Source organism: Escherichia sp. E13S3 (genome assembly GCF_004212325.1).
GTDB lineage: Bacteria > Pseudomonadota > Gammaproteobacteria > Enterobacterales > Enterobacteriaceae > Escherichia.
Map to the genome: position 1 here is coordinate 403,700 of NZ_RHJR01000004.1, position 57,671 is coordinate 461,370.

General features: G+C 52.9%; 49 protein-coding genes (2 of these 49 running past the window's edge). 13 read left to right on the top strand and 36 right to left on the bottom strand.

Annotation, left to right across the window (positions count from 1 at the left end; genetic code table 11):
- Window positions 1–619: the 3' end of a penicillin binding protein PBP4B gene (gene pbp4b / locus D9597_RS07230; RefSeq protein ID WP_130221990.1), read on the top strand. Its footprint begins 686 nt before the window's first position; the window shows 619 of its 1,305 coding nt (coding positions 687–1,305); its start codon lies off the left edge, out of view; the stop codon is at window positions 617–619.
- Between the two features lie 239 nt (window positions 620–858).
- Here pbp4b and yfeX read toward each other — a convergent pair whose 3' ends face one another.
- The 4 genes from yfeX to D9597_RS07250 form a co-directional block, all read right to left on the bottom strand.
- Complete coding sequence (yfeX, locus tag D9597_RS07235) at window positions 859–1,758, bottom strand: porphyrinogen peroxidase (RefSeq protein WP_000084590.1); 900 nt, start codon at window positions 1,756–1,758, stop codon at window positions 859–861.
- Between the two features lie 95 nt (window positions 1,759–1,853).
- Window positions 1,854–2,426 (bottom strand): RpoE-regulated lipoprotein, encoded by a 573-nt coding sequence (locus D9597_RS07240; protein ID WP_130221991.1) that lies wholly within the window; start codon window positions 2,424–2,426, stop codon window positions 1,854–1,856.
- A gap of 60 nt (window positions 2,427–2,486) precedes the next feature.
- Window positions 2,487–2,936: a DUF2919 domain-containing protein gene (locus D9597_RS07245; protein WP_130221992.1), complete on the bottom strand. Its 450-nt coding sequence runs from the start codon at window positions 2,934–2,936 to the stop codon at window positions 2,487–2,489.
- Window positions 2,923–3,348 (bottom strand): GNAT family acetyltransferase, encoded by a 426-nt coding sequence (locus D9597_RS07250; RefSeq protein WP_000406000.1) that lies wholly within the window; start codon window positions 3,346–3,348, stop codon window positions 2,923–2,925. The genes D9597_RS07245 and D9597_RS07250 overlap by 14 nt, the downstream gene beginning before the upstream one ends.
- A 213-nt stretch (window positions 3,349–3,561) precedes the next feature.
- On the opposite strand from D9597_RS07250, the gene amiA reads away from it, so the two are divergent.
- Together amiA and hemF are read left to right on the top strand one after the other, a co-directional pair.
- Window positions 3,562–4,431, top strand: a complete 870-nt coding sequence (amiA, locus tag D9597_RS07255; protein WP_130207396.1) for an N-acetylmuramoyl-L-alanine amidase AmiA — start codon at window positions 3,562–3,564, stop codon at window positions 4,429–4,431.
- Window positions 4,432–4,434: 3 nt separating this feature from the next.
- Entirely contained in the window at window positions 4,435–5,334 is a 900-nt protein-coding gene (gene hemF, locus D9597_RS07260; protein WP_130221993.1) for an oxygen-dependent coproporphyrinogen oxidase, read from the top strand.
- 5 nt (window positions 5,335–5,339) lie between these two features.
- Here hemF and eutR read toward each other — a convergent pair whose 3' ends face one another.
- The 18 genes from eutR to maeB all read right to left on the bottom strand — a co-directional run bounded on the left by eutR (window position 5,340) and on the right by maeB (window position 22,677).
- Window positions 5,340–6,392: an HTH-type transcriptional regulator EutR gene (eutR, locus tag D9597_RS07265; RefSeq protein ID WP_130221994.1), complete on the bottom strand. Its 1,053-nt coding sequence runs from the start codon at window positions 6,390–6,392 to the stop codon at window positions 5,340–5,342.
- A 45-nt stretch (window positions 6,393–6,437) separates the two neighbouring features.
- Window positions 6,438–6,926, bottom strand: coding sequence for an ethanolamine utilization microcompartment protein EutK (gene eutK / locus D9597_RS07270; protein ID WP_130221995.1), 489 nt, complete (start codon window positions 6,924–6,926; stop codon window positions 6,438–6,440).
- A 12-nt stretch (window positions 6,927–6,938) separates the two neighbouring features.
- A complete protein-coding gene (gene eutL / locus D9597_RS07275; protein WP_130221996.1) occupies window positions 6,939–7,598 on the bottom strand; it encodes an ethanolamine utilization microcompartment protein EutL in 660 nt (219 codons plus the stop codon).
- 9 nt (window positions 7,599–7,607) lie between these two features.
- The gene (gene eutC, locus D9597_RS07280; protein WP_130221997.1) at window positions 7,608–8,495 is read right to left on the bottom strand and encodes an ethanolamine ammonia-lyase subunit beta; all 888 of its coding nucleotides are present in this window, start codon (window positions 8,493–8,495) and stop codon (window positions 7,608–7,610) included.
- A 20-nt stretch (window positions 8,496–8,515) separates the two neighbouring features.
- Window positions 8,516–9,877, bottom strand: coding sequence for an ethanolamine ammonia-lyase subunit alpha (gene eutB, locus D9597_RS07285; RefSeq protein ID WP_000769975.1), 1,362 nt, complete (start codon window positions 9,875–9,877; stop codon window positions 8,516–8,518).
- Between the two features lie 11 nt (window positions 9,878–9,888).
- Window positions 9,889–11,292: an ethanolamine ammonia-lyase reactivating factor EutA gene (eutA, locus tag D9597_RS07290; protein ID WP_130221998.1), complete on the bottom strand. Its 1,404-nt coding sequence runs from the start codon at window positions 11,290–11,292 to the stop codon at window positions 9,889–9,891.
- Window positions 11,289–12,515 (bottom strand): ethanolamine utilization protein EutH, encoded by a 1,227-nt coding sequence (gene eutH / locus D9597_RS07295; RefSeq protein WP_130221999.1) that lies wholly within the window; start codon window positions 12,513–12,515, stop codon window positions 11,289–11,291. Before eutH ends, eutA begins: the two co-directional genes overlap by 4 nt.
- A gap of 116 nt (window positions 12,516–12,631) precedes the next feature.
- On the bottom strand, window positions 12,632–13,819 hold the full coding sequence (gene eutG, locus D9597_RS07300) for an ethanolamine utilization ethanol dehydrogenase EutG (RefSeq protein ID WP_130216822.1): 1,188 nt from the start codon (window positions 13,817–13,819) through the stop codon (window positions 12,632–12,634).
- Window positions 13,809–14,645 (bottom strand): ethanolamine utilization protein EutJ, encoded by an 837-nt coding sequence (gene eutJ / locus D9597_RS07305; protein WP_000929729.1) that lies wholly within the window; start codon window positions 14,643–14,645, stop codon window positions 13,809–13,811. The genes eutG and eutJ overlap by 11 nt, the downstream gene beginning before the upstream one ends.
- Before the next feature lie 10 nt (window positions 14,646–14,655).
- Window positions 14,656–16,059 carry an aldehyde dehydrogenase family protein gene (locus tag D9597_RS07310; RefSeq protein WP_130222000.1) on the bottom strand — a complete coding sequence of 468 codons (1,404 nt, stop codon included), beginning with the start codon at window positions 16,057–16,059 and terminating at the stop codon, window positions 14,656–14,658.
- Between the two features lie 11 nt (window positions 16,060–16,070).
- Window positions 16,071–16,358, bottom strand: coding sequence for an ethanolamine utilization microcompartment protein EutN (eutN, locus tag D9597_RS07315; RefSeq protein WP_000762196.1), 288 nt, complete (start codon window positions 16,356–16,358; stop codon window positions 16,071–16,073).
- A 106-nt stretch (window positions 16,359–16,464) separates the two neighbouring features.
- The gene (eutM, locus tag D9597_RS07320; RefSeq protein WP_000387713.1) at window positions 16,465–16,758 is read right to left on the bottom strand and encodes an ethanolamine utilization microcompartment protein EutM; all 294 of its coding nucleotides are present in this window, start codon (window positions 16,756–16,758) and stop codon (window positions 16,465–16,467) included.
- Window positions 16,759–16,796: 38 nt separating this feature from the next.
- On the bottom strand, window positions 16,797–17,813 hold the full coding sequence (gene pta / locus D9597_RS07325) for a phosphate acetyltransferase (protein WP_130222001.1): 1,017 nt from the start codon (window positions 17,811–17,813) through the stop codon (window positions 16,797–16,799).
- A complete protein-coding gene (gene eutT / locus D9597_RS07330; protein ID WP_130222002.1) occupies window positions 17,810–18,610 on the bottom strand; it encodes an ethanolamine utilization cob(I)yrinic acid a,c-diamide adenosyltransferase EutT in 801 nt (266 codons plus the stop codon). Before eutT ends, pta begins: the two co-directional genes overlap by 4 nt.
- Window positions 18,607–19,308: an ethanolamine utilization acetate kinase EutQ gene (eutQ, locus tag D9597_RS07335; RefSeq protein WP_130222003.1), complete on the bottom strand. Its 702-nt coding sequence runs from the start codon at window positions 19,306–19,308 to the stop codon at window positions 18,607–18,609. Before eutQ ends, eutT begins: the two co-directional genes overlap by 4 nt.
- Complete coding sequence (eutP, locus tag D9597_RS07340; RefSeq protein ID WP_000820758.1) at window positions 19,283–19,762, bottom strand: ethanolamine utilization acetate kinase EutP; 480 nt, start codon at window positions 19,760–19,762, stop codon at window positions 19,283–19,285. The genes eutQ and eutP overlap by 26 nt, the downstream gene beginning before the upstream one ends.
- A 12-nt stretch (window positions 19,763–19,774) precedes the next feature.
- Complete coding sequence (gene eutS, locus D9597_RS07345) at window positions 19,775–20,110, bottom strand: ethanolamine utilization microcompartment protein EutS (protein ID WP_000356956.1); 336 nt, start codon at window positions 20,108–20,110, stop codon at window positions 19,775–19,777.
- Between the two features lie 287 nt (window positions 20,111–20,397).
- On the bottom strand, window positions 20,398–22,677 hold the full coding sequence (gene maeB / locus D9597_RS07350; protein WP_130216808.1) for an NADP-dependent oxaloacetate-decarboxylating malate dehydrogenase: 2,280 nt from the start codon (window positions 22,675–22,677) through the stop codon (window positions 20,398–20,400).
- A gap of 287 nt (window positions 22,678–22,964) precedes the next feature.
- Between maeB and tal the strand changes: the two genes are divergently transcribed.
- Window positions 22,965–23,915: a transaldolase gene (gene tal, locus D9597_RS07355; protein WP_130222004.1), complete on the top strand. Its 951-nt coding sequence runs from the start codon at window positions 22,965–22,967 to the stop codon at window positions 23,913–23,915.
- A 20-nt stretch (window positions 23,916–23,935) separates the two neighbouring features.
- The gene (tkt, locus tag D9597_RS07360; protein WP_130222005.1) at window positions 23,936–25,939 is read left to right on the top strand and encodes a transketolase; all 2,004 of its coding nucleotides are present in this window, start codon (window positions 23,936–23,938) and stop codon (window positions 25,937–25,939) included.
- Between the two features lie 62 nt (window positions 25,940–26,001).
- Here the strand turns inward: tkt and D9597_RS07365 are convergent, their stop codons facing one another.
- The 3 genes from D9597_RS07365 to aegA all read right to left on the bottom strand — a co-directional run bounded on the left by D9597_RS07365 (window position 26,002) and on the right by aegA (window position 29,793).
- Window positions 26,002–27,045 carry a DUF1176 domain-containing protein gene (locus D9597_RS07365; protein ID WP_130222006.1) on the bottom strand — a complete coding sequence of 348 codons (1,044 nt, stop codon included), beginning with the start codon at window positions 27,043–27,045 and terminating at the stop codon, window positions 26,002–26,004.
- 125 nt (window positions 27,046–27,170) lie between these two features.
- A complete protein-coding gene (gene nudK, locus D9597_RS07370; RefSeq protein WP_130222007.1) occupies window positions 27,171–27,746 on the bottom strand; it encodes a GDP-mannose pyrophosphatase NudK in 576 nt (191 codons plus the stop codon).
- 67 nt (window positions 27,747–27,813) lie between these two features.
- Window positions 27,814–29,793, bottom strand: coding sequence for a formate-dependent uric acid utilization protein AegA (aegA, locus tag D9597_RS07375; protein ID WP_130222008.1), 1,980 nt, complete (start codon window positions 29,791–29,793; stop codon window positions 27,814–27,816).
- Window positions 29,794–29,998: 205 nt separating this feature from the next.
- Between aegA and narQ the strand changes: the two genes are divergently transcribed.
- The gene (gene narQ, locus D9597_RS07380; RefSeq protein WP_130216796.1) at window positions 29,999–31,699 is read left to right on the top strand and encodes a nitrate/nitrite two-component system sensor histidine kinase NarQ; all 1,701 of its coding nucleotides are present in this window, start codon (window positions 29,999–30,001) and stop codon (window positions 31,697–31,699) included.
- Window positions 31,700–31,807: 108 nt separating this feature from the next.
- Here narQ and D9597_RS07385 read toward each other — a convergent pair whose 3' ends face one another.
- From D9597_RS07385 to D9597_RS07395, 3 genes are read right to left on the bottom strand one after another with little or no spacing between them, the layout of a single operon-like run.
- Window positions 31,808–38,944, bottom strand: coding sequence for an autotransporter outer membrane beta-barrel domain-containing protein (locus D9597_RS07385; protein WP_276320002.1), 7,137 nt, complete (start codon window positions 38,942–38,944; stop codon window positions 31,808–31,810).
- A gap of 18 nt (window positions 38,945–38,962) precedes the next feature.
- Complete coding sequence (locus D9597_RS07390; RefSeq protein WP_130222010.1) at window positions 38,963–39,058, bottom strand: ESPR domain-containing protein; 96 nt, start codon at window positions 39,056–39,058, stop codon at window positions 38,963–38,965.
- Between the two features lie 3 nt (window positions 39,059–39,061).
- On the bottom strand, window positions 39,062–40,255 hold the full coding sequence (locus D9597_RS07395; protein WP_276319952.1) for an autotransporter strand-loop-strand O-heptosyltransferase: 1,194 nt from the start codon (window positions 40,253–40,255) through the stop codon (window positions 39,062–39,064).
- 1,433 nt (window positions 40,256–41,688) lie between these two features.
- Here D9597_RS07395 and acrD point away from each other — a divergent pair.
- Window positions 41,689–44,802 (top strand): multidrug efflux RND transporter permease AcrD, encoded by a 3,114-nt coding sequence (gene acrD, locus D9597_RS07400; protein WP_064526280.1) that lies wholly within the window; start codon window positions 41,689–41,691, stop codon window positions 44,800–44,802.
- A gap of 92 nt (window positions 44,803–44,894) precedes the next feature.
- Here the strand turns inward: acrD and ypfM are convergent, their stop codons facing one another.
- Complete coding sequence (ypfM, locus tag D9597_RS07405; protein ID WP_001386977.1) at window positions 44,895–44,954, bottom strand: protein YpfM; 60 nt, start codon at window positions 44,952–44,954, stop codon at window positions 44,895–44,897.
- Window positions 44,955–45,332: 378 nt separating this feature from the next.
- Between ypfM and D9597_RS07410 the strand changes: the two genes are divergently transcribed.
- Genes D9597_RS07410 through D9597_RS07420 form a run of 3 tightly spaced genes read left to right on the top strand, consistent with a single transcriptional unit; the run spans window position 45,333 to window position 47,048 of the window.
- Window positions 45,333–45,689, top strand: a complete 357-nt coding sequence (locus tag D9597_RS07410) for an ArsC family reductase (RefSeq protein WP_130207437.1) — start codon at window positions 45,333–45,335, stop codon at window positions 45,687–45,689.
- Window positions 45,690–45,692: 3 nt separating this feature from the next.
- A complete protein-coding gene (gene dapE / locus D9597_RS07415) occupies window positions 45,693–46,820 on the top strand; it encodes a succinyl-diaminopimelate desuccinylase (protein WP_130214573.1) in 1,128 nt (375 codons plus the stop codon).
- 27 nt (window positions 46,821–46,847) lie between these two features.
- Window positions 46,848–47,048 (top strand): YpfN family protein, encoded by a 201-nt coding sequence (locus tag D9597_RS07420; protein ID WP_000383836.1) that lies wholly within the window; start codon window positions 46,848–46,850, stop codon window positions 47,046–47,048.
- Between the two features lie 97 nt (window positions 47,049–47,145).
- Here D9597_RS07420 and ypfH read toward each other — a convergent pair whose 3' ends face one another.
- From ypfH to dapA, 6 genes are all read right to left on the bottom strand, one after another.
- Window positions 47,146–47,844 (bottom strand): esterase, encoded by a 699-nt coding sequence (gene ypfH, locus D9597_RS07425; protein ID WP_130222011.1) that lies wholly within the window; start codon window positions 47,842–47,844, stop codon window positions 47,146–47,148.
- A gap of 73 nt (window positions 47,845–47,917) precedes the next feature.
- Complete coding sequence (gene tmcA, locus D9597_RS07430; RefSeq protein WP_130222012.1) at window positions 47,918–49,933, bottom strand: tRNA cytosine(34) acetyltransferase TmcA; 2,016 nt, start codon at window positions 49,931–49,933, stop codon at window positions 47,918–47,920.
- A 14-nt stretch (window positions 49,934–49,947) separates the two neighbouring features.
- On the bottom strand, window positions 49,948–50,811 hold the full coding sequence (locus tag D9597_RS07435; RefSeq protein ID WP_130214579.1) for a neutral zinc metallopeptidase: 864 nt from the start codon (window positions 50,809–50,811) through the stop codon (window positions 49,948–49,950).
- 167 nt (window positions 50,812–50,978) lie between these two features.
- On the bottom strand, window positions 50,979–51,692 hold the full coding sequence (gene purC / locus D9597_RS07440; protein WP_001295467.1) for a phosphoribosylaminoimidazolesuccinocarboxamide synthase: 714 nt from the start codon (window positions 51,690–51,692) through the stop codon (window positions 50,979–50,981).
- Window positions 51,693–51,903: 211 nt separating this feature from the next.
- Window positions 51,904–52,938 carry an outer membrane protein assembly factor BamC gene (gene bamC / locus D9597_RS07445; protein ID WP_130207447.1) on the bottom strand — a complete coding sequence of 345 codons (1,035 nt, stop codon included), beginning with the start codon at window positions 52,936–52,938 and terminating at the stop codon, window positions 51,904–51,906.
- A gap of 16 nt (window positions 52,939–52,954) precedes the next feature.
- A complete protein-coding gene (gene dapA / locus D9597_RS07450; RefSeq protein ID WP_130214581.1) occupies window positions 52,955–53,833 on the bottom strand; it encodes a 4-hydroxy-tetrahydrodipicolinate synthase in 879 nt (292 codons plus the stop codon).
- Window positions 53,834–53,979: 146 nt separating this feature from the next.
- On the opposite strand from dapA, the gene D9597_RS07455 reads away from it, so the two are divergent.
- Together D9597_RS07455 and bcp are read left to right on the top strand one after the other, a co-directional pair.
- Entirely contained in the window at window positions 53,980–54,552 is a 573-nt protein-coding gene (locus D9597_RS07455; protein ID WP_130207451.1) for a glycine cleavage system transcriptional repressor, read from the top strand.
- Window positions 54,552–55,022 carry a thioredoxin-dependent thiol peroxidase gene (gene bcp, locus D9597_RS07460; protein WP_130207453.1) on the top strand — a complete coding sequence of 157 codons (471 nt, stop codon included), beginning with the start codon at window positions 54,552–54,554 and terminating at the stop codon, window positions 55,020–55,022. The genes D9597_RS07455 and bcp overlap by 1 nt, the downstream gene beginning before the upstream one ends.
- 108 nt (window positions 55,023–55,130) lie before the next feature.
- Here the strand turns inward: bcp and D9597_RS07465 are convergent, their stop codons facing one another.
- A complete protein-coding gene (locus D9597_RS07465; RefSeq protein ID WP_130214583.1) occupies window positions 55,131–56,192 on the bottom strand; it encodes an AI-2E family transporter in 1,062 nt (353 codons plus the stop codon).
- A 212-nt stretch (window positions 56,193–56,404) separates the two neighbouring features.
- On the opposite strand from D9597_RS07465, the gene bepA reads away from it, so the two are divergent.
- Window positions 56,405–57,671, top strand: partial view of a beta-barrel assembly-enhancing protease gene (gene bepA / locus D9597_RS07470; protein ID WP_130222013.1) — the 5' portion only. The gene runs 197 nt beyond the window's last position; only the first 1,267 of its 1,464 coding nucleotides appear in the window; it begins with the start codon at window positions 56,405–56,407; its stop codon lies beyond the right edge, outside the window.

Here is a 57,671-nt window from a genome sequence, read left to right on the forward strand (position 1 = left end):
GTCGATTTATCGCCCGCTCGGCCTGACACATACGGTATTTAACCCGCTGCTAAAAGGCTTTAAACCGCAGCAAATTGCCGCGACGGAACTGAACGGCAATACCCGCGATGGCGTGATCCACTTTCCGAATATCCGCACCTCCACTATCTGGGGTCAGGTGCACGATGAAAAAGCGTTCTATTCGATGGGCGGCGTTTCCGGACACGCAGGTTTGTTTTCCAATACCGGCGATATTGCGGTGTTAATGCAAACGATGCTGAACGGCGGTGGCTATGGCGATGTGAAGCTGTTCAGTGCGGAAACGGTGAAGATGTTCACCACCAGCTTAAAGGAGGACGCCACTTTTGGCCTTGGCTGGCGCGTGAATGGTAATGCCACCATGACGCCGACGTTTGGCACGCTGGCAAGCCCGCAAACCTACGGTCACACTGGCTGGACAGGGACGGTAACCGTTATCGATCCGGTCAATCATATGGCGATTGTGATGTTAAGCAACAAGCCCCATTCGCCAGTTGCCGATCCACAAAAAAATCCCAATATGTTCAAAAGCGGTCAGTTACCGATTGCAACTTATGGTTGGGTAGTTGATCAGGTGTATGCGGCGTTGAAGCAAAAGTAATAAAAAGACCTGTCAGTTTTGTTACTGGCTGGCCTGCGACTGCTGACAAACGCAAAACTGCCTGATGCGCTACGCTTATCAGGCCTACGCGGCCCCTGCAATGTATTGAATTCGCACGATTTCGTAGGCCGGATAAGGCGTTCACGCCGCATCCGGCGTGTACAACGCGCACTTTATCAACAATCTGAGGCCAGTCAGTAATGCTATTGGCTGGCCTTTAATCATCGAATCAGAAACGCTTACAGCGCCATCAGCTTGTCCAGCGACGGCGCGAAGTAATAGCCGCCGGTTACCGGTTTGGTGAAACGCAACATCGCATCACGCTTACCATCGGTATCGCCAAACATGCTCAGCAATTGCTGCTCAATATTATGCAGACGCGCACAGTAGGCGCAGAAGTACAGACCGTGAGTGCCACTGGCGGTGCCGTACGGCAGGCTCTGGCGAACAATCTTCAGTCCTTTGCCATCTTCTTTCAGATCAACACGGGTCAGGTGAGAGGTTTCCGGACGTTCGTCGCCATCAATCTCTTCGTTGGCTTCTTTGGTACGGCCGATCATCATTTCCTGATCGTGAACGCTCATACGGTTGAGTTGCTTCAGGTTGTGCTCCCAACGCTGCACAAACACATAGCTGCCGCCTGCATCCACGCCGTCTTTGATAACCGCCACTTCGCGACGCGTCTCTTCACCCGCCGGGTTTTCTGTGCCGTCAACAAAGCCGCTCAGGTCACGCTCTTCAACCCAACGGAAGCCGTGGATCTCTTCTTTCACTTCAATGCAGTCACCAAAGGCTTCCATCGCCGCCTGGGCGACAGAAAAGTTTACATCATGACGCAGAGAAAGAATGTGGATTAACACATCGAACTGAGTGGTCGGCGCAAGACCTTTGCCGTAGCCCGGAAAATCTTTCAGCTCTTCGGCACCAACGCCGCCGCTCAGAGCACGCCAGGTGTTGTTACCAAAGGCAACGACTGCACCAAGATGTGCGTCCGGGAATTTCGCTTCAAAAGTCGCCAGTTTGTCGGCAAATGTTTTACTGGCCGCACGCAGGGCATCAACTTCCCCTTTTACGTTGGCTTCGATCCAAATCGCCGCGCGGCAATGTTCTGGCAAAATGCCACTCTGAACCTGAGACATTGTTCCTCCTGAAAATAATAATGCCACGCAATCCGTGGCATTGTTGGGCGCTATTTTACGTGTTTTTTGTGATTAGCGGTTTGTTCAGACGCAAATTAACGTCGCCAGATAATTTTACTGACTTTCCAGTTTTTCAAGGTATCGTCCGAAGGCATTAACCCTTCAGGACCACTCCATTCACCGCTGAACTGGTAGCTAATATGTTGACTGCCTTCAGCTTTACATTCAACAGCACGATCATCACCATCGGCTTTTTGGCAATTGCCAAATGCTTTGCTGTAAAGGTCGCTAAACGGTGTACCGATTTTAACACCGGTGTCCGCAGGAATATCGCTATCTGAAACGTCAATGCGGCTGATTGTACCTTGATCACCATTGATGACCATCGCCACGATGTCGCCTTTCATCACTTCAAAAAAGCGCACTACATTACCGTTAGCGGTTTTCATTCCGCTGCGCAGGCGATAATCACCATCAAGCGCATCGGCAATAGCTTGTTCTTGTAATGGTGTGGACGCCGTTAATTCACCCACGCCCTGCTCGCTCACTTTGGTAGATGAACCAAACCAGTTCCACGGATTCGCGGCAGACCAGTTAACTGACGACATCGTGGAACAGCCGGTCAGCATCAACGGCATAGCGCATAACATTAAACGCAGCGATTTCATCTCACTTCCTTTGGTTATTCAATAACGTTGCTTGGAGTGCGAATTTGCAAAAAAGTGCCGTTATTCTTTCTCAACCACAAAACAAGCGCGTAAACGTCGATTGGTCAGCAGCCAGATTAACGCCACAATATCCGCCACTACCAGCGCCAGACTGATTCCGCTAACCGATTCGCCGTTCAGCCACAGCCACGGTTGCCAGCAAAGTAAAACCACTTGCGCCAACAGCAACAGAAAATAGAGCCCATGCCAGATACGGGGAAACGTAGCGCGCCGACCACTCAGCAAAAACGCCAGCACTGCTGGAATGCCGGGAATTAACCCCAGCCAGAAATTATCGTGATCGGGATAAAACAGATTCAGCAGCGCAGTACCCTGCTCACGCGACGCACCGGCAATCACAAACAGCACCCAGGTTCGCGCCTGAAGCAGTAGCACAAGCCAGAAGAGAAAAGGTAAACGCAGGCGTCCGTGCGCATCATAATGGACAGGATGAAACTCAGTACTCTTCATCTTCAATCAAACGCTTACCCAGACTCAGCACATCAGCGTGTTCATATCCCAGGCGTTCGTACATTCCGAGCACCATGTCGTTATCTTCCGGCACGTTGATCTGAATTTTCGGGCAACCGCGGGCAATGAGCTTTTTCTCCAGTCGATTAAGCAACGCGTTAGCAATTCCGCGCCCGCGAAACTCCGGATGCACGCCAAGATAATAAGCAGACCCACGATGCCCGTCATAACCGCCCATCACCGTTCCCACCACTTCACCATTCACTTCCGCGACCAGGAACAAACTGACGTCATGGTTCATCTTGCGCTCGATGTCCATTTCCGGATCGTTCCATGGACGCAGCAAGTCGCAACGCTCCCAAAGGGTGATGACCTCTTCGAAATCTTCCTGGCGAAATACGCGTATCTCCATGGTATGAGTTACCTTTTTGGGGGTTAAAAGGGTGATTATGGCGTGAACGACCGAATTAGCCAATATCTGACGAAAATCGGTTGAAAAAGTGGCATAATGACGCGTTGTCATTTATTGAAATGAAAAGTAAAACAATTCTCACCAGCAAACCGTCGTAACGGATTACGCGATACGATATAACATCTGGAACTTCATTATTACAACTCAGGCCGTATGAGCACTTTTAAACCACTAAAAACACTCACTTCGCGCCGCCAGGTGCTGAAAGCCGGATTGGCTGCCCTGACGTTGTCAGGAATGTCACAAGCCATCGCCAAAGAAGAACCTTTAAAAACCAGCAACGGACACACTAAGCCGAAAGCCAAAAAAGCCGGGGGCAAGCGGATAGTCGTTCTCGATCCAGGCCACGGCGGGATTGATACCGGTGCGATTGGCCGCAACGGGTCAAAAGAAAAACACGTGGTGCTGGCGATTGCCAAAAACGTCCGTTCAATTTTGCGCAATCATGGCATTGATGCGCGGCTGACGCGTTCTGGCGATACCTTTATTCCACTGTACGATCGCGTTGAAATCGCCCATAAACATGGCGCAGACCTGTTTATGTCAATTCACGCCGACGGCTTTACCAACCCGAAAGCTGCCGGTGCATCGGTCTTTGCCCTCTCTAACCGTGGCGCAAGTAGCGCGATGGCAAAATATTTGTCGGAACGCGAAAACCGTGCTGATGAAGTTGCCGGGAAAAAGGCGACCGACAGGGATCACCTATTGCAACAAGTGCTGTTTGATCTGGTGCAAACAGATACCATTAAAAATAGTCTGACGCTCGGCTCGCATATTCTGAAGAAGATTAAGCCGGTGCATAAACTGCACAGCCGCAACACCGAACAAGCGGCATTTGTGGTGTTGAAATCACCGTCGGTTCCTTCGGTGCTGGTGGAAACTTCGTTTATCACCAACCCGGAAGAAGAACGGCTGTTAGGCACGGCTGCGTTTCGTCAGAAAATCGCCACAGCGATTGCTGAAGGCGTGATCAGTTATTTCCACTGGTTTGATAACCAGAAAGCACACTCGAAAAAGCGGTAAGTTATGAAACCCGACGCGCACCAGGTTAGACAGTTCCTCCTCGACCTTCAGGATACAATTTGCCAGCAACTGGCCGCCGTAGATGGCGCAGAGTTTGTCGAAGATAGCTGGCAACGTGAAGCTGGTGGCGGCGGGCGTAGTCGGGTGTTGCGTAATGGTGGTGTTTTCGAACAGGCGGGCGTCAACTTTTCTCACGTCCACGGCAACGCGATGCCCGCTTCCGCGACCGCTCATCGCCCGGAACTTGCCGGGCGCAGTTTCGAGGCGATGGGCGTATCGCTGGTAGTGCATCCGCATAATCCGTACATTCCCACCAGCCACGCGAATGTGCGGTTTTTTATTGCCGAAAAACCGGGTGCCGATCCCGTCTGGTGGTTTGGCGGCGGCTTCGACTTAACCCCTTTCTATGGCTTTGAAGAGGATGCTATTCACTGGCACCGCACCGCCCGTGACCTGTGCCTGCCATTTGGCGAAGACGTTTATCCCCGTTACAAAAAGTGGTGCGACGAATACTTCTACCTCAAACATCGCAACGAACAGCGCGGTATTGGCGGGCTGTTCTTTGATGACCTGAACACGCCAGATTTCGACCACTGTTTCGCCTTTATGCAGGCGGTAGGCAAAGGCTACACCGACGCTTATTTACCGATTGTTGAACGGCGTAAAGCAATGGAATACGGCGAACGCGAGCGCAATTTCCAGTTGTACCGCCGCGGGCGCTATGTCGAGTTCAACCTGGTATGGGATCGCGGGACGCTGTTTGGTTTACAAACCGGCGGGCGCACCGAATCTATTCTGATGTCAATGCCGCCACTGGTACGCTGGGAGTATGATTATCAGCCAGAAGCAGGCTCTCCGGAAGCGGCGTTGAGTGAGTTTATTAAGGTCAGGGATTGGGTGTAACTCCCTCACTCCAACTCCTGCATCCGCTGATGCAGTGTCAGTGACGGCTTCTCGGCAAACAGTTGCTGATAATCCGTGGCAAATTGCCCCAGATGCCAGAATCCCCACTGCATGGCGGCGTCTTTTACCGTCATACTTTGCGACCACGGACTAATCAGTTCACGGCGCACGGCGTTCAGGCGAATGCGTTTTAGCCACGCATTCGGGCCAATGCCCAAAATAGCGTGAAATGCGTTTTGTAAGGTGCGGCGACTGACGTGCAGTTGATTACACAAGTCCAGTACGGTTACCGGTTCGGACATGTTTTCCAACACATATTCACGGGCGCGGGAAAGCAAACGTCGGTAACTCTGATGACTAATACTTTCCGCTGTCACCATTGGTTGCGCTTCTTCCAGCATCGCCCCCATCGCCATCAGCAAATTATCCCCCAGCACTTTACGCACCGCAGGCTGATGAAGATTCTCCGGGTTCTCGCAAAATGTCGCCAACGCCTGTTGGACAAAGCCCCACAGCGCGGCTTTATGCTGCTCTTTCACTTCCAGCGCCGACTGGTTACGTAACATATGCAGCACCCTTTCCGGGTTATGCAAAAAGTTAGCCTGCCGGGTAATGACATCTTCAGAAAGCACTACGCCAAGGATCGTATAATCATCCGGTGTACTCAGTTCAAACTCGGTGCCGCCAGGGCGCGTGGCAATTTCCGCGCTTCCCAGGCATTGTGAGCCGATAAATCCCTGTTCGCCGCGTGTCGCCGGAATACCAAACCAGAAAGAGTTCGGCCAGACCAGGCACGACTGACGCAGTGCCAGACCGGTGTATTCACGGAAAACCTGAATATCATCAAGCAGAATTTCCGTAAATTCACCATGAAACTTGCCCGGATGCAGCTGATCGTAAATCTGCTGCCAGGCGGTAATCGTCAAAGCATGTTCATAGACATCCGTTGTCTGTCGTTGATGAACATTATCCACTTCGACCTTCGGCGTAAGCTTCAGGTTTTCGGATAAGGGGTCATGATAAAGATGGTGCAAATTAGCTGTACGGGGCTTTTTCATGATGTTAATGCCGGGTGTTATATGACACCCGGCACCTCCGACAGATTAATGGGGCTTGAGACGATAACGACTACTGCGTTTACGTAACGTCCCGGCAGAAAAGAGCTGTTCGAGCGCATTTCTGGCTTTTTCCAGCGGCCAGCCAAAGTGGGCTGCCACTTCTCCTGCCGTCATTCCCTGACGTACTGATGTTAACAGCGCCAACAACTCGTCAGCAGATCCCTCGGCAATAGCTGACGCGTCAGCTTGCTTCGGCTGGCGGTTAAAGCCAGTAACCAGCCACTGGGTGTCATCGTCTGGCCGACCGATCTCCTTGCGGCTGATGACGCGCCCGGTACGCATCGCAGCAGCACAACCTGCATCCAGCGCCGCACGACACGCCGCCAGATCGCCTTCCACCACCAGCGTCAACCTACCAGGGTCAAGTACTTCATGACTGAGCAGGCGCACGTTGGCCGCTTTCAGCATCGCATCCGCCGCATCGATTGCGGCGACCATGCCGTCCACTTCCAGCAATCCCAGTGCATTGATCATCGGCAACCTCCGTTACGCACGCTGGATTGGATTCCGCGCGATTTCCAGCACTGCATCGGTAAAGGCATTACAGGCCGCTTTACACGCCGCCTGGCTTCCCGTTAAGAATGCGGCGGAATAGTTGGTTTCTGACGGCGGTGGGACATAAGTCACCAGCTGTACGTCGGCAGATTTTAACGCTGCATCAATGCCATAAGTCGCTTCCAGCGGCGGCGCCACCAGATACGCCATCGGATCGCCAAGCGTAATACCCGCAGTGGAAGAGAGATAAGAACCGGTACGCGAAACTACATGTGCCAGGAATGCCGTATCTTGCGCGTCATTAGCCCACTGGAAAGCAGCGCCATTTTCAATATGCGCAACCATCGCATCCAGACCTGCACGCACTTCCGCCGGGTTTGGCCCGCCCAGCATAATCAGCACTTCACCGGCAGTCGGTGACGGGCCGTGTGCGGCTCCTGCATACAGCGAGCAGCCATACACCACTTCCACCATCGCTTGTTTGGTCGCTTCATCAGCGGCAATGTAGGTGACGTCATCGGAGTCGGCGGAAATCAGCCCGAGGCTACGAATATGCGGCGGCAATTTCAGCTCACGCGCAAAATCGGCGTTAACGGAGGCAATCACCCGCATGGCGGTGACCGACGGTCGAATCAAATCTAAAGCTGGCATGATGCCTCCTTATCGGGTCATGTTGATGCCGGATGCTTTCTGCTCCAGCATACGTTTCGCCAAATCCACAATGACGGCTGCGGCTTCAACTGGCGGCGTGCCGCCCTGGTGAATGTTAGAGATACAGGTGCGATCGGCCTCAACGGTGGTCGCCATACGCGGTGAGTAGACGGCGTAGCAGGAAAGACTTTCTGACTGCCCTAACCCCGGGCGTTCGCCCACCAGCAGGATCACCACTTTCGCGCCGAGGATCTCACCGATCTGATCTTCAATTTTCACGCGACCGTAACGCACAAAGAACGGCGTGCCGACTTTCAAACCAGCCTGTTTCAGGCCCGCCATCAGCGGTGGCAGGATCTCTTCATAGTTCACGGTGATCGCGTCAGTAGACAGGCCATCAGAAATAACGACCTGTACGTCCGGACTGGCGACACACTGTGATTTCAGCGCTTCAACAGCTTCTGCGCACAGGCGACGGCCCATATCCGGGCGAGTCAGGTAGAGATTTTTGTCGCTAATTTCAGAGCGCACTTCCAGCAAGCCCTGCGCTTTCACCCACTCTTCCGGCACTTCTTTCAGTACGGTATCTTTCGAACGAGAGTGATCGGCCAGGAAACGCAGCAGCGCCTGCGTACGCGGGCGCGGACCAGCACGACCGGTACAAACGCGGGCCACGGTGCTGCGACGCAGTTCTGTTAATACGTCTGCGCGATGCGGGTTTTCAACACCAATCCACGCTTTTGCTTCCGCAGAACCTAAATCCAGCGCGCAGCTTTCCGAGGTCACCGGTGCCGCACAGGTGGTAGTGGCGCACTTTGCTTCTGACGGCGCGGGGGCCGTTTGTCCCATTGACGCCATCACGCTGCGTACAATTTCTTCAATCTGTTTTTGATCCATGATGTGTTATCTCCGCGTCATCAGAAGAACAGTGACGGATCGCCCGCCCGTTTGGTCAAGCGACCGTTTGCCATAATGCCCATGCTTTCCAGCCAGCGTTCAAACTCCGGTGACGGGCGCAGGTTGAGTAACTGACGCACAGTGGCGGTGTCGTGGAAGGCCGTGGTCTGGTAGTTGAGCATGATGTCATCGCCCAGCGGCATCCCCATGATGTAGTTGCAGCCTGCGGTGGCGAGCAGGATCATCAGGTTTTCGTTGAGGTTCTGGTCAGCGTCAGCGTGGTTGGTGTAGCAGCAGTCACAGCCCATAGAGATGCCGCTCAGCTTGCCCATAAAGTGATCTTCTAAGCCCGCACGAATAATCTGGCGGTCGTTGTAGAGATACTCCGGCCCAATAAAGCCGACCACGGTGTTGACGATAAACGGATCGTAATGACGCGCCAGCCCATAGTTACGCGCTTCCATCGTCACCTGGTCCGCGCCGAAGTTAGCGCCAGCGGACAGCGCAGAACCTTGCCCGGTTTCGAAGTAGAGGCAGTTTTCCCCGGCGATACGGTTGAACTCCGCGCCCACTGCGCGCGCTTCGTCGAGCATCGCCAGTTCCACGCCAAACTCTTTCAGCCCTTTTTCGCTGCCGCAGATACTCTGGAAGATCAGCCCGCCAGGCGCGCCGCGACGAATTGCTTCAATCTGGGTGGTGACGTGCGCCAGCACGCAGCCCTGGGTCGGAATGTTGTATTTGTCGATCACGCCATAGATGGTGTCCAACACGCGGCTTAAATTTTCCACGTCGTCCGTTACCGGGTTGACGCCGATCACCGCATCACCCACCCCGAAGGAAAGCCCTTCGTAGATTTGCGCGGCGATACTTTGCACGTCGTCACGGGTATCGTTCGGCTGCAAACGGGCGCTAAAGGTGCCAGGAATACCGATGGTGGTATTGGCCTTTTTGATAACCGGCATTTTCTTCGCGCCATAGATCAGGTCCGCGTTGGAGCAAATCTTCGCTACCGCCGCCACCACTTCCGAGGTCAGCCCTTTGCGGGTAAAGGCAATGTCATCAACGCTGGTTTCGTCGCTCAGCACATACTCACGCAGCTCGCTGATGCTCCAGTTTTTAATCTGGTTGTAGGCCGTTTCGTTGACGTCGTCCTGAATCAGCCGCGTGACGCAGTCATCTTCATAGGCAATCACCGGATTATTGCGGATGTCCGCTACGGTCATTTCCGACAACACCTGCTTTGCCGCCACGCGCTCCTGTGAGCTTGCCGCTGCAACGCCCGCCAGCACATCCCCCGAACGCAGTTCGTTGGCTTTAGCCAGCACCTCTTTTACATCCTTAAACTGATATACATTGCCGAACAATGTGGTCTTTAGTTTCATAAGTCGTTCCCTCAGGAAGGAAATGCGAGTGATTTCACCGTCACCGGCACAACCGATCCGCCAAAAAGAGGCGTACCAATGTCGATATAGTCCCCCGCGCGGACAATCACTTCGTCAATGACTGCCAACGGGAGTTGTTGTAGCTGTGGGCGCAACAACATGCCCAGAGATTTACCAAAGTCCTGCCCGGCCACCACCAGCAGGGGATGCGGATTCGGAAAACGCGCGACGAAATCGACCAGCGCGTTGATGACCGTCAGTACCGCGGCGTAACGCACAGGCAGCGAGGCGGGAAGCGCCAGCACGTACGCATCAGTTTTGGGGCAAAGATCCAGTTGAATCAGCGCCTGTTGCCAGGCACTCACCAGATCCGTTTCATCAATTGGGATCGCCACCGGCAAATTACGCAGCGGCAGTTGTACGCCCTCCAGCCAGATTGTGCTGCCAGAGAGCGAAAGGGTATGTGCGCCCGCGCCAATCACCGTGGCGCGCACGGTTTGCGCCGGAAACTGCACGTTCATCTCACGCAGGCGCGGATGGTCATGCAGCGCCGTTGCCAGAAGCGGGCCAATATCAGCAAAACAGAACGGATCGGCGGGCTGGTGGCGATAACATTCACCCACGCCGCCAGAAAGCGTAATGATTTCGGGCGTAACGCCTGCGGGCAGTAAACCGGTTTGCATCAATGCCTGCGCGAGCGGCGAGAGCGTTCCGTCAATCACTTCGACAATCAGTTCTGCCATCCGCCGGGTAACCTGCACCAGCTGCGCGCCAGTCAGCGAACGGGCGTCAGAGCCTGCGCCGAAACACTCATCCACAATCATCTGCCCCGGTTTATGAGCGTAAACCACGCCCCCCTGGCTATCGGTTTCCAACAGGCGACCGCCAACGTTGAGGCAGGCAGTGCCGCTGATTTTTCCGGCTTCGAACAGGGCGTAGTTCGCCGTGCCGCCGCCGATGTCGATATTCAGTACCCGACACAGCCGTTGTTCAGAAAGGGTTTGTGCCCCGGCTCCGTGACCGGCGATCACGGATTCGAGGTGCGGCCCGGCGCTGGCAACGACAAAATCGCCCAGCGACTGAGAGAGCGCCATCACCGCCGGACCGGCATTGCGGGTTTTCGCGCTTTCTCCGGTGATGATGATGGCCCCGGAATCAACGCTTTCCGGCGCAATGCCCGCAGCCTGATATTGCTCGAGGATTAAGGTTTTCAGCTCCGCTTCTTTTAAACCGCCCTGTTTATCGACAGGGGTAAAGAACACCGGACTTTGCCAGCTAATTTCGCGTTTGATGAATTCGTAACGCGGCACCTGCGACACCGCCGCACGGTTAACCAACTCCAGGTGGGAGAAGATCACCTGGGTGGTGGTGGTGCCGATATCAATACCGACGCTCAGCAGCTGGCGAGTGTTCACGATTGCGCCTCCACTTCGGTTTTAGCCGCGATCGCGTCTTCTTTTGGCACCAGCATCATCGCCACGCCAATTGCCGTTACGCCGCCGATCAACTTGCCGACAATCATCGGGAAGATCATGGCGTTCATGTTGGCAGCGGCGAAGCCTAAGTGATCGCCCAGGGCGAAAGCAGCGGAAACGGCGAAGGCGCAGTTGATGACTTTGCCGCGGGTATCCATCTGCTTCATCATGCCAAACATCGGGATGTTGTTGGCAAGCGTTGCCACCATGCCGGCTGCCGCGATGTTGTTCATATTCAGCACTTTACCGACGCTCATCAGCGGTTTTTCAAACCAGCGGGTCAGCAACAGCACCATCGGATATGCCCCTAACAACACGCAGGAGATAGAACCGATAACTTCAATGGCGCGCATCACTTCACCGGGTTTATCGCCAGGGGCCATGAAGATCGGATCCAAGCCCGGGATCAGTTCCCAGCCAAGCAGGAATTTCACCACCGCGGCAGCAAGACCGAGGGTGATCAATGCGACGAGGAATTTGGCGAAGATCTGGAAGCCGTTGATCATTTTTTCCGGGATGAATTTCAGCCCCAGCGCCACCAGTACCGCGACGATAAGTACCGGGATCATGTTCATCAGGATCAGGGCGAAGGTGAATTCCACTGGCTGACCGTTGATTTGCACGCCGGAATACATAGCCACCAGACCACCAGCGATACAGCCAATCGGAATGGTCACAATGCCCGCCAGCACGCCGAGCGCCAGATAACGACGGTCAGAAGGTTCGATAATGCCGAGCGCCACCGGAATGGAAAACACAATCGTTGGCCCCATCATCGACCCGAGAATTAACCCAGAGTATAGCCACGCTGCCACATCACCGCCCGCCAGCTCTTTGGCGAGGAAGAAGCCGCCCATATCGCACGCCAGCAGCGTTCCGGCGAACATTGACGGGTTTGCGCCGAGCATTTCGTAAACCGGGATAATCACCGGCCCGAGTACGTGGGCCAGTACCGGTGCCAGCGCGGTCATACCGACCATCGCCAGGCCCAGTGCGCCCATTGCCATAAAACCTTCTTCGAACTGCCCGCCGGATCCTTCGATACTTTTACCGAACTTACCGAGGAAACGAGCAGAACCGCCGAACTGCGACAGGATCCTGTCTACGGCAGCTATCAGCATAAAGAACATCATGATGTACATGATGATTTCGTTAATTCCCATCGCCTTTACTCCCTGTTAGTTGTTATTTATTGGCGGATACGGCGTAAACACCTTATCCGCCCTACATGTGCAATCCCCCAGGCCGGATAAGACGCGGCAAGCGTCGCATCCGGCATTTATTGCGCCGCTGCGTACAGGCCGACAATCTGCTCCAGGCTGGCGGTACGCGGGTTGCTACGCAGACAAATATCTTCCTGCGCGGCCTGCGCCCATGCACCGTAATGCCCGGTTGTTGCACCCACATCAGCCAGCCGCTTGTTGATCCCAACTTCCGCTATCAGCTCACTTACCGCATTAATAGCGTCACGATCGTCGGATTTTTTAGTTCGCAGCGCCCGACCAACCTGGCTAAACCGATCACGACAAACCATCCGGTTAAATTCCATCACCGTTGGCAGCAACATGGCGTTCGCCAGACCGTGCGGAATATGCAGCGCCGCCCCTGGCTGATGCGCCATCGCGTGGCATAACCCAAGCCCGGCGCTGGAAAACGCCATTCCCGCCATACATGAAGCCAGCAACATACTCTCGCGCGCAGCCAGGTCGTGACCGTAACCCACCGCTTTCGGCAGCGATTGACCAATCATCGCAATGGCGCCAATCGCCAGGCTGTCGGTAAATGGGGTGGCGTTCAGCGCGCTATACGCTTCAATGGCGTGAGTTAACGCATCGATACCGGTCATCGCCGTGACATGCGACGGCACGCCTTCGGTCAGCGCGGCGTCGAGGATCGCCACATCCGGCATCAGCGAGGCATGTGCTAACACCTGTTTGCGCCCGCTTACCGCATCGATAATCACCGTCACGTTAGTCGTTTCAGAGCCGGTTCCGGCGGTCGTTGGAATGGCAATCAGCGGCAATCGTGGTTGCAGAACGCTGGTTTCTGACATTTTTGCCAGCGTGCTATCGGAATTCGTCACCAGCAACGCCACGGCTTTCGCTGCATCGAGCACCGAGCCGCCGCCAAACGCGATCACCCCATCACAGCCTGATTCACGCAGCTGCGCCACGGCAGCACACACGTCGGTGATGCACGGTTCGCCCACCGGACACGGCCAGAGCGTCATAGCGATACCTTTGACGGTCAGACTGCGAATCAGCCCGGCGGTCATCCCCGACTGATGCAAAAAGCCATCCGCCATCACAAACAAATGTTTCAGCCCGCGCGTTTGTGTTTCCTGCCCGCAACTGCTCACTGCGCCCAGACCGCAGAGTGTGACAGGCGGGACGCTAAATGTTTTTACCCGTTGCAGATTCAGGGTATCGAACGCCTGAAAGAGCGCGCTCTGCAATTCATTTTGCATATAGCCCCTCCGCTTTCTCTCGCCCGCTACTGGCGATCGCCAGCGGGGTCATAAACAAACTGTGCTGCGGTAGATGCACCTGTAACGCCGGGAATTGTTTGCGAAACAGTTCCGCCACGCCCGGTTGCATACAGGAGCCGCCCGCCAGCCATAAATCAGTAATGCCCTGCCCTTCAATATGCCGGGCGACAATGTCCGCCATTTTTTCGTACACCGGTTTCACCGCAGGCCAAATCTCTTCACCGTGACCGCGCTTGTACTGCTCTGCCTCTTCCAGCGAAATACGACGATTTCCGGCGAGAGTCAGAGAGATGTGATGTCCGCCGGTGGCTTCATCCGCCGAGTAAGTCACCTTGCCCTTTTTCACGATGGCAATACCGGTGGTGCCGCCGCCGATATCCACTACACCTGCGTTATCCAGTTGCAGCAGATCCGCGACTGCGGTTGGCTCATCCAGCACATGGCTCACTTCCAGCCCGGCGGATTCCAGCACGTTGATGGAAATACGCGGGTCCGTACCAGGAGGAAATGAAGTCGCCGCATGGCTAAAACGGCGACCGAATTGCTGCTCAAGCGTGTCGAGATGGCGACGAACAATGGTGACAGCGCCGAAGAAATCCCAGACGATGCCGTCGCGGACCACATCGGCCCAGTCGAGGCATACCGCCACCGGCTGACCGTCGCGGTCGACAACCATCGACACCACATCGCAGGTTCCCAGATCCACCCCCAGCCACAGCGGAGATTCCGTCGCGGCAGGCGTCTGGTTACACAGCGTTGCCGCCGTTTGCAAACGCGGGGTGAGCCATTGTTCGTCGTGCGCCATCGGTTACTCCTTAAACAATGCGAAACGCATCGACTAATACACAGCGACGCAGACGGACAAACGTCCGCGCGCTGGTTACCCCTTCACCGGTTGGCGTGGTGATGGTCATGGTGGTCCAGCCTTCCCCGCCCAGCCCCAGCCCGGCAATGCACGGTCCGTTCTTAACGAAAATGCTGGTATCAATGGCGTTCGCCATCTGGTTCATGTTCTCAATATTGCGCGAGTGCATTGCCGCCGTGTGGTGGCAACCGCCTTCCAGTTTCACCGCCAGCGCAATGGCATCCGCCACGTTGGCGACGCGCACGACGGGCAGCACCGGCATCATCAGTTCGGTCACCGCAAACGGATGTTCTGCGGTGGTTTCTACAAACAGCAATCGCGTTTGTTCCGGAACTTTAAGGCCGATTGCCGCCGCGATTTTCGCCGCATCGCGACCTACCCAGTCACGGCTGACAGTACCTTTTCCGCGCTCGTCGATATTTTTCAGCAACACCGGTTGCAGCTGCTGCGCCTGCTCTGCGGTCAGTTTCACCGCGTGCTGGCCTTCCATCAGACGCATCAGTTCATCGGCTACGCTATCAACAACAATCAGCACCTTTTCATCGGCACAGATGATGTTGTTATCGAAAGAAGCGCCTTTGACGATGGACTGAGCGGCACGGGCGAGGTCGGCGGTTTCATCCACCACCACTGGCGGGTTACCGGCACCTGCGGCAATCAGACGTTTATTGGTGTGTTTACGCGCCGCTTCTACTACCGCTTCGCCGCCGGTCACCACCAAAAGGCCGATGCCCGGAAACTTGAACAAGCGTTGCGCGGTTTCGATATCCGGATTTGCTACGGTAACCAGTAAGTTTTCCGGCCCGCCTGCGGCAACAATCGCCTGGTTGAGCAGCGTAATCGCCCGCTGGGAGACTTTTTTCGCCGCCGGATGCGGGGCAAAAATGACGCTGTTGCCCGCGGCAATCAGGCTGATGGCGTTGTTAATTACGGTTGCCGCCGGGTTAGTGGACGGCGTCACCGAAGCCACCACGCCCCAGGGCGCGATTTCAATTAAGGTCAGGCCGTTGTCACCCGTCAGCACCTGCGGAGAGAGACACTCAACGCCTGGTGTGCCGCGCGCCTGGGCGACGTTTTTGGCAAATTTATCTTCGACGCGACCCATGCCGGTTTCACTGACGGCAAGTTCCGCTAAATCTCTGGCGTGTTTTTCGCCTGCTTCACGAATGGCTGTTATCGCCAACTGGCGCATTGCCACGCTTTTTAACCCTTGCTGGGCGACTTTGGCTGCCGCAACGGCGTCATCCAGGGAAGCGAAAACGCCCATCTCATGAACGGCGGCGGGCGGCGTGTCACTGCTTTGCATTTTCAGCAGTACCGCTTTCACCACCTGTTCAATATCCTGTTGATTCATGATGTTCTGCCTTATTTGTGGAAAATAACCTGACCGCCAGACACCACCTCATCGACGATGCCAATCACGCACAGATCGACCGGTGACGTTTCGCTTTTATGCGCCTGGCGGGCGGAACTGCCACTCACCAGCAACACCCACTCCCCGGTTCCCGCGCCAATATTGTCGATGGCGACGGCACATTGCCCGTCAGGATTACCTTGTGGATCAATCATTTCCACCATCAGCAATTTGTCATGCGCCAGTCCGTGATGGCGTACGGTACAAACAATTTGTCCAGTGACGACTGCCAGTTTCATACCCGCCTCCGTGGCGTATTTCAGGTAAAAGCTCCCCCTACCCTCCGCGGAAGGTAAAATGAAAAAGGAGAGAGCGTGACGCCCGAATCGACGTCACACAGGGTGATTACAGGTTGCTGCTATCGCCTTTCAGGCCGATCGGGAAGACTTCTTCCAGGTCGCCGTGCGGACGCGGGATAACGTGTACGGATACCAGCTCGCCAATACGCTGTGCCGCTGCGGCACCGGCATCGGTCGCGGCTTTACAGGCTGCAACATCACCGCGAACCATCGCAGTACACAGGCCGCCGCCAATCTGCTTCACGCCGACCAGCTTGACGCGCGCAGCTTTCACCATCGCGTCAGAAGCCTCAATCAGTGCAACCAGGCCCCGGGTTTCGATCATTCCTAATGCTTCCATTGTGTTTTCCTCTTTATAGGGGTCCAGAACGGGACCGTTCATTCAACCAGTGTTTGTAAACTGCTTTCGCGGTTCACTTCTGTCTGACGCGGCACAGCTGCCACCAGCGCCAGTTCGATAATTTCCTGCACGCTACAACCACGAGAGAGATCGTGCATCGGCGCGGCAAGTCCTTGTATCAATGGCCCGACGGCACGATATCCGCCAAGTCGTTGTGCAATTTTGTAACCAATATTTCCGGCCTCCAGCGACGGAAAAACCATCACGTTGGCTTGGCCCTGTAGCGGGCTGGCAGGCGCTTTTTGCGCCGCGACATCCGGCACAAAGGCGGCGTCAAACTGTAATTCTCCATCCACCACCAGCTGCGGTGCGCGTTCACGGACGATGTCTGTCGCCTGCTGGACGTTGGCAACGCAGGGGTGACGGGCGCTACCGTTGCTGGAAAACGACAGCATCGCCACGCGCGGCTCTTCTCCGGTGATGGCCTGCCAGGTTTCGGCGCTGGCAAGAGCGATATCCGCCAGTTGTGCCGCCGTCGGCTGCGGCACCACGCTGCAATCGGCAAAGCCCAACGCCGGACCGCTGTACTGTGGCAGCATCAGGAAAATGGATGAGAGCGTTTTACAGCCCGGCTGCAAGCCGATAATGCGTAATCCGGCACGCAGCACATTTGCCGTGGAAGAGAGATTGCCTGCAATGCAGACATCCGCTGTACCGGCGCTAACCATTGCGGCGGCAAACATCAGCGGCTCGGTGAGTTTATCCAGCGCATCCGGCGGCGTTTTTTCGCCCGCACGGGCCAGCCAACGCTGCGCAAACGCTTCCCGCATCGCCAGATTGCTCTGTGGATCAATCACCTGTAACCCATCCATCGCCACGCCGTGACTGAGCGCAAACTGGCGAAGTTCAAACGGGCTGGCGACCAGAATGGGCGTCGCCAGGCCTTGTTGATGCAGATATTGCGCGGCTTTCAGTACGCGCTGGTCTAATGCATCCGGAAAAACCACTCTGGCGGGCGCTCGCAACGCCAGTTCACGACAACGTTCAATAATCATTGCGTTTCCCCCAGTCGTTGTTGGATCTGCTTCACCGTTAGCGGCTGCTTCGTTACGCTCAGGATCATCATCACGTAAACCGTGCTCGAAAGGCGGTTCAGCGCCTGCAAGATGTCCGGGCGTAATACTTCAAAACTGCGGGTGATAAACACCTGCGCCGCTACGGTTTCGGTTTCCCGCACTTTGGTGCGTAGCAGATTCAGCAACGCCGCATCGCGCCCGTGGCTGGCTTCCGGCACCAGATGATCGTGGTCGAGATAGCACAGCGGCTGGTGAGAAAGCCGATGCAGATCTTGGTCAGAAAGCCCGACAATCGCCTGGCAGCCCAGCGGTTCGCCCAGCGCATCGGCGCGCATAATGTTGCCAAGACGCGAACGGATGTCGGCCAGCCACGGCTGCCACGGTTCCGCCAGTTCAATTTGCAGCCACACTGTCAGCGCAATGGTGCTGTCGAGAACAGCGCGAAAACCCAGGCGTGGATCGCTTTTGGCAACCATTTTTTCCGCCGACAGATGAGTCAGCGTATCCGGCTTTTTTGCCACCGGCTGGCGACACAGTTCGCAGCACGCCTGCGGATGTTCATCGCTACTGGTCAGCCCGTGAACGGGCTGCTGCTGCTGTTCATCGTCAACAAACAGGCAGCCCTGCTCGTCAATAAACTTGATGCGCAGATGGCGGCTTTCCAGTAACTCCCGGGCAGAGGGCGTCAGGCGACTGTCCGCAGGGAGATGGATCTCTGCGCCTTCGCTGAGCGTATGGTTCGCTCTTAGCCATGCTTCGGTGATGAAATCTTTCATAGGGATTGCCAGTTAGCCGGCCAGGCGACATACAGGAATTTCACGCTGGATGTCGTACCAAATTCGATGCTGGATCCTTTCGGGATAAACATCACGTCGCCCGCTTTGGCGATCATGGTTTCGCCTTCGTGGCGAACATGCAGTTCCCCTTCCAGTACCATGTCGATTTCGTCGTAGTTCAGGGTCCACGGGAAGAAGGCGTTGTCCCACTGCATGAAACCAGCGGCCATACTGCTGCCGTCGTCTCCGGTCACAAGATCAGTTAAGCCCACGCAGTGCGGTTCAGCGCCATCGAAACGACCAAACTTGACGCTGCTGCCATCAATCACTTTGATGCCGCCTTTGCCGGTCACCGATTTGAAGCTCGGCTGCATTGCCCCCTGCTCCAGCGACTGCTTTTCCTTCATCACTTTTTCCATCAGCTGCGCGACCAGGCTTTCGGTAAACTGGCCTTCCGGCAGCTGGGCAATGATGGTTTCGCGGATGCGCTGGCTTTCGGTTTTATCGGCTGATGCACTGACGGGAACGGATGCCGTTACAGGCGTCGATTCATCGCACTCGGTGATGGTAAAACCCAGTAGATCCGCCACTTCGCGCGCTTCAGGGGTAATAATGCTGGCGCGCAGAACCACGGACATTGCCTGTTCGCCGCGCGCGTGTGCTTCACGAATATCATTCGCTGTGATGAGTTTTTTCACCTGCTTCCTCCTGTTCGGTGAGAGATGCCAGATAATCCACCAGTTGCTGCACGCTTTGCGGGTCATGGTTGTTTAGCGCGAAAATTGGCTCTTCAAAGCCAGTCTCAAGCAATAACTGTCGCGTTGCGGTGACGTCAGCATCCGGCATGTCCGTTTTACTGATGACGGCGATTTGCCGTTTACTGGCGCCAATATCCAGCAGCCCGGCAGGTAATCGGCTTTCTGGATCATTTGCGCCGTGGACATATATCAGCATGTCCACATCCTGTAGCGTGGTTATTAAGGCGTGATACCAACGGGGATGGCTAAAATATTCACCCGGAGTATCAATATCGCCATTATCATTAAATTCCACGGCCTGTGTTTTTCTGGCGAGGGTATAATCTCCCTGCAACGCATTAAATAACGTTGTTTTTCCTGCCCCGACGCTACCCACAAACGCAATTCGCTTCATGAATGCCTCGTATTAACTTTTGGTCATTTCACACAGCGTATAATTTAATAAACGCCCTAAACCGCTGACGGTTTGTGATAACGCTTCTTCGACTGCGCCCACCGAGCCATAAATCACCAATGCGCCGCTGAAGCGGTCGAGAAAACCGATGTGTACATCGGCAGCTTTTAATGCTAAATCACCGGCAATCATCGCTGTTTCTCCGGGAGTTAGCGTCATAATGCCAATTGCGCCAGCATCCGGAACGCCGATTTTCTTCGCCAGTTCTTCACCCGGATGCGCAATCAGATGCGCCAGCGTGACCTGTTTCCCGGGTACGAATTCCTGAATGATGCGTTCTTTGTCCATGAGTCGCCGCCTGTAAAAAACGTGCGTGTATCGTGACAATTTTTCGTCAGAGTAAATAACAAAATTCGGCAAACGCGTTTAAAAGGTGAGGTAGATCACTAAGAATGGAGAGATATTTACCGTGATAGATAAACTTTCATATGCAGAGCATGAATAAATATAAAGATATTACTTTATTTTTATGTCGGGTAATTTATTTGCTATTAGTAAAAGCAGTAAGACGTATTGATAATATAAAAATCGCTTACCCCGAATTACTCAGGGTAAGCGTGATAGTTAAGGAAGAATTACAGCGGTTGGGTTTGCGCTTCAACCACAGCGAGCGCCACCATGTTGACGATACGACGTACTGACGCGATCGGCGTTAACACGTGAACCGGTTTCGCTACGCCCATCAGTACCGGGCCGACGGTGACACCTTCCGAGCTGGAAACGCGCAGTAAGTTGTAACTAATACGAGCAGCTTCCATGTTCGGCATCACCAGAATATTAGCGGAACCTTTCAGGGTACTGTCCGGCATACGGTCGTTGCGAATCGCTTCTACCAGCGCCGCATCACCGTGCATTTCACCATCAATCATCAGCTCAGGCGCACGTTCCCTGACCAGCTCCAGCGCTTTACGCATTTTGCTCGACGACGGGCAGTCAGAAGAACCGAAGTTAGAGTGCGACAGTAAGGCAACGCGCGGCTCAATACCGAAACGACGGACAGTTTCTGCCGCCATCAGCGTGATCTCCGCCAGCTCTTCTGCGTCTGGGTCATCATTAACATAGGTATCAGCAATAAAGGTGTTACCACTCGGCAGCAACAGCGCGTTCATTGCGCCTGCGGTGTGAACGCCATCGCGATAACCAAAGACATTTTTCACTACGCTAAAGTGTTCGTGATAATCGCCCACCGTTCCGCAGATCATCGCATCGGCTTCACCACGCTGAACCATGATCGCACCGATCACCGTCGGGTTGCTGATCAGCGCACGTTGTGCCTGTTCCTGAGTGACACCACGACGCTTCATGATCTGGAAGTATTCGCTCCAGTACTCTTTAAAGCGTGGATCGGATTCGTTATTGACGATCTCAAAATCAACGCCCGCTTTGATCTGCAAGCCCAGTTTCTGAATACGCATTTCGATCACGTTCGGACGGCCAATAAGGATCGGTTTTGCCAGTCCCAGGGTTACCAGTTCCTGCGTCGCATGCAGAACGCGCGCCTCTTCCCCTTCCGGCAGAACAACGCGCTTCGGCGCTTTGCGAGCCTGGGAGAATATCGGCTTCATAAACAGGTTGGTTTTGTAAACGAACTCGGTCAGCTTGTCGATGTAGACGTCAAAATCGGCAATCGGACGCGTCGCCACGCCGGACTCCATTGCCGCTTTGGCGACCGCAGGGGCGATCTTAACGATCAAGCGCGGATCAAACGGTTTTGGAATGATGTATTCGGGGCCAAAGCTCAGATCCTGATCGCCATACGCAGAAGCCACCACTTCGCTCTGTTCAGCATGGGCCAGTTCCGCAATCGCGCGGACTGCCGCCAGTTTCATCTCTTCATTGATAGCCGTTGCGCCAACATCCAGCGCGCCTCGGAAGATGAACGGGAAGCAAAGCACGTTGTTGACCTGGTTTGGATAGTCGGAACGACCGGTACAGATGATGGCATCCGGACGCACTTCTTTCGCCAGCGGCGGCAGAATTTCCGGTTCCGGGTTCGCCAACGCCAGGATCATCGGCGCGCGGGCCATTTTCTTCACCATTTCCTGAGTCAGCACTTTCGGGCCGGAACAACCAAGGAAAATATCCGCGCCTTCAATCACATCGTCGAGGGTACGTTTGCCGTCATCCACCACCGCGTAAGCCGCTTTGGTTTCCGCCATGTTCGGCTCACGACCCTGATAAATAACGCCTTTTGAGTCGCATACCACGATGTTATGTTTTTGCAGACCCAGCGCCACCAGCAGGTTCATACAGGCAATTGCCGCTGCGCCCGCACCAGAAACTACCATCCGTACGTCAGAGATATTTTTCTCTACTACGCGTAAGCCGTTGAGAATGGCGGCGGTGCTGATGATTGCCGTCCCGTGTTGGTCGTCATGGAATACCGGAATGTTCATCCGCTGGCGCAGTTTCTGTTCAATATAGAAACATTCTGGCGCTTTAATATCTTCGAGGTTGATACCGCCGAAGGTCGGTTCAAGTGCGGCGACCACTTCGATAAATTTGTCCGGGTCGAGTTCATCAACTTCGATGTCAAACACATCTATCCCGGCGAATTTCTTAAACAGAACGCCCTTACCTTCCATCACCGGTTTGCCTGCCAGCGCGCCAATGTTGCCTAACCCCAGCACCGCCGTACCGTTAGAGATAACTGCCACCAGGTTACCGCGCGCGGTATATTTGTAGGCGTTTAACGGATCTTTTTCGATTTCAAGACAAGGCGCGGCGACACCCGGTGAATAGGCCAGCGCCAGATCGCGCTGCGTTGCCAGAGGTTTGGTCGGAGAAACCTGGATTTTTCCTGGTACAGGAAATTCATGGAAATCAAGTGCACTTTGTTTTAACTGCTCATCCATTTGGTTGTTCCTTTCACGTAACGTTCACAAAAATAGGTGTGGGCAACTGCCTCAGCCCACAACGTGGCGCACATTATTACCTTGCCGGAGCGTCGAGACTCTGAGCAAGCCCAAACTCTCCCCCATCAAATAATGTTTTGGTAATAATCCCATAACACTGATGTTACCTGCTTCATCCAGCAATACCATGCCTGTCTGCTATGCTTTTTTGATGCGTTTAGCGAAATTTCTCAGAAGTGTGAATTAACGCACTCATCTAACACTTTACTTTTCAAGGAGTATTTCCTATGAACGAGTTAGACGGCATCAAACAGTTCACCACTGTCGTGGCAGACAGCGGTGATATTGAATCCATTCGCCATTATCATCCCCAGGATGCCACCACCAATCCTTCGCTGTTACTCAAGGCTGCCGGTTTATCACAATATGAACATTTAATAGACGATGCTATTGCCTGGGGTAAAAAAAATGGCAAGACCCAGGAACAACAAGTCGTCGCGGCCTGCGACAAACTGGCAGTCAATTTCGGTACAGAAATTCTCAAAATCGTACCCGGTCGCGTGTCGACAGAAGTTGACGCACGCCTCTCTTTTGACAAAGAAAAAAGTATCGAAAAAGCGCGCCATCTCGTGGAGTTGTACCAACAACAGGGCATTGAGAGATCTCGCATTCTGATCAAGCTGGCCTCCACCTGGGAAGGAATTCGCGCAGCAGAAAAACTGGAAAAAGAAGGCATTAACTGCAACCTGACGCTGCTGTTTTCCTTTGCTCAGGCACGGGCCTGTGCAGAAGCGGGCGTTTTTCTGATTTCGCCGTTTGTAGGTCGTATTTATGACTGGTATCAGGCGCGCAAACCGATGGATCCGTATGTGGTAGAGGAAGATCCGGGTGTCAAATCTGTGCGCAACATCTACGACTACTATAAGCAGCATCACTACGAAACCATTGTGATGGGTGCCAGCTTCCGTCGTACCGAACAAATCCTCGCGTTAACCGGATGTGACCGTCTGACCATCGCGCCGAATTTGCTGAAAGAGTTGCAGGAAAAGGTTTCGCCAGTGGTTCGCAAACTGATCCCGGCATCGCAATCCTTCCCTCGCCCCTCCCCGATGAGCGAAGCGGAATTTCGTTGGGAGCACAATCAGGATCCGATGGCGGTAGAAAAACTGTCTGAAGGCATCCGCCTGTTCGCCGTTGATCAACGCAAACTGGAAGATCTTCTTGCCGCCAAATTCTAAAACCAGCCACGGAGTGTTTTATGTCCCGAAAAGACCTTGCCAATGCGATTCGCGCGCTCAGTATGGATGCGGTGCAAAAAGCCAATTCTGGTCATCCCGGCGCGCCGATGGGCATGGCCGATATTGCCGAAGTGCTGTGGAACGACTTTCTTAAACATAACCCCACCGATCCGACCTGGTATGACCGCGACCGCTTTATTCTTTCCAACGGTCACGCCTCGATGTTGCTCTACAGTTTGCTACATCTGACTGGTTATGACCTGCCGCTGGAAGAGCTGAAGAACTTCCGTCAGTTGCATTCGAAAACCCCAGGTCACCCGGAGATTGGCTATACGCCAGGTGTTGAAACCACCACCGGTCCACTTGGACAAGGTTTGGCGAACGCGGTTGGACTGGCGATAGCGGAGCGCACGCTGGCAGCGCAGTTTAACCAGCCGGATCATGAGATTGTCGATCACTTCACCTACGTGTTTATGGGCGACGGCTGTCTGATGGAAGGCATCTCTCATGAAGTCTGTTCGCTGGCAGGAACGCTGGGACTCGGCAAGCTGATCGGCTTTTACGATCACAACGGTATTTCGATTGATGGTGAAACCGAAGGCTGGTTTACCGACGATACGGCAAAACGGTTTGAAGCCTACCACTGGCATGTTGTCCACGAGATCGACGGCCACGATCCGCAGGCGGTTAAGGAAGCGATCCTTGAAGCGCAAAGCGTGAAAGATAAACCATCGCTGATTATCTGCCGCACGGTGATTGGCTTTGGTTCGCCTAATAAAGCGGGTAAGGAAGAGGCGCATGGCGCTCCGCTGGGCGAAGAAGAAGTAGCGCTGGCACGACAAAAACTGGGCTGGCATCATCCACCCTTTGAGATCCCCAAAGAGATTTATCACGCCTGGGATGCCCGCGAAAAAGGTGAAAAAGCCCAGCAGAGCTGGAATGAGAAGTTTGCCGCTTATAAAAAGGCCCATCCACAACTGGCTGAAGAGTTTACTCGCCGAATGAGCGGTGGTCTGCCGAAGGACTGGGAGAAAACGACTCAGAAATATATCAATGAGTTGCAGGCGAATCCGGCGAAAATCGCTACCCGTAAAGCGTCGCAAAATACGCTTAACGCCTACGGGCCGATGCTGCCGGAGCTGCTCGGTGGTTCGGCGGATCTGGCCCCAAGTAACCTCACCATCTGGAAAGGGTCTGTGTCGCTGAAGGAAGATCCGGCGGGCAACTATATTCACTACGGGGTGCGTGAATTTGGCATGACCGCTATCGCCAACGGCATCGCGCACCACGGTGGCTTTGTGCCGTATACCGCAACGTTTCTGATGTTTGTTGAATACGCCCGTAATGCCGCGCGGATGGCTGCACTGATGAAAGCGCGGCAGATTATGGTTTACACCCACGACTCGATTGGCCTGGGCGAAGATGGTCCGACGCACCAAGCGGTGGAGCAGCTGGCCAGTCTGCGCTTAACGCCGAATTTCAGCACCTGGCGACCGTGCGATCAGGTGGAAGCAGCGGTGGGCTGGAAGCTGGCGGTTGAGCGCCACAACGGGCCGACGGCGCTGATCCTCTCAAGGCAGAATCTGGCGCAGGTGGAACGTACGCCGGATCAGGTAAAAGAGATTGCTCGTGGTGGTTATGTGTTGAAAGACAGCGGCGGCAAGCCGGATATCATTTTGATTGCCACAGGGTCAGAGATGGAAATTACCCTGCAAGCGGCAGAGAAACTGGCGGGCGAAGGGCGTAATGTTCGCGTGGTTTCCCTGCCCTCGACCGATATTTTCGACGCCCAGGATGAGGAATATCGCGAGTCGGTGTTGCCTTCTAACGTTGCGGCCCGCGTGGCGGTAGAAGCGGGTATAGCCGATTACTGGTACAAATATGTTGGTTTGAAAGGGGCGATTGTCGGGATGACGGGTTACGGGGAGTCTGCTCCGGCGGATAAGCTGTTCCCGTTCTTTGGCTTTACCGCCGAGAATATTGTGGCAAAAGCCCATAAGGTGCTGGGAGTGAAAGGTGCCTGATGCTGATTGCCGGATGCGACGCTGACGCGTCTTATCCGGCCTACATGTCCACGCCATGATGTTTAACGGGTGATCCACAACGTGGGCCAGGCGTCTGGCCCATGCCAGTTATCGCAGGTCGGTTCTGCGGCGTAACGCACCAGGCGAAAACGCTGGCCGTCAAAACGCCAGCGCGCCTGAATGCCACAATCGCTTAATCCGCGACCTTTCGCTAAGGTCACCAGTTCACGCGTTTTTTCATCAAATGTCGCGTTCATCAGTTCCAGTTCATTCGTCTCCTGACCGTTGTTGAACGGCAAACGTAACCGTACCGGACGCGAGGCCAGTGGCTTTTTACGCGATACAATCCATGCCAAATCAATGGTGTTATAAGCACCTGCCTCACAGCTAATCATCATCAGCGCTTTATCATCGGTCAGTGCTGTAACGCTCACCTCACGCCGCAATGGATCAAGCGAGCAGCGCAGACCATTCATCCGCCAGTTACCGTAATCCAGCAAATCGTTACGTTCTTCGAGTGAGAGTGGCGTCGGCGTTGGGTTAACCACCGCGACCTCTTTCAACGCAGGCGCGGGCGGTACGCTGAGAGGCGGCTCGTCCCCTTTCTTTATCCACGCGGTTTCACTGCCAACGCGCTTTTGCTGGGCATCAATAAACAACAACACCGCTTTTAAGCCATTCAAAGAAATGGTCTGATCGCCATCGCGTAAGGTGATTGCCTTCCCTTCCTGAATCATCTGCAAAAACGCGGTGATGGTTGCCGTATCATCGGTTACTAATAACCATGGTGAAATCCGCCATTTGTCACCACTTAACGCCAACGGCTCACCATCTAACAGCAGCCGTGGCGCTATTTCCCCTTCCGACACATCCGGTGATTTCAACCCGCCGCGCTCAATACGTAAAACGGCGTCGGTATGCGCCCCGGCGCTGCGGCTCAGGGTCATCACCAGTCCATTATGATCGCCAGTATTGCGCGCCACGCAGAAGTTTTGGTTATTACAGGTGACCTGCCAGTCGGAAAACGCCCGTTGCGCTGGTGCCGCCCACGCCAAAGACGTCGGCAACAAAGCGAAAAAAAAGAGAAGGAAAATGCGATAGCGCATGGACGGTACGACCCCAGAAGTTCAAACAAACAGCACAAGTCGTATCTTCGTTGCGCAGGTAGCGCGGCTCAATCGGATTTATCGGATTGAGCCAATAATAAACTACGAAATATTATTGTTATTTTTCAGTCCATTAAATGTGACGTTTGCAAATAGTTAAGCAATAACACCGTCTTACCGTCTCGTATCTCACCGCTTTTGATCATCTCCAGCGCCTGGCTGAACGGCAGCTCAAGCACTTCAATATCTTCATCTTCGACACCGCCACCGGCGTTAGCGCGCTGATTGTCACTGTATTCGGCGATAAAAAAGTGGATTAGCTCAGTCACACCGCCTGGCGACATATACAGTTCAAATAATTTGCGCACTTCGCCCACTTCATAACCCGTCTCTTCTATCGCCTCTTTGCGAATGCACACTTCCGGTTCGTCGTTATCCAGCAGCCCGGCGCAGGTTTCAATCAGCTGCCCGCTTTCATTGCCATTAACCCAGGTAGCGACGCGGAACTGACGAATCAGAACCACGGTCTTTTTCTTCGCGTTGTACAGGAGGATCGTCGCACCATTACCGCGATCGTACACTTCACGTTTATGGCGGATAACTTCGCCATCTTTGCGGGTAAGATCGTAGGTAATGTTGTGCAGGGTGAAATAGTTATCGGAGAGAATTTTGTCTTTAACGAGGGTGATTTGTTGCGTCATACCGACTCCACAGCGCGAAATGAACAATTATCTTACGCTGTGAAGTCGGGTTTGTCTGCGCAGGCTATCAGTGAGATTTGACTGATTTTACGCCCAGCCAGTCAATGATCCCCTGTGCCGCATGACGTCCTTCTGCCATTGCGGTAACCACCAGATCCGCACCACGCACGGCATCGCCACCGGCGAAGATTTTCGGGTTGGTGGTCTGGTAACGGTACTGGCTTTCAACGTCCGCCACGATGCGGCCCCACTTATCCACCGTTACACCGTGCGACTCCAGCCACGGCATCCCGTGCGGGTTGAAGCCAAATGCCATGATCACCGCGTCGGCTGGCATCACAAATTCACTGCCCTCAATCGGTACAGGTCGCCGACGCCCTTGTGCATCCGCTTCGCCAAGACGCGTGCGCAGGAAACGAATCCCGCAGACATGACCTTGTTCATTCAGCTCAATCGCCACTGGCTGAACATTAAACTCAAAGTTCGCCCCCTCTTCGCGGGCGTTCTTCACCTCTTTTTTCGAACCTGGCATGTTGGCTTCATCACGACGGTAGGCACAGGTGACGTTGCTCGCGCCGTGGCGCAGCGCAGTACGTACACAATCCATCGCGGTATCCCCACCGCCCAGTACTACCACATTCATCCCTGCGGTATTAATAAATGGCTCTTCCGGTAGCTCTTCAAGTCCCATCACCTGTTTAGTGTTGGCGATGAGGAACGGCAGCGCATCATAAACGCCCGGCGCATCTTCATTGGGTAAACCCGCTTTCATGGAACGGTAAGTGCCTACGCCAACAAAGACCGCGTCGTATTGTTCCAAAAGCGAATCCAAAGAGACATCTTTACCCACTTCACAATTGAGTTCGAAGTGAATCCCCATCGCGCTGAAGATTTCCCGACGGCGTGCCAGCAGGGATTTATCCAGTTTGAAAGAAGGAATGCCGAAAGTGAGCAAGCCACCGATTTCTGGATGGCGATCGTACACCGTCACCGCCACGCCATTGCGGGTCAGAACATCCGCACAGGCCAGTCCTGCCGGACCCGCACCGATAATCGCCACCCGCTTGTCCACTTTGGTGACATGACTTAAGTCAGGACGCCAACCTTTCGCCAGCGCCTGATCTGAAATATAGCGTTCAATGTTGCCGATAGTTACTGCACCGTGCTCATCGCGAATAGTACAGGCACCTTCACACAAACGGTCTTGCGGGCAAACACGCCCGGTAATTTCCGGCAGGGTGTTGGTCTGGTGAGAAAGCTCGACGGCAGCATCAATGTTTCCAGATTTCACCAGTTCAATCCATTGTGGAATGTGGTTATGCAACGGGCAGGTCCATTCACAGACGCTATGCTCGCCGCACTTCAGGCAGCGCGAGGCTTCCCGTTGAGCCTGGTCGGCACGAAACGGCAGATAAATTTCATCAAAACCAGTTTTGCGCGCTTCAATCGCCAGTTTATCCGGCTCGCCACGCGCGGGCGTTGCCTGCATTTGCTCGACTTTACTCATTACCGGCATTTCTTGTGCCGCGGTACTGGCATGCCACGGTTGATGTTCCTGGCGCGCGGTGCGCAGGCGGCGGGATTTCGCCATGCCGGAGAGTGCAGCGTCAGTGACCAGTTGCAGCGCGTCCGCCGGGCAATTCTCTACACAGGCAGGACCGTTTTCTCGCCCTGCACACAGGTCGCATTTATGCGCAGTGGCTTTTACTTTTCCTGCCGCGACAGGTGTCAGGACGATTTGCATCGTACCAAATGGACAGGCCACCACGCAGGATTTACAGCCAATACACTTTTGCTGATTGACCTGAATGCTGTCATCAACGTGGCTGATCGCGCCATTAGGGCAGCTACGGGCGCAGGGCGCATCTTCACAATGGTGACAGGTCACTGCGCTACGTTGCTGCTGATGTTTAATAACCGTAATTCGGGGGTGAAAATGGTGCTGACTCAACACGTGTTGCTCATCATTGTGAGCCATCACACAGGCCACTTCACAAGCATGGCACCCCAGGCATTGCTGACTGTTGGCCATAATAAAACGATTCATAACGACCTTCTTTTTTGGTTGTAAAAACCTTATTCTTTATATGAGTGTTGTTATTACCCGACTTAGACGGGGATCGGCAATGTTCATGTGCCCAGAACAAGTAACTATTTCGCTATAAACTGTGGCAGATCAAATAATCTCATCGCTTATCAAATTGCGTTTCAGCGAGCTGTAACATTCATTATTTTATGTGGAGAAGACGCGTGTGATTGTCAAACGCCCCGTCTCGGCCAGTCTGGCCCGGGCCTTTTTTTACATTGTGCTGCTGTCGATTCTTTCCACGGGTATCGCTCTGCTAACTCTGGCGAGCAGTTTGCGCGACGCTGAGGCTATCAATATTGCCGGATCGCTGCGTATGCAGAGTTATCGTCTGGGTTACGATCTGCAAAGCGGAAGTCCACAGCTTAACGCACACCGCCAACTGTTCCAGCAGGCACTGCATTCACCGGTATTAACCAATCTCAACGTCTGGTATGTGCCAGAGGCAGTAAAAGCCCGCTATGCGCATCTGAATGCCAACTGGCTGGAGATGAATAATCGGCTCATCAAGGGTGATTTGCCGTGGTATCAGGCCAATATTAATAATTATGTTAATCAGATAGACCTGTTCGTGCTGGCTCTACAGCACTACGCCGAACGAAAAATGCTGCTGGTGGTGGCGATTTCGCTGGCTGGCGGTATTGGCATTTTCACGCTGGTCTTTTTTACTCTGCGCCGCATACGCCATCAGGTGGTAGCCCCGCTGAATCAACTGGTTACCGCCAGTCAGCGTATTGAACACGGGCAGTTCGACTCGCCGCCGCTGGATACCAGCCTACCCAATGAACTGGGCCTGCTTGCAAAAACCTTTAACCAGATGTCGAGCGAGCTGCATAAGTTGTACCGCTCGCTGGAAGCGTCAGTAGAAGAAAAAACTCGCGATCTCCACGAGGCCAAGCGTCGCCTGGAGGTGTTGTATCAGTGTTCGCAGGCACTGAACACCAGCCAGATTGATGTGCATTGTTTCCGCCATATTTTGCAGATTGTTCGCGACAATGAGGCTGCTGAATATCTGGAGCTGAACGTTGGGGATAACTGGCGGATTAGCGAAGGGAAGCCAAACCCTGAGCTGCCAATGCAGATTTTACCGGTCACCATGCAAGAGACGGTTTACGGCGAGTTGCACTGGCAAAATAGCCACGTGTCATCATCAGAACCACTACTTAACAGCGTTTCGTCGATGCTGGGACGCGGTTTGTACTTTAATCAGGCGCAGAAGCATTTTCAGCAGTTACTGTTGATGGAAGAACGTGCGACCATCGCCCGCGAACTACACGACTCGCTGGCCCAGGTGCTTTCTTACTTACGTATCCAGTTGACGTTACTGAAGCGTTCGATACCCGAAGATAACGCCACTGCACAAAGTATCATGGCCGATTTCTCCCAGGCGCTGAATGATGCTTATCGGCAGTTACGCGAGCTGTTAACCACTTTCCGACTGACGCTACAGCAGGCGGATCTCCCCTCTGCGCTGCGTGAAATGCTGGATACATTACAAAACCAAACCAGCGCCAAACTGACGCTCGACTGCCGTCTGCCAACCCTGGCGCTGGATGCGCAGATGCAGGTGCATTTGTTGCAAATTATTCGCGAAGCGGTGCTGAACGCCATGAAGCACGCCAACGCCAGCGAAATTGCCGTTAGCTGCGTCACCGCGCCGGATGGCAATCACACAGTTTATATTCGCGACAACGGTATTGGCATCGGTGAACCGGAGGAACCCGAAGGCCATTATGGTCTGAATATCATGCGTGAGCGCGCGGAAAGATTGGGTGGGACGCTGACTTTTTCGCAACCTTCCGGCGGTGGCACGTTAGTAAGCATTAGCTTTCGCTCTGCGGAAGGTGAGGAAAGTCAGCTTATTTGACATCCATGCTCGAAATAAGCCGACTTTAAATAAGGCTCTACGACTCACATAAGCCTGATACATTTACTTACCCGGCGGCGAAACAACTCCGGGTAAGCCCTCTGTATTTTACCAACTGTAACGCAGGTTCAGACTGCCATTAAGATCGTTGTAGTTATGGCTTCCCGTCTCACCAACGACCTGGCCAGTAATACTCCACTGGCTGTCCAGGTTCGCCTGAATCCCTACTTTCGCCTGCGCTCGATTAGACGGGATATCCTGTTTCACCTCCGCGCCATCGAACGAAACTGAAACATCGCCGCTAGTGTACAACCAGTTCACTTCGGCAAACGGCTGGATAATGGATGTTGCGTTCCTGTGCAATTTGCCATCCACACGCAACCCCAGACGGGTGTTCCAGTTATCACTATCCTGATCGTCAATACGAGTGCCGTTGTTGTCGATGACGCTGTCGGCATCATAACGTTGCCAGACGACCTGTGCCTGTGGCGTAATACTGATAATATTTTGATTTTCCAGCGCAATATCATAACGGTAGCCACCTTCCAGCGATACCGCTTGTGCTGTGGAGTCATATCCTTCTGTACCCACATCGCCATTCTGTACACTGTTGTTGTAGAAGCCATACTGATACCAGCTATCGACATAAGCTCCTTGATGGTTTTGCGCATCAGCAAACCAGGTCGCATATACTCCGAGATTGTAACCATCGACATTCCCTGTTGCACTGAACTGGCTGCCATCTGCACCACGGTTACCTTCGCTGTCCGTATCAGCATTGATGTAACTGGCCATCAGCCCTACTTTCAGACTCTGCTCACCGTTACCCCACGCCAGAATGTCCCCGCCCAACTGGAATTGTGAATAGTTGTTGTCAATATCAACATGACCATCTGCCGCCTGTGACTGCGCATTCCCCGCTTTGAAACGCATCCAGACACTACCGTCCTCGTTGCGGTACTGGCTACCTTCGCGATCATACAACGTCTGCATTTGCAGGTTACGCACCATCCACTGGTTACCCACGTAAACACCAATATCAGGACGATACTGCGGCGTTACCGGGGTATCATCATCGGGGACTGGCGGAACATCACCGCCATCATCTGGTTGCGGAGGAACGGTGGATTGCGAACGTAAATACCAGTCGCCACCGTCTTCATAGAGACGATATTCGTACAATCCAATCTGTACCTGATTTCCCTGCTCAAATGTTCCATCTGACTGACCGCCAACGTCGATCACTTCGATACCATTTTTCGTCTGTGCTCCTTTACCATTGACGTTAGCAACATAGACCGTCGTGTTACCAGAAGTATCACCGGAGATGACCAGTTTATCGGTTGGTGAACTGTCGTCGCCCAGTTGCGTATTGAGGTACAGATTACCGTTGTCGCCAGTGTAGTTACCGTTGATGGTCAGCGTGTTGTCCGTTTCGCCTTCATGGCTCATGGCGATATTGCCACCGTTGTAGACATCGCCGTTCACGACGCCGCTGCCGCCGAAGGTGGCACCAGAGTCAACATTTACAGCCCCCTGACCAGACGCATCCGGTGCGCCAATTACTCCGGTATCCGTCAGCCACAATGTTCCTTCGCTAACGCGAGTTTCACCGCTGTAGGTATTGGCATTGGCGATAGTAATGGTGTTGGCATCCTGTTTCACCACTTTACCTGCGCTCGCGTCTACGAGATTGTCGCCGTCATACATGGCGTAATCGCTAATCACGTTACCGCTGTTCAGAGTCCAGTCTTCAGTGCCGCCCAGATACAAGGTGCCGCCATCAACAACATTGCCTGTGCCCAACGCCGGGGCGTTCATCACAGTGAGGCTGCTGTCCTTACCGATGGTCCAGGTGCCGCTAAAATCATCGTTGTCGCCGCTGACGGTAAGCGCACTCTTCGCCCAAATGCTGCCACTGCCGCTGAGATTATTACTCAGTTCACCAGCTGGTGCATCCATGTACAACGTCCCGTCAACCACAATGTTTCCGGTGCCGAGAGCCGCATTCCAGCTATACACGTCGGCATACTGCTCGATATCAATTGTCGCACTCAGCCCGCTGAGATCGCTTTCCTCGTCAATATCCAGCGAACCATAGATATCCAGCAAACCACTACCGGTAACTGTCCCTGATATTGCCGAAGTTTGATGAATGTCGCGTCCGAGAACCAGTTCACCGCCATCAAGGTTCAGGGTGCTGCCAACATCGCTGCGCAGATAATCGGAACTCTGACTCATACCATTCAGGTCAAAGGTCGCACCTGACGCCAGCACCAGACCGCCGTCTGTCCCCAGCGCATTATCCGCTCCGGCAATCAGCGTCCCGCCGTTAACATAGGTATCGCCACTATAAGTGTTGGAGGCGTTGAGGATCAGGGTACCTTCACCTGCTTTGGTCAGTGTTTTACCATCCCAACCAGTGGAGCTGTTGGCATCCACATCCGTCAGCGCAGTATTCAGCGTGAAGCTGCCATCCGGGTTGCTCAGGGTAAACGTGCCGTGCGCATCGGTAGCGGCGTTATCCACATCCGCATACCAGGAGAGTGAAGTCGTCAGTTCGTACTGTGTGTCATCCGCAGGGTTAATGCGGCTGTCAACCGTCAGGAAGTCGGTTTCTTTGGCATCGATTCCGGCGACGGTCAGCTCTTCAAAATCACCGCTGATGGCGCTGTCGGCATCAATCAGGGTGAAGGTGTAAGGATCGTGAGTCAGTGGATCTTTAATATTGCCAATGCCGGTGATATTCAGCGTGCCGTCCAGCGAGGCACTGTCAGCGGTGATTATCGGGCTGGTCGCATCCGGCGCCAGGCTGATGTTCAGCGTACTGTCATCCTGTTGAACAAAGGCGTCAACTGCCAGCGTCGAGCCCGCCACCAGCGAGGTGGTACCAGCACTGTATGTCGTAAAGTTCGCCAGCGCGTACTGCCCGACTGCGTTCAGATTCAGCGTGGCATGATTATCCACGTCGCCCACGCCCAGAGCCGCGACATTGTCAGCATTCAGCGTGCCGTCTTCAACCACTGTACCGCCGCTGTAGGTATTGGCATTGGCGATAGTAATGGTGTTGGCATCCTGTTTCACCACTTTACCCGCCTGCATCTCTATGAGTTGCTCACCGTCATAGCTGTAGTAATCGCTAATCACGTTACCGCTGTTCAGAGTCCAGTCTTCAGTGCCGCCCAGATACAGGGTGCCGCCATCAACAACATTGCCTGTACCCAACGCAGGGGCGTTCATCACGGTGAGGCTGCTGTCCTTACCGATGGTCCAGGTGCCGCTAAAATCATCGTTGTCGCCGCTGACGGTAAGCGCACTCTTCGCCCAAATGCTACCGCTGCCGCTGAGATTATTACTCAGTTCACCAGCTGGTGCATCCATGTACAACGTCCCGTCAACCACAATTTTTCCGGTGCCGAGAGCCGCATTCCAGCTATACACGTCGGCATACTGCTCGATATCAATTGTCGCACTCAGCCCGCTGAGATCGCTTTCCTCGTCAATATCCAGCGAACCATAGATATCCAGCAAACCACTACCGGTAACTGTCCCTGATATTTCCGAAGTTTGATGAATGTCGCGTCCGAGAACCAGTTCACCGCCATCAAGGTTCAGGGTGCTGCCAACATCGCTGCGCAGATAATCGGAACTCTGACTCATACCATTCAGGTCAAATGTCGCGCCTGACGCCAGCACCAGACCGCCATCTGTCCCCAGCGCATTATCGGCTCCGGCAACCAGCGTCCCGCCGTTTACGTAGGTGTCACCACTATAAGTGTTGGAGACGTTGAGGATCAGCGTACCGTCGCCTGCTTTGGTCAGTGTTTTACCATCCCAACCAGTGGAGCTGTTGGCATCCACATCCGTCAGCGCGGTATTCAGCGTGAAGCTACCATCCGGGTTGCTCAGGGTAAACGTGCCGTGCGCATCGGTAGCGGCGTTATCCACATCCGCATACCAGGAGAGTGAGGTCGTCAGTTCGTACTGTGTGTCATCCGCAGGGTTAATGCGGCTGTCAACCGTCAGGAAGTCGGTTTCTTTGGCATCGATTCCGGCGACGGTCAGCTCTTCAAAATCACCGCTGATGGCGCTGTCGGCATCAATCAGAGTGAAGGTGTAGGGATCGTGAGTCAGTGGATCTTTAATATTGCCAATGCCGGTGATATTCAGCGTGCCGTCCAGCGAGGCACTGTCAGCGATGACCAGCGGGCTGGTCGCATCCGGCGCCAGGCTGATGTTCAGCGTACTGTCATCCTGTTGAACAAAGGCGTCAACTGCCAGCGTCGAGCCCGCCACCAGCGAGGTGGTACCAGCGCTGTATGTTGTAAAGTTCGCCAGCACGTACTGCCCGACTGAGTTCAGATTCAGCGTGGCATGATTATCCACATCGCCAGTGCCCAGAGCCGCGACATGATCAGCATTCAGCGTTCCCTTCTCAATCAGCGTACCGCCACTGTAGCTGTTAGCATTTGTAATAGTGATGGTGTTGGCATCCTGTTTCACCACTTTACCTGCGCTCGCGTCTACAAGGTTGTCGCCATCATACATGGCGTAGTCGCTAATCACGTTACCGCTGTTCAGCGCCCAGTTATCCGTACCGCCCAGATACAGGGCGCCGCCATCAACAACATTGCCTGTACCCAACGCCGGGGCGTTCATCACGGTGAGGCTGCTGTCCTTACGGATGGTCCAGGTGCCGCTAAAATCATCGTTGTCGCCGCTGACAGTGAGCGCACTCTCTGCCCAAATGCTGCCGCTGCCGCTGAGATTATTACTCAGTTCACCAGCTGGTGCGTTCATTTGTAACGTCCCGTCAACCACTATGTTCCCAGTGCCGAGAGCCGCATTCCAGCTATACACGTCGGCATACTGCTCGATATCAATTGTCGCACTCAGCCCGCTGAGATCGCTTTCCTCGTCAATATCCAGCGAGCCATAGATATCCAGCAAACCACTACCGGTAACTGTCCCTGATATTTCCGAAGTTTGATGAATGTTGCGTCCGAGAACCAGTTCACCACCATCAAGTTTCAGGGTGCTGCCAGCATCGCTGCGCAGATAATTGGAACTCTGACTCATACCATTCAGTTCAAAGGTCGCACCTGACGCCAGCACCAGACCGCCGTCTGTCCCCAGCGCGTTATCCGTTCCGGCAATCAGCGTCCCGCCGTTAACATAGGTATCGCCACTATAAGTGTTGGAGGCGTTGAGGATCAGGGTACCTTCACCTGCTTTGGTCAGTGTTTTACCGTCCCAGCCGGTGGTACTGTTGGGGACAACATCAGCCAGCGCAGTGTTCAGCTCAAAACGGTCCCCTGGACCACTGAGAGTAAAGGTGCCGTGGGCATCGGTGGAAAGATGACTGATATCCGCGTACCAGGTCAGCGTACTGGTCAGTACATACTGAGAATCATCAGTGGCGCTGATCTTTCCGCCGATCGTCATAAAATCGACCATCCCCGCATCCATCCCACCAATAGTAATAATGTCAAAATTACCGGTGATACTGTTGTCGGCATCAATCAGGGTGAAGGTATAGGGATCGTGTGACAGAGGAGCGGAGATATTGCCAATACCGGTGATATTCAGCGAACCGTCAATATTTACCGTGTCGGCGGTGATAACAGGGCTGGTGACTCCATTCCCCAGCGTGATATTCAGCGTGCTGCCATCCTGCTGGTTGAGAGAGGTTGCATCAAGCATGGTTCCGGCAGCCAGCGAGGTGACGCCACCGTTGTGTGTGGTGACATCTCCCGCCACATACGTACCGAAGGCGTTGAGGTTAAGCGTGGCGGAGTTATCAATATCACCCGAACCCAACGCTTTCAGGTCATTGGCATTGAGTGTACCGCCACTAATGACTGTGCCACCGCTGTACGTCCCTCCACGGGTCATCGTCAGCGAACCATCTCCGGTTTTCACCAGCGAACCGCTGCCCTGCAATGACCAATTCTGTGTTCCCTGCTCGCCATCCATCGTCAGGATCCCCTGATTGACCACCGCGCTATTTTGGCCCTTCAGCGTACCACCTTCGTTGATGAGTGTGTTCCCTGCCAGGACACCGCCACTGCTGACGCTAAGTGTACCCTTACGGTTTACCGTAGTGTTAGTGGCAGTCCCGCTATTATTAACGCTAAGAGAAGCACTATTTTCCAGTAACACATTACTGGCTGTGTGGCTGGCAGCGTCAATACTAAAAGCACCATTGACGTTAGTTCCCTTCACAGTGGCATCAGTACTGGTAATAAGTCCGGCCCCCACGGCCTGATTGACCTCTGTTGCGGTGCCTCCATCCAGAACAAGTAACATCCCTTTATTGGTCACCTTCGTGGCGGATCCACCTGAACTAACACGCAACTGACCACCGCTGTTATTCAGGGATTCAATTGCAATGCCACCGGCCAAAACCTGTTGATCACTGCCGTTGTTGATTGTGGTATTAATGGCGGTGCCGCCAGAGGAAACAAATTGTCTGGCATTATTTAGCGTGGTGTCTGTCGCGATACTATTTTCATAAATAAACTGAGAGCTATCCACACCATTTAACGTAGTGCCAGTTGCAGTCCCGCCATCAAAGAGATACTGATCACCACCATTTACCGTAGTATCTGCCACAGTTCCGGAAGTATACACATTCTGTTGACCGCCTTTGCTGATTGTCGTGCTTGTGGCGCTCCCCCCCGCGGCGAGATGTTGAGTTCCGCCGCTGTTTACCGTGGTATCCGTAGCAAATCCGCCTGAGGAAACGAACTGCTCACCTTTGTTGTTTATTGTCGTCCCTGTGGCGGTACCGCCGGAGTAGATTTCCTGATTACCGCCATTTATCGTGGTATCTGAGGCGATACCATTCTGTGAAATCCGCTGAAAACCATATTCGTTTATGATGGTATTCGTTGCGCTACCACCCCCCGAAACGTACTGATAACCGAAGTCTTCTATCGTGGTACTCGTCGCGATACCACCTGAGAGGATAGTCTGGTGACCGCGGTCTGCCGTGGAACTGATGGCGATACCGCCTGAAGAAACATACTGCCAGCCCCCCGAATTTATCAAAGTCCCCGATGTCGTGCCACCAGAGTAAACTTTCTGAATTCCTTTAGTGTTCACCACCGTGGTGATTGCCACACCGCCGTTGTTGATATTTTGGGTGCCTTGTTCCACAACCTCACTGGTAACTGTTGCATCCGTCACTTCCGCCGTAAAGGCCGCCTGAGCGTTGATCGGGCTTAATGCCAACAGCACCATTGCCGCCACTGACCGTACCTAGGTTTTCATCTGGCTATCGCCACGTGAAAATTCAGAGGCGACAACATACATATTTCGTGCCGCACTCCAGACAATGTTATAGGTTTTATTCATGAATTAGTCCTTTAGGCTAAGGGCGGCGCGTTCGTCGCTCAGGGTTTGATGGAGCCGATGGATAATGCGGTTAACTTGCTGGCCGGTAATAAGTCGAGAACATTCGTATTGCCGGTCGGTACCCTTATGACGCGGGCACCATAAAAAATCTTCGTGGTCAAAATCGATGCTTACGTCATCCCAGCAGCCGTGGCAGCCGTGTGAGTTGAATACCCGCCACGGGGTATAGAACTCGCTTTGCGGATCGGTAAAACCACTAATCAACACCACCGGGATGTGACAACTCCATGCCAGCCAACTCAGGCCACTGCTCAGACCGACAAAAAAGTCCGCGTGACGCAGGAGATCTACCCGCTGTTGTAACGGCAGCGCACCGGTAAAATCCTCTGCACCGTGGGGAATGTGGTTCCAGACAAAACCAGAGCCGTAATGTGCTTCCTTATCAATACACAGCACTCGATAACCCAACGTTTTCAGCTCAGCCACCACCTCCGACCAGCCATGACCGTTGTTCCAGTATTTCGCCTGGCAAGAGGACTGGGTGGCGATACAAACGTAGGGTTCATCAATGACACGCGGTGCATCGAGCTTCAGCCGAGGTGGTTCTTCTTGCGGCGGAACGCCGAGGATATAGCCTGCAATGCGGGTAAAACCGACCTGACGAAAATCCAGCGGCTGATGAGTGTCGTTAGCTTCGAAGTACAACCCGATGCGGTAGCTGGCGTAGGGATTATGAGTTTTAATGGTTTCGCGCGTGGAGAACTGTATTTCAGGGTACTGTTCGTGGAGCAGTTCGATAATTTCTGCTCCCATCACACACTCCAGTTGACACTGATGCTGCTGGCGAAAACGTTCGGCATATGGAAACCAGCCAAGGAGATCGCCTAACGTTCCGGTGGGGAAATGAATAATGACCGATTTGTCTCGCAGATCCTGCTCGACATCCAGTACCGGCGTGGATTCATCCTCCTTAAAGACCTGAATACGAAAATCAACGAAGTACTTTTTACCGCTCAATACCCAGCCTTCATTGGACTGGCAGGTAAATAAAACATTACCGGAAGCGTCGTCGATTAAATTAACCAACCAGTTACCCGGAGGGAGTTTGACGCGCGCGCCATCATTGAAATCGTAGCGAATGCCGTGTAGGGATTTTTGAGTGGGGACATAAGGTGCATTAGCAAAAGATTGCAGCAACGCTTTAGTACCTACAAAGGTATCATCATTACTCACTGTAAAATTCCTTTTTAATTAAAGTTCAATAAAACGCCTTATTTTTAGGAAGAAAACAAACTCACCCATTATGATTTTTCATAACAGATAATTTTTATCTCAACACTCAGGTGATAAACATATACTGCACGCAGCATAAATTAATGAAATTAGCGCAATATATCCCCTACCCATGACAAGCATTGAAAAATAGCTAAAGCATTCATCAGAGTAAAATATTTTTTATTTTTTGCGCTAACGCACCCCAACCATTGATATTTAACCAACGACTTAAATTCATTATCATCAACCAGTTATTGATTAGTTGTTTCTATATTAATTTTTCATCTGCCGTTCACTAACCAATAGTAAGCCACTGTTACCCGCCTGATACAATGTGTCAAAAACAGTCTTCATGACGCTTTGAAAAATGAAAAAAAATCCAATAAAATCAATAAAATACAAACAATATGATTATTTTTCACATGCCTATAAAATACATGCAACACAAAAATAAATAAAAAAACCATTACAACCCATGCCAATATACTTTATTAGCAATAATCTACCATGAGCGACAAACCCTCCAGAAAATAGATATTAAAAATAGTGACATTTTATTTAAATAAAGTCATATAGTTTTTATAGATCGATCTATCTGAAGAATAATTCACGTAGTGCTTATGAAGATAGCTGAAATACTTAAAAAGAAAGCTAAAAACATTTACAGCATTACTTACCATATGATTTTTAACCAAAAAAAATATGCTTTCCATCTTAAAAACCACAGAGGGAGAAGATACCCGACGTTGATTCATAAGAAAGGGAGCAAGCCATTTTCGTATAAAATTATAAATATCAAGAATACTTCCACACAAACAAAACACAAGAATCATACATAGCATCAATTTAATATCTCTATATATTCATATAAATATTAGCAGGAGTCGTAAAATAGTGTTTAGTATGTTGATGGTTGTCAGAAAAAACGAGCTGCTTCCTTACCTATTGCAATGAACCAGGCAAACAAGATGTTCGCTTTTTGCAAACTCTCCGGGCAAAACGATGCCCGGAAACTATTCCGTTAAGAAGAATTTTTGTTAACATCCTGCTGTGGCTTTACATTTGTAAAAGATGCATTTTAGCTAACAGGATTCGAATGATGTTCTTTCCGGCGATGGTCAAATAAAAAATGACTATGTTTTTTATTACAAATCAATAGATTGAGAACACTACTCATTCAGACACTGCAATGGAAAGAGATAGCTGTCGTCACTTTGCGCTTATGCAAACCTTGCTACCGAGTGCTGATAATTTACATTATCTCCTTTTTTTCTCCACGATTGGCTCGTACCTTGCCGCTACAGTGAAGCAAGGCATGCCCATAACGATACGCAGAACTACGAGGTCCTCTTTTAATGGCGAATTTCTTTATTGATCGCCCCATTTTTGCCTGGGTGCTGGCAATTCTGTTGTGTCTGACAGGAACCCTGGCCATTTTCTCATTGCCCGTTGAACAGTACCCGGATCTCGCGCCACCGAATGTGCGAGTGACCGCTAACTATCCTGGCGCGTCAGCCCAGACGCTGGAAAACACCGTAACCCAGGTTATCGAGCAGAATATGACAGGCCTCGATAACCTGATGTATATGTCATCACAAAGCAGCGGTACTGGACAGGCGTCAGTAACGCTCAGTTTTAAAGCTGGCACGGATCCGGACGAAGCAGTGCAACAGGTGCAGAACCAGTTGCAGTCGGCCATGCGTAAACTACCGCAGGCGGTGCAAAATCAGGGCGTGACGGTGCGTAAAACCGGCGATACCAACATTCTGACTATTGCCTTCGTCTCAACCGATGGTTCGATGGATAAACAGGATATTGCCGATTACGTTGCCAGTAATATTCAGGACCCGTTAAGCCGCGTGAACGGCGTTGGTGATATCGACGCTTACGGTTCGCAATATTCGATGCGTATCTGGCTGGATCCGGCAAAACTGAACAGTTTCCAGATGACCGCCAAAGATGTCACTGACGCCATTGAGTCGCAGAACGCACAGATTGCGGTTGGGCAGCTTGGCGGTACGCCGTCGGTCGATAACCAGGCACTCAACGCCACCATTAACGCCCAATCACTGTTGCAAACGCCAGAACAGTTCCGTGATATCACTCTGCGAGTGAATCAGGACGGTTCGGAAGTGAAACTGGGTGATGTCGCCACCGTCGAAATGGGAGCGGAGAAATACGATTATCTTAGCCGTTTCAACGGTAAACCAGCCTCGGGGCTGGGGGTAAAACTGGCCTCCGGTGCGAACGAAATGGCAACGGCAGAACTGGTGATCAACCGTCTGGATGAACTGGCGCAGTATTTCCCGCCCGGACTGGAGTACAAGGTGGCGTATGAAACCACCTCGTTTGTTAAGGCCTCCATTGAAGACGTAGTGAAAACTCTGTTAGAAGCCATCGCGCTGGTTTTCCTCGTCATGTATCTGTTCCTGCAAAACTTCCGCGCTACGCTGATTCCAACTATCGCCGTGCCGGTAGTGTTGATGGGAACCTTCTCGGTGCTTTATGCCTTCGGCTATAGCGTCAACACCTTAACCATGTTCGCGATGGTGCTGGCTATCGGCCTGCTGGTGGATGACGCCATCGTGGTGGTGGAAAACGTCGAACGTATTATGAGTGAGGAAGGACTCACTCCTCGCGAAGCCACACGTAAATCGATGGGGCAAATCCAGGGCGCACTGGTCGGGATTGCGATGGTGCTTTCTGCTGTATTTGTGCCAATGGCCTTCTTTGGCGGCACCACCGGGGCTATCTATCGCCAGTTCTCTATAACCATTGTTGCGGCAATGGTGCTGTCGGTTCTGGTGGCGATGATCCTGACTCCGGCATTGTGCGCTACGCTACTTAAGCCACTGAAAAAAGGTGAGCATCACGGGCAGAAAGGCTTTTTTGCCTGGTTTAACCAGATGTTCAACCGCAACGCCGAACGCTACGAAAAAGGGGTGGCGAAAATTCTCCACCGCAGCCTGCGCTGGATTTTGATTTACGTCCTGCTGTTAGGCGGCATGGTGTTCCTGTTTCTGCGTCTGCCGACGTCGTTCCTGCCTCTGGAAGACCGTGGCATGTTTACCACCTCGGTACAGTTACCCAGCGGTTCGACTCAGCAACAGACTCTGAAAGTGGTGGAACAGATCGAGAAGTATTACTTCACCCATGAGAAAGACAACATCATGTCGGTGTTTGCCACTGTCGGTTCTGGCCCAGGGGGGAACGGGCAAAACGTGGCACGAATGTTTGTCCGCCTGAAAGACTGGAGCGAACGCGACAGTAAAACAGGCACCTCGTTTGCCATTATCGAACGTGCAACAAAAGAATTTAATAAAATCAAAGAAGCTCGCGTTATCGCCAGTAGCCCGCCTGCTATCAGCGGTCTTGGCAGTTCCGCTGGATTTGATATGGAGTTGCAGGACCACGCCGGGGCTGGTCACGATGCGCTGATGGCCGCGCGTAATCAGCTGCTGGCGCTCGCGGCGGAAAACCCAGAACTTACTCGTGTGCGCCATAACGGTCTGGACGACAGCCCGCAATTGCAGATTGATATCGACCAGCGCAAAGCGCAGGCGCTGGGCGTTGCTATTGACGATATTAACGACACGCTGCAAACCGCGTGGGGCTCGAGCTATGTGAATGACTTTATGGATCGCGGTCGCGTGAAGAAAGTCTATGTGCAGGCTGCCGCGCCGTATCGCATGCTGCCAGATGACATTAACCTGTGGTATGTGCGTAACAAAGACGGCGGCATGGTGCCTTTCTCCGCCTTCGCGACCTCTCGCTGGGAAACAGGCTCGCCGCGTCTGGAACGCTATAACGGCTATTCTGCGGTAGAGATTGTCGGGGAAGCCGCCCCGGGCGTCAGTACGGGTACCGCGATGGATATTATGGAATCGTTGGTGAAGCAGTTGCCGAACGGCTTTGGACTGGAGTGGACAGCGATGTCGTACCAGGAACGACTTTCCGGTGCGCAAGCTCCGGCGCTGTATGCCATTTCATTGCTGGTGGTATTCCTGTGTCTGGCTGCACTTTATGAAAGTTGGTCAGTACCGTTCTCGGTAATGCTGGTTGTACCGCTGGGGGTTATCGGCGCACTGCTGGCAACCTGGATGCGTGGGCTGGAAAACGATGTGTACTTTCAGGTTGGCCTGCTAACAGTCATTGGTTTGTCGGCGAAAAACGCCATCCTGATTGTTGAGTTTGCCAACGAAATGAATCAAAAAGGCCACGACCTGTTTGAAGCGACGCTCTACGCCTGCCGTCAGCGTTTACGTCCGATTCTGATGACATCGCTGGCGTTTATCTTCGGCGTATTGCCGATGGCGATCAGCAGTGGTGCCGGTTCCGGTGGTCAACACGCAGTCGGTACTGGCGTAATGGGCGGGATGATTTCTGCCACCATTCTGGCGATTTACTTCGTGCCGCTATTCTTTGTGCTGGTGCGTCGTCGCTTCCCACTGAAGCCTCGACCAGAATAAGCAATAAAAAAGGCGACATACGTATGTGTCGCCTTTTTCAACTCTCTGATAAAGAACCTGACGTCAGGTTCTTTCATTTCCTGTTCTGGAAATTACTTACGAAGCATAACTTCGATAAAGTCTTTCCAGTTCCCCAGTTCACGTTCAATCATAACAACCTCTCTTATAATTATGGGTATTCTACGGAAACAATATACCGTGGTGAAGCTAATTTATTCGATTGCTGTGATTACTACCTCCGGGGCAAAGCCTACGTTAATACTATGGCCCTGTGACAGGGATTTTTATGTGATGAACAGCAACATTTCGACATATTCATACGGATTCTAATACTGAATTAATTCTGTTTAAAATACAAAAATATACCAAGAGGAACATTCTTAATAATGGCATTAAAATTGTTCACAACCATTTAATAATTGTTAAGTTAAATACCTTAATAATGTTATATTGCCTGATAATCATTTGCGGGAAATATGTATTGACCGTTAAATGATTAGTTATTCTTAATAATCGCAAAAGGATTCATTATGGTTACCCTTTACGGTATCAAAAATTGTGACACCATTAAAAAAGCACGTCGTTGGCTGGAAACCAATAACATCGACTTTCGCTTTCACGATTACCGTGTTGATGGCCTGAACAGTGAATTGTTGAACTCTTTTATCAATGAATTAGGTTGGCAAGCGTTACTTAACACCCGTGGCACCACCTGGCGCAAGCTGGACGAAGCCACCCGCAACAATATCACCGATGCGGCCTCCGCTATGGCATTAATGACTGAAATGCCTGCAATCATCAAACGCCCATTGCTCTGTGCGCCAGGGAAGCCTATGCTGCTGGGTTTCAGTGAATCCAGTTATCAGCAATTTTTCCATGAGGTGTAGTCTATGTCGTGTCCGGTTATTGAGCTGACACAGCAGCTTATTCGCCGCCCATCCTTAAGTCCTGATGATGCAGGATGTCAGGCAATCATGATCGACCGTCTGCAGGCAATCGGTTTTACCATTGAACGCATGGATTTTGCGGATACGCAGAATTTTTGGGCATGGCGCGGACAAGGAGAAACCCTGGCCTTTGCCGGACATACTGACGTAGTCCCCCCTGGCGATGCCGACCGTTGGATCAACCCACCATTTGAGCCAACCATTCGCGATGGCATGTTGTTCGGGCGCGGCGCGGCTGATATGAAAGGCTCGCTGGCGGCAATGGTAGTGGCAGCAGAACGTTTTGTCGCGCAACATCCCAACCATAAAGGCCGACTGGCGTTTCTGATCACCTCAGACGAAGAAGCCAGCGCCCACAATGGCACGGTCAAAGTAGTCGAAGCTTTAATGGCGCGTAATGAACGGCTGGATTACTGCCTGGTCGGTGAGCCGTCGAGTATCGAAGTGGTTGGCGATGTAGTGAAAAATGGCCGTCGTGGATCGTTAACCTGCAACCTTACCATTCATGGCGTGCAAGGGCATGTGGCCTACCCGCATCTGGCTGATAATCCAGTACATCGCGCAGCACCTTTCCTTAATGAATTAGTGGCTATTGAGTGGGATCAGGGCAATGAATTCTTCCCGGCGACCAGTATGCAGATTGCCAATATTCAGGCGGGAACCGGCAGTAACAACGTTATTCCGGGTGAACTGTTTGTGCAGTTTAACTTCCGCTTCAGTACCGAACTGACTGATGAGATGATCAAAGCACAGGTGCTTGCCTTGCTGGAGAAATATCAACTGCGTTATACGGTGGATTGGTGGCTTTCCGGGCAGCCATTTTTGACCGCGCGCGGTAAACTGGTGGATGCAGTCGTTAACGCGGTTGAGCACTATAATGAAATTAAACCGCAGCTACTGACCACAGGCGGAACGTCCGACGGGCGCTTTATTGCTCGCATGGGGGCGCAGGTGGTGGAACTCGGGCCGGTCAATGCTACCATTCATAAAATTAATGAATGTGTGAATGCTGCCGACCTGCAGCTACTTGCCCGTATGTATCAACGTATCATGGAACAGCTCGTCGCCTGATGAGTCGTTCTGTAAGAGGAAATAAGCATGGACTGGCTGGCTAAATATTGGTGGATTCTGGTGATTGTCTTTTTGGTGGGCGTCCTGCTGAACGTGATTAAAGATCTCAAGCGCGTCGACCATAAGAAATTTCTCGCCAACAAGCCGGAGCTTCCCCCGCATCGTGATTTCAACGATAAGTGGGACGATGACGACGACTGGCCGAAAAAGGATCAACCGAAGAAGTAAGCTGAGGGGCCGGATAAGGCGTTAACGCCGCATCCGGCAACGGAGAACAATGCCTGATGCGACGCTCACGCGTCTTATCAGGCCTACGCAGCTGTTATTACATCATTTCAATTACATCATCATCGCCAGGCTTACCGCCACTTAGCGCTTCGTCGAAATAATGTTTCGGAATGGTATAACGTAAGTGATCCAGGGCAAATTGCATACTGCGATTGTCGATCGCATGGCCTAAATCCTCCACGATATCCAGCGTCACATCACCACCGGCACTGATTAACGCTTCCTGCGCCGCAACCGCATGCGCCAAATCGATAACCGGATCTTCACCACCATGAATCAAGTGAATTGTCGTGGCTGTAGACGCGGTTTCCGGCAGGCTGGCATAGCGTCCGTTAAAAGCAATGACGCGTGAGGCAAGGCCAGGCTCGGCTTTAATACTCTCCAGCGCCATAATCGCGCCTTGTGAGAAACCGATTAGCGCCGTGGCGTTAGCCCCTACTCCGCTCTGTTTCTGCCAGTAGCGCACCGTCTCAATAAACGTCGGCATGATGGCATCCACACGCGCCTGGCGGTTTTCTTCCGTTATGCCCTGCACCGAAAACCACTGACGCCCCGCCGGATTACCGCTCGGCTCCGCGCCACCGACACTCACCACCAGCGCATCCGGGAACAGCGGTGCAAACCAACTGCCGATCTCCCCCATCGCTACGGGGTTATCGCCGACACCGTGAAAAAGCAGCAACAGCTGTTGCGCAGGTTTATCCGGGCTTTGAACAACAAAATGGTCATGTTTCATGGCGAACTCCTTAACTGATGTCATTAATTTTACGCCGCTGACTCACAATGACCATGGGATAAAATTGAAGGAGTCAGTGAAAAAATTGCCATTGCGTTATGCGATCGCGCAGGCGCTCAGTGCGGGCATCATCAAGTACGAATAGCGCCTGTGCCGCCTCTTCACGCTGACGAGCCAACAACGCCTTACGCCCCGAAAGTTTAAGTGTGGTACATAACTGTGCGTCGCTAACGTTTTTCTGCAAGCACCCACGCAGCGCTGGTAATGTCAGTTCGCTGATTTGTAGCAGACGCATTAAACAGCCTAATGACGTTAAAAGCGGACGATGAGCGAAAGCAAAACCAGCCAGTTCCAGCCAGTCGCCGTCAGTAACCACGATATCGTTAAGCGGATCGACTGGAATAGTTTCGCCATTCCACTGCGCGATAATTTGCGCATCGCGGCGTAAACGAAAATGCTCACGTTCTGCCAGTTGTTTACCCGCTTCGCTAATCGGTAACAACGCCATCGCCGTATAGCAACCGCTGCTGGCTTCGCGATGATTACCCATTCGCACCAGCACAAAACCACAGCGTTGCCAGAAACGCCATAATTCCTCGGTGTAGCCAAAGCTTACCGAAAGGTAGTCGAGGCCAGGCGTATATTGCAAAGCGCTGGCAATGAGGTGTTGCCCAACGCCTTCGCGCTGACGCGCCGGATGGACTGCAATCCGGCTGACCCGCCGTCCGCGCAATGTCGCCGCCTGTGGATTGCTGCCGTGCGCCGCCAGCGACTGGGCCACCAGATTACCCCGCGGGCGACGAAAACCCGCCCATACCGCCTGACTGAGTTTTTGAGATAATCCGCCCTCATCCACCAGCCACAGCGCCCCGGCAATCTCGTTGTCGCCAGCCGCCTGTAAAAAATGTTGCCCTGGTGCATCCATCATCCGGCGTAAATCCAGCGGCGAGGTCCGGTAGTGCGCACCAGACAATAGCTGATATACCTTTAACGGCGTTTCTGGTTCGCTTCGCCATAACGTCTGTTCAAAAGCAGAAATGACAATGTCACCTTGTGGTTCGTGAGTGAAGTTTTCGTCGTCAAAAACCAGTGCCTCACTGACTATTTTTTCCAGCGGGCATCCCTGCGCCCAGCGGATCGGCTGTTGCAGTTCAAAACGGTGTAAATGCGGAAAGCGAGCGCAAAATTTCAGCAAAAAACCACGTCCGGTGCCTTCATAGCCCTGTACCGTTGTAGTTAACAAAGTGCGTGAGAAACGCGATACCAGTTGATGCAACAACGGCGCAGGAATGGCTGCAGCTTCGTCAACCACCAGCCAGTCAGCTTTTTCATCACTGGCTAATAAGGCATCTGGCGCCACAAAGCGATACTTCTCGCCCGCAAACTGCGCCAGCACATCCGTTGCAGCCTTCGCAGGTGCTGTAACAATCGCACTGCCAGAGATACGGGAAATGAGTTGCCCCGCCAGCGCCGACTTACCGCGCCCGCGCGCAGCAGTTACCGCAGCCACGCCCGGCGGCATGGTCAGCAGTTGCTGTAATATGTGCTGTTGTTCTGGTTGCGGCTCGCCAGTAGCAGGACGCCAGTCTGAATAAGGAGCAAAATGTGCCAACCTGAACGGCTGATTTTGTCGCCAGAGGATAGCGTTGTTATCCGCCGCAAGTACGCGTTTGAGATGTTGGACAAAATGCGGAGTCGCAATAGGACCAGGGCAATCACTCCAGCGCAGCGAATCGACATCAGGATGGTTTTCCCATTCTTCCCACGCGGGGAGCAACAACACCAGCCAGCTTCCCACTTTCAGCGTTCCGCTAAGTGCCGCAAAAGCGGCGGCATCAAAACCCTGGCGGGCGTCGAATACCGCATGCTGGAACTCGCGCCCAAGTAAAGTTTGTAGCGCTGATGGCGGACAGTGGTTTTCAGAAGCTGGCTGCGGCGAAACCCACAGCCAGTCGCCCGGTAAGGCATCACGCAACTTAAGCGCATACTCACCGCACCAGCGTCCTTCGCCGCTCAACACTAACAAGCGGCGAATCCCTTCGCGTTTCATTTGCGCTGTTAATGTGTGAAGCGCAGTCAGTTCAGCCATCCCTGCCCCGGAAGTTAAATGCTTTTACCAAAAGTATTGCATTGTGCCGGATCGCCGCTGTCGAAACCACGTTTAAACCAGCTGTAGCGTTGCTGAGATGTACCATGGGTAAAGCTGTCTGGCACCACCTGCCCCTGACTTTGCTGTTGTAAACGGTCATCGCCGATGGCCTGCGCCGCGTTCAGCGCCTCTTCCAGATCGCCGGTTTCCAGAACGCCTTGCTGCTGCATGCTATGCCCCCAGACACCGGCAAAGCAGTCGGCCTGGAGTTCCATACGCACAGATAAGCGGTTGACTTCCGCTTGCGTCGCGTTTTGTTGCAGTTGACGGACTTTCGGCTCGATGCCTAACAGTTTCTGCACGTGATGACCGACTTCATGGGCGATAACGTACCCTTGAGCAAAATCACCATCCGCGCCCAGTTTGTCTTTCATGTCATCATAGAAGGAGAGATCGATATAGACTGTGCCATCCGCCGGGCAATAAAACGGTCCCATAATGGACTGCCCCGCCCCGCAACCGGTGCGAGTCATTCCACGGTACATGACCAGCTTCGGTTGCTGGTATGTCTTACCCATCTTCTCGAATTGCTGTCCCCAGGTGTCTTCCGTGGTTGCCAGAATCACCGAAGTGAATTTTGCCGCTTCGTCTTCATTTGGGCTAATTGAACGCGTTGATTGCTGTTGGGAAACGGGCTGCCCGGTCATCAATCCAGTTAAATCAACACCATAGTAGCCAGCGACCAACACAACCACCAGTAAAATTAACCCACCTTTACCGGTTGGTAGGCGAAAACCGGGACCGCCCATTGACGGACCACCGGAGCTGTTTCGCCTGTCTTCAACATTGTCACTTTCACGACGCCCTTGCCAGCGCATAGATACCTCAACAATATATTCATTATAGGAATGATCGTAGGTGGTTCAGGGGAAGATTACCACAGGAAAACGGGAGGAAATGATGGAGGAATGAGCGTTCAATGCACATCTTACGAGAGCGGTTGTCTTGCCGTGCCAGCAGCACGGCAAGACGATGAACAGAAAAATCAGTCCAGCTGTACACCCAGGCGGCGGGCGACGGCTTCATAGGCTTCGATCAGGCCACCGAGGCTCTGGCGGAAACGGTCTTTGTCCATTTTCTCCAGCGTTTCTTTGTCCCACAGGCGGCTACCGTCCGGGGAGAACTCATCACCCAGTACCACTTCGCCTTTGTACAGACCAAACTCCAGCTTGAAATCGACCAGAATCAGACCGGCATCGTCGAACAGTTTTTTCAGCACGTCGTTCGCTTTGTAGGTCAGCTCTTTCATGCGCGCCAGGTTCTCTTTGCTTACCCAGCCAAAGGTTTCGCAGTAAGATTCGTTGACCATCGGATCGTGCATGGCGTCGTTTTTCAGGAACAAATCGAACAGCGGCGGGTTCAGCTCAATACCTTCTTCGATTCCAAGACGTTTCACCAGAGAGCCAGCAGCACGGTTACGTACGACACACTCAACCGGCACCATATCCAGTTTTTTCACCAGACATTCGGTATCAGAGAGCAGACGCTCCATTTGAGTCGGGATACCCGCTTCAGCCAGTTTGCTCATAATGAAGTAGTTGAACTTGTTGTTCACCATACCTTTGCGATCAAACTGCTCAATGCGCGCGCCATCCCCTGCTGACGTATCATTGCGGAATTCGAGCACCAACAGGTCCGGGTTTTCCGTGCTGTATACGGTTTTCGCTTTACCACGATACAACTCAGCTTGCTTTTGCATCTTTATCACTCCTGGGTGTGAATTAACGTTTTAAAATCTTTTGCTGTCTGGTGTGCCTGTCGTTTTGTCGGCTGTACCGTGAACACCTTAACCGACCTACGCCGACAAACAAATTTCGTGCGAATTAACGCTAAAATCGCGTTTTTCTGCTGACGCACACGTTTGCGTATCATATCAGAAAAAAGGGCCGGATGACTCCAGCCCTGTATTTTTACTTGCTAAACGCAGCCTGGAAGACAGATACCAGTGCGTCGTTTTGGCTTTGTGTCAGCGTATGACCTTTTGGATCAATAAACTGTAAGCTGCTGCGGTTATCTAAATCACCGACCTGCAGTTTGTAGTCGCCGGATGCCAGTTCAGGATCACGGGCGCCCAGTTCCTGCCAGTCGCTGTCAGACAGTGGCTTGTAAGTTACGGCCATGCTGCCCTGTGAACGAGTGCTGTCGGTCACTTTCATGCCCACTTTTTCCAGCGCAGCAGGCAGACGTTGCCATACTACGTTGAACGGACCACGCACGACCAGCATCGGTAAACCAGTGTCGTCAGCGCCGCTTTGTACATCCATTGTTGTGGAAGCACGGTTTTGCGCCGCATTAGCCGCGTCAGTGACGGATTTATCCAGACCAGCGGAAATGACGTTCATCATCTCAGCACTGTAACGCTGCATAGACGCCGCATCTGCAACCGGCTTGCCAGCCTGCTCCAGGTTCAGCAATTTCACCGTTACCGCCTGCTGATAACCCTGCGGTTTAACAGAGATTTGATAACGACCACGATACTGCTCGTCTTCGTCCAGACGGTTCCATTGTACCCAATCGGTGGTCAGCGTCTGACCGGCATCATCGCGTTGGGTAATGGTATAGTTTTTCGCCTGCAACACGCTAACGACCTGCGGCCACAGAGTATTGCCACGACCATTTTCCACCAGCAGCGAAGCGGTATCGCCCGTGAACTGGGTACGCGCGCCTGAAACCAGCGCCAGCGGCTGGGCTGGTGGACGAATATCTAACGCTTTGCCAACTGCGCCACTACCGTTAGTTACCGGAATCGCATAGTCGCCGGAGGTCACCGGCAAAATCATTCCTGCCGGGGCGTGAAGTTCTGCAAGCGGTGCCGCTTCCAGGTAGGCTTCATCGCCGCTCACCTGACGCTTATAACGTGAGTCCGAACTACAGGCTGCGAGTAAAAGAACAAGCGAAACACCCGCAACCTTCGCCAGGCGCGACTTTTGTACAGAGTAAGCCATCAAATCTCCCTAAACTTTACAGCAAACCGGCATGCTTAAGCGCCGCTCTGACCGTCTCACGACCACTGTCGGTGATTGGCGTCATTGGCAGGCGTAGCGTATCGGTCGCCACAAGACCCAGTTCCTTACATGCCCATTTCACCGGGATTGGATTGGGTTCGACAAATAGTTTGTTGTGTAATGGCATCAGACGCTGATTAATAACGCGTGCCTCGGCAAAATGCCCTTCTGCCGCCAGTTTGCACATCTGGGCCATATCTCGCGCTGCGACGTTAGCCGTAACGGAAATTACGCCATGACCGCCTAACTGCATGAAGTCCAGCGCGCTCGCATCATCGCCGCTCAGCAGAACAAAATCGTCTGAAACCAGCTCTTTGATCTGGTTTACCCGCGTTAAGTTCCCTGTTGCTTCTTTGATTCCGACAATATTTTTTACTTTCGCCAGACGGCCCACCGTTTCTGGTAGCAGATCGCAACCAGTACGGGACGGCACATTATACAGAATTTGCGGCAGGTCAGTATGTTCAGCGATGGCTTTGAAATGCTGATACAGACCTTCTTGCGATGGGCGGTTGTAATAAGGGGTTACCGTCAGGCAGCCAACAATACCGCTGTCGTTGAAGCGCTGCGTCAGGTTAATGGCTTCTGTGGTGGCGTTAGCACCGGTCCCGGCAATCACCGGAATGCGCCCATCAGCCAGCTCCAGCGTCATCATCACGACATCGACATGCTCGTCATGGTTCAGAGTGGCGGACTCACCAGTAGTACCAACAGAAACGATCGCCGAAGTACCGCTGGCGACATGATAATCAATCAGTTTTTTTAAGCTAGCCCGACAGACATTACCTTTTTCATCCATCGGAGTAACAATCGCGACAATACTTCCCGTGAACATGGGCCATCCTCTGTGCAAACAAGTGTCTCAATGGTACGTTTGGTATGGCATTAAAAGCAAGCAAACAGAACCGTTCTGATTGTTGTATGCATGTTTTTTTTATGCTTTCCTTAGGAACATCTCACCCCCTTAAAGGAATAACCAGTTTGACACTGTCATCGCAACATTATCTGGTGATCACTGCGCTGGGTGCCGATCGCCCAGGAATTGTGAATACCATCACCCGTCATGTCAGTAGTTGCGGCTGTAATATCGAAGACAGTCGCCTGGCGATGTTGGGAGAAGAGTTCACGTTTATCATGCTGCTTTCCGGTTCATGGAACGCCATCACCTTGATTGAATCAACGTTACCGTTGAAAGGCGCCGAGCTGGATCTTTTAATCGTGATGAAACGAACGACCGCTCGCCCACGTCCACCAATGCCCGCATCTGTCTGGGTTCAGGTCGATGTGGCGGACTCCCCGCATTTAATTGAGCGCTTCACAGCACTTTTCGACGCGCACCATATGAACATTGCAGAACTGGTGTCACGCACGCAACCTGCTGAAAATGAAAGGGCTGCGCAGTTGCATATTCAGATCACCGCCCACAGCCCGGCGTCTGCGGACTCAGCAAATATTGAGCAAGCGTTCAAAGCACTATGTACAGAACTCAATGCGCAAGGCAGTATTAACGTCGTCAACTATTCCCAACATGATGAACAGGATGGAGTTAATTAATGAATCCACTGAAAGCCGGTGACATCGCACCGAAATTTAGCTTGCCGGACCAAGACGGAGAACAAGTTAATTTGACCGACTTCCAGGGACAGCGTGTTCTGGTTTATTTCTACCCGAAAGCCATGACCCCCGGCTGTACCGTACAGGCCTGCGGCTTACGCGATAACATGGAAGAGTTAAAAAAAGCGGGCGTTGATGTGCTCGGTATCAGCACCGATAAACCTGAAAAACTTTCCCGCTTCGCAGATAAAGAACTGCTTAACTTTACGCTTCTGTCCGATGAAGACCACCAGGTATGCGAACAATTCGGCGTCTGGGGCGAGAAGTCTTTCATGGGCAAAACCTACGATGGTATTCACCGTATCAGCTTCCTGATCGATGCCAACGGCAAAATCGAACACGTATTTGACGATTTCAAAACCAGCAATCACCACGACGTAGTGCTTAACTGGCTAAAAGAACACGCCTGATTACTTTGCTCCATTCCGTGCTGGCTGCGCTTGCGGCCAGCACATTTCACATCCGGTGATGTAAATCACGCCCTGCGACACTCGTTTCAAAGCCCTTTTCGCTGAAGATTACTCTTGCGGGATTTGACCATCCGGCCAGGCATGGATTACTGCTTTGATTAGCGTTGCCAGTGGGATAGCGAAGAATACGCCCCAGAATCCCCACAGCCCGCCGAAAATCACCACCGATAAAATAATCACCAGCGGATGCAGGTTCACGGCTTCAGAGAACAACACCGGTACGAGTAAGTTACCGTCCAGCGCCTGGATAATCAGATACACCGCGAAGCAGCTCCAGAACTCGGTGCCAGCACCAAACTGGAATAGCGCCACGCCGACCACCGGAATGGTCACCACAAATGCGCCAATGTACGGAATAAGCACCGAGAAACCGACCAGCACCGCCAGCAGCAGCGAATAGTTCAGCCCGAAGAGTAAGAATCCCAGCCAGGTGGCGATCCCCACCACGATCATCTCCAGTACCTTGCCACGGATGTAGTTGGTGATTTGCTGGTTCATCTCCTTCCACACCTGCCCTGCCAGTCCACGGTTGCGCGGCAGCACCCGACGAACGGCATTCAGCATTTGCTCTTTGTCTTTCAGCAGGAAGAAGACCATCAATGGCACCAGCACCAGATAGACGGCAATGGTCAGCAAACCGACCAACGAGGCGAGGGAGATTTTCACCACTGAATCGCCCATAGTAAGCATCCGGCTACGCATATTGTCAGCCATCGCATCAATAATGCCCGCGTCCATCAACGCCGGATAGCGGCGCGGCAACGTGGCGGCAAAATCAGAAAGCTTATTGAGCATACCCGGCATATCGCGGATTAAATAAATGCCCTGTTGCCAGGCGATAGGCATGACCACAAATGCCATCAGTAGCAGGATGCCAACAAACAGGACCAACACAATCGACGTCGCCCAACGGCGGGAACAGCCAATAGATTGCAGGCGCACAGTGGGCCATTCCAGCAAATAGGCCAGCACAATAGCCACCAGCAACGGCGCGAGTAATCCACTAAAGAAAAAGATAATGCCAAAACCGGCAACTAAAATAACCAGCAAGGCAATCGCTTCCGGGTCGCTAAAACGGCGGCGATACCATTGCATCAACATTTCGAGCATAAAGACCTTCCCTGAACCTCAAGAGGGGGATTGCGATCCGCAATTGTATCGAAATGTCACAAAAAAGACTTCGCTTTTTATGACGGATTAAGGAAACTGAAAAGCCATTTGAGTGAGCTAATCTTCGTCGTTACACTCAAAGGCGGCGCGGTGGGAACGATATTTCACAGTATCGGTCAAATGACTATCTCCAGAAATACAGGACAGAGGTTATGTTCAGGCAGTTGAAAAAAAACCTGGTTGCTACCCTCATTGCTGCTGTGACCCTCGGTCAGGTAGCCCCGGCGTTTGCCGATAGCGCAGACACCTTGCCGGATATGGGAACCTCCGCAGGAAGCACGCTTTCCATTGGTCAGGAAATGCAGATGGGCGACTATTATGTTCGCCAGTTACGCGGCAGCGCGCCGTTAATTAATGATCCGCTATTAACGCAATACATTAACTCGCTGGGGATGCGTCTGGTTTCGCATGCCAATTCAGTTAAGACGCCATTCCATTTCTTTCTGATCAATAACGACGAAATTAACGCCTTTGCTTTCTTTGGCGGCAACGTAGTGCTGCATTCTGCCCTGTTCCGTTATTCCGATAACGAAAGCCAACTGGCTTCGGTTATGGCGCATGAAATCTCCCACGTCACCCAGCGCCACCTGGCGCGAGCGATGGAAGATCAGCAACGTAGCGCACCACTCACCTGGGTCGGGGCGTTAGGTTCTATTTTACTGGCGATGGCCAGTCCGCAGGCGGGAATGGCAGCGCTGACCGGTACGCTGGCGGGAACACGCCAGGGGATGATCAGCTTCACCCAGCAAAACGAACAGGAAGCAGACCGCATTGGGATTCAGGTGCTGCAACGCTCGGGGTTCGATCCGCAGGCGATGCCGACCTTCCTCGAAAAATTGCTCGATCAGGCGCGTTACTCTTCGCGTCCGCCGGAAATTTTGCTGACTCACCCGTTGCCGGAAAGCCGTCTGGCTGATGCTCGTAACCGTGCTAATCAGATGCGCCCGATGGTGGTGCAATCGTCAGAAGATTTCTATCTGGCGAAAGCGCGTACTCTAGGGATGTACAATTCCGGACGTAATCAGCTCACCAGCGACTTGCTGGATGAATGGGCGAAAGGCAATATTCGTCAGCAACGGGCGGCACAGTATGGCCGTGCTTTACAGGCGATGGAAGCCAATAAATACGACGAGGCGCGTAAAACGCTGCAACCGTTACTGGCGGCAGAACCTGGCAACGCATGGTATCTCGATCTGGCTACCGATATCGATCTTGGGCAAAACAAAGCCAATGAGGCGATCAATCGCCTGAAAAATGCCCGCGATTTACGCACCAGTCCGGTGTTGCAGCTCAACCTGGCAAACGCATATCTGCAAGGCGGTCAACCGCAGGAAGCGGCCAATATTCTGAATCGCTATACTTTTAATAATAAAGATGACAGCAATGGCTGGGATTTGCTGGCACAGGCGGAGGCCGCGC

Coding starts and splice junctions, on each gene's coding strand:
- yfeX (WP_000084590.1), bottom strand. CDS start 1,758: ATGTCTCAGGTTCAGAGTGGCATTTTGCCAGAACATTGCCGCGCGGCG.
- D9597_RS07240 (WP_130221991.1), bottom strand. CDS start 2,426: ATGAAATCGCTGCGTTTAATGTTATGCGCTATGCCGTTGATGCTGACC.
- D9597_RS07245 (WP_130221992.1), bottom strand. CDS start 2,936: ATGAAGAGTACTGAGTTTCATCCTGTCCATTATGATGCGCACGGACGC.
- D9597_RS07250 (WP_000406000.1), bottom strand. CDS start 3,348: ATGGAGATACGCGTATTTCGCCAGGAAGATTTCGAAGAGGTCATCACC.
- amiA (WP_130207396.1), top strand. CDS start 3,562: ATGAGCACTTTTAAACCACTAAAAACACTCACTTCGCGCCGCCAGGTG.
- hemF (WP_130221993.1), top strand. CDS start 4,435: ATGAAACCCGACGCGCACCAGGTTAGACAGTTCCTCCTCGACCTTCAG.
- eutR (WP_130221994.1), bottom strand. CDS start 6,392: ATGAAAAAGCCCCGTACAGCTAATTTGCACCATCTTTATCATGACCCC.
- eutK (WP_130221995.1), bottom strand. CDS start 6,926: ATGATCAATGCACTGGGATTGCTGGAAGTGGACGGCATGGTCGCCGCA.
- eutL (WP_130221996.1), bottom strand. CDS start 7,598: ATGCCAGCTTTAGATTTGATTCGACCGTCGGTCACCGCCATGCGGGTG.
- eutC (WP_130221997.1), bottom strand. CDS start 8,495: ATGGATCAAAAACAGATTGAAGAAATTGTACGCAGCGTGATGGCGTCA.
- eutB (WP_000769975.1), bottom strand. CDS start 9,877: ATGAAACTAAAGACCACATTGTTCGGCAATGTATATCAGTTTAAGGAT.
- eutH (WP_130221999.1), bottom strand. CDS start 12,515: ATGGGAATTAACGAAATCATCATGTACATCATGATGTTCTTTATGCTG.
- eutG (WP_130216822.1), bottom strand. CDS start 13,819: ATGCAAAATGAATTGCAGAGCGCGCTCTTTCAGGCGTTCGATACCCTG.
- eutJ (WP_000929729.1), bottom strand. CDS start 14,645: ATGGCGCACGACGAACAATGGCTCACCCCGCGTTTGCAAACGGCGGCA.
- D9597_RS07310 (WP_130222000.1), bottom strand. CDS start 16,059: ATGAATCAACAGGATATTGAACAGGTGGTGAAAGCGGTACTGCTGAAA.
- eutN (WP_000762196.1), bottom strand. CDS start 16,358: ATGAAACTGGCAGTCGTCACTGGACAAATTGTTTGTACCGTACGCCAT.
- eutM (WP_000387713.1), bottom strand. CDS start 16,758: ATGGAAGCATTAGGAATGATCGAAACCCGGGGCCTGGTTGCACTGATT.
- pta (WP_130222001.1), bottom strand. CDS start 17,813: ATGATTATTGAACGTTGTCGTGAACTGGCGTTGCGAGCGCCCGCCAGA.
- eutT (WP_130222002.1), bottom strand. CDS start 18,610: ATGAAAGATTTCATCACCGAAGCATGGCTAAGAGCGAACCATACGCTC.
- eutP (WP_000820758.1), bottom strand. CDS start 19,762: ATGAAGCGAATTGCGTTTGTGGGTAGCGTCGGGGCAGGAAAAACAACG.
- eutS (WP_000356956.1), bottom strand. CDS start 20,110: ATGGACAAAGAACGCATCATTCAGGAATTCGTACCCGGGAAACAGGTC.
- maeB (WP_130216808.1), bottom strand. CDS start 22,677: ATGGATGAGCAGTTAAAACAAAGTGCACTTGATTTCCATGAATTTCCT.
- tal (WP_130222004.1), top strand. CDS start 22,965: ATGAACGAGTTAGACGGCATCAAACAGTTCACCACTGTCGTGGCAGAC.
- tkt (WP_130222005.1), top strand. CDS start 23,936: ATGTCCCGAAAAGACCTTGCCAATGCGATTCGCGCGCTCAGTATGGAT.
- D9597_RS07365 (WP_130222006.1), bottom strand. CDS start 27,045: ATGCGCTATCGCATTTTCCTTCTCTTTTTTTTCGCTTTGTTGCCGACG.
- nudK (WP_130222007.1), bottom strand. CDS start 27,746: ATGACGCAACAAATCACCCTCGTTAAAGACAAAATTCTCTCCGATAAC.
- aegA (WP_130222008.1), bottom strand. CDS start 29,793: ATGAATCGTTTTATTATGGCCAACAGTCAGCAATGCCTGGGGTGCCAT.
- D9597_RS07385 (WP_276320002.1), bottom strand. CDS start 38,944: ATGGTGCTGTTGGCATTAAGCCCGATCAACGCTCAGGCGGCCTTTACG.
- D9597_RS07390 (WP_130222010.1), bottom strand. CDS start 39,058: ATGAATAAAACCTATAACATTGTCTGGAGTGCGGCACGAAATATGTAT.
- acrD (WP_064526280.1), top strand. CDS start 41,689: ATGGCGAATTTCTTTATTGATCGCCCCATTTTTGCCTGGGTGCTGGCA.
- D9597_RS07410 (WP_130207437.1), top strand. CDS start 45,333: ATGGTTACCCTTTACGGTATCAAAAATTGTGACACCATTAAAAAAGCA.
- dapE (WP_130214573.1), top strand. CDS start 45,693: ATGTCGTGTCCGGTTATTGAGCTGACACAGCAGCTTATTCGCCGCCCA.
- D9597_RS07420 (WP_000383836.1), top strand. CDS start 46,848: ATGGACTGGCTGGCTAAATATTGGTGGATTCTGGTGATTGTCTTTTTG.
- ypfH (WP_130222011.1), bottom strand. CDS start 47,844: ATGAAACATGACCATTTTGTTGTTCAAAGCCCGGATAAACCTGCGCAA.
- tmcA (WP_130222012.1), bottom strand. CDS start 49,933: ATGGCTGAACTGACTGCGCTTCACACATTAACAGCGCAAATGAAACGC.
- D9597_RS07435 (WP_130214579.1), bottom strand. CDS start 50,811: ATGCGCTGGCAAGGGCGTCGTGAAAGTGACAATGTTGAAGACAGGCGA.
- purC (WP_001295467.1), bottom strand. CDS start 51,692: ATGCAAAAGCAAGCTGAGTTGTATCGTGGTAAAGCGAAAACCGTATAC.
- bamC (WP_130207447.1), bottom strand. CDS start 52,938: ATGGCTTACTCTGTACAAAAGTCGCGCCTGGCGAAGGTTGCGGGTGTT.
- dapA (WP_130214581.1), bottom strand. CDS start 53,833: ATGTTCACGGGAAGTATTGTCGCGATTGTTACTCCGATGGATGAAAAA.
- bcp (WP_130207453.1), top strand. CDS start 54,552: ATGAATCCACTGAAAGCCGGTGACATCGCACCGAAATTTAGCTTGCCG.
- D9597_RS07465 (WP_130214583.1), bottom strand. CDS start 56,192: ATGCTCGAAATGTTGATGCAATGGTATCGCCGCCGTTTTAGCGACCCG.